This is a genomic window from Clostridium sp. CTA-19 (assembly GCF_054767855.1).
In genome coordinates this window covers 1-57,671 of record NZ_BAAABH010000013.1, presented here as the reverse complement: position 1 = coordinate 57,671, position 57,671 = coordinate 1, and the positions used below count along the sequence as shown (strand labels likewise).

Sequence of the window (57,671 nt, the reverse complement as noted above, 5' to 3'; positions counted from 1 at the left end):
ATATAGGTGATGATATAGTAAGAACAATTGCTATGGAAAACACTGAAGGATTAAAAAGAGGACTTAAAGCTGTAGATACTGGAAAAGGAATACAAGTACCAGTAGGAGATTCAGTTTTAGGAAGATTATTTAATGTATTAGGAAAACCTATAGATGAAGAAGGTAACTTTGAAGCACAAAACCTGTATACAATTCACAGATCAGCACCTTCATTTGAAGAGCAATCAGTGGAACCAGAAGTATTTGAAACAGGAATAAAAGTAATAGATCTTTTAGCGCCATATCAGCGTGGTGGAAAAATAGGTCTATTTGGTGGAGCTGGAGTTGGTAAAACAGTTTTAATCCAAGAGCTTATAAATAACATAGCTAAGCAACATGGAGGACTTTCTGTATTTACTGGAGTTGGAGAAAGAACAAGAGAAGGTAATGACCTTTATCATGAAATGAAAGAATCAGGAGTTATAGACAAAACAGCTCTTGTATTTGGTCAGATGAATGAGTCTCCAGGAGCTAGAATGAGAGTTGCTCTAACAGGACTTACAATGTCAGAGTATTTTAGAGATCAAGGTCAAGATGTGTTATTATTCATAGATAACATATTTAGATTTACCCAAGCGGGATCTGAGGTATCAGCATTGCTTGGAAGAATACCAAGTGCCGTTGGATACCAACCAACACTTGCAACAGAAATGGGAGCATTACAAGAAAGAATAACTTCTACTAAAAATGGTTCTATAACATCTGTTCAAGCTGTTTACGTTCCAGCAGACGATTTAACAGACCCAGCGCCAGCAACTACGTTTGCTCACTTAGATGCAACTACAGTTTTATCAAGAGCTATAGTTGAGTTGGGTATATACCCAGCAGTTGATCCTTTAGAATCATCATCAAGAATGCTAGATCCAAGAATTATAGGAGAAGATCATTATGGTGTAGCAACTAAAGTTAAACACATATTAGAAAGATATAAAGAGTTACAAGATATTATAGCAATATTAGGTGTAGACGAACTTTCTGATGAAGATAAGATAGTAGTTAGTAGAGCGAGAAAAGTACAAAGATTCTTATCTCAACCTTTTACAGTTGGTGAGCAATTTACTGGAATAAAAGGAAAATATGTACCATTAAAAGAAACTATAAAAGGGTTCAAAGAGATATTAGAAGGTAAGCATGATGCTCTTCCAGAAGCGGCATTTTTATTTGTTGGAACAATAGAAGAAGCTATAGAAAAAGCTAAAACTTTATCAGAATAAATTCTATATAATTATGGTCAATATTTATAGAAAGGATTCCGTCCAAAAGCAATGAAGTATTGATTAGTACCTGTTAAAGCGGGGAGTTTAAGCCTTTGGAAAGTCAGACCATTCATTTTATTTATATAATAAGATGGACTTGATGAATTAGGAAGTAAGATGATTAAATTTTAACATTTTACAATGACGGTTATATTATGGAAAATAGTTTTAAGCTTATAATAGTAACCCCAGATAAAGAGCTTTATAATGGTAATGTTGTAAAGTTAAGCTCAGAAAGTAGTGATGGTAAATTTGGTATATTACCAAATCATATGGCTATGGTATCCGAGGTTATTCCAACTATAGTTAACTTTCAAGATGTAAATGGTAAAGAATATAAGTGTTTTACATCAAGTGGAGTTATTAAAGTTAGAAAGAATGAAGTAACTATTTTATGTAATGCTGCTGAGTGGCCTGAAGATATAGATAAGAAAAGGGCTGAATCGGCTAAGAAAAGAGCAGAAGATAGACTTAAAAATAAAAATGAAATAGATGTAAAAAGAGCTGAATTAGCTCTTAAAAGATCATTATTAAGATTGAATTTATAAAGATATCGCCTTTAAATAATTTTAAAGGCGATATTTTTTTTCAATAAATAGAAAAAGTGGAATAATAACTTAACAAATATTAAGGATAAAGTAAATACTTTATAAGCATAATAACAATATAATTTAATAAAAAAGTTAATTTTATTATAAATAATTGTATTATGTTAGGAGGAATAAAAAATGAATAATAGAACTGAAAATCCAAATGAAAATATTAGAATATCAGATGCATCAAAAATAAATTTAGTTAATCAATACAATCAAACTGTCAAAACATTTAAAAATAATACAGTTAATATAGAGGGAAAAGAGTATTTGCAATTAGACAAAGCATTAGAAACTTTAAAAGAAGTAGCTCCATTTTCATCTATGTTTACATAAAAATAATGCTATCTTGATTAAAGGTAGCATTATTTTTAGATATATATATTGTAAAAAAACCACTAATATGCACAAAAAGAGGAAAAAAATATATATTAATAATATATATTCAAAATTTCTATAAATTTATAAAAAAGCTAAATTATAACTTTAGTTATAATCTATATATTTATTTAGTTTATTGTATAGTATTCTAAAATGACATTTTAATTTATACATTGAAGATTTTAGACACCCTTAACAGTGAGTAAATGCTCAAAAATCACTAAATTTTATAACTATAATTATAAATATAGATAAGCTAAAATTTGGGCATGTTTCACTATATTAATTAGGATAACATAAAAGATTATAGATATAAATGTATATAAGTTATAAACATAAAATCTATAATAACCAATTATGTTATCTTATTTCTAATTTAAAAAATTAAATAACTTATATTTGAAACAAGCCAGTGTATAAAGCAATAATTATTGTCAATACTTTTAAAAGTGGAGGGATAGTTATGGAGAAATTTTTAAAAAAGTTTATAGCAATCTTTATGATTTTTATATTGGTTTGTTTAAATTCAATAAATTCAAAGGCTATAGATAAGAAAGATATAATTGGTGAAGTTTTAAATATAGCTAAAGCAGAAATTATTGAAGTTGGAGTTGAAACTATATTTAATGAAGAAAAAGATATAAATAGTTATTGTGAAGAATTAAAGAAAAGTATAAGTTATTATGGTTATGATAAAGAAAAAATAATTGTTAAAAATCATAATGATTATATAGAAATTAAAATTGATAATCTTAATGTAATTATAGAAAAAATTGATTATAAAGATAATATGATAAAAATGACAGTTAGTCAAAAAACAAAATATAATAATTTAGATTTTCTAAAGAATTTAACAAAGACCACATTTAAAAACGAAAAACATATAAATCAATATTTATATGTAAAATCTAGTTTCGATGATGAAAATTGCAATTTGCTAAATAAGCATATAGTAGATTTTTTAGATAAAAATGGGGCTACAGATTTAGAAACGGTGCCTTTAGAGAATGGATTTAGTACTATTTGCAATACTAAGATGTATAATTCGAAAGAAATCTTTAGAAAAAAAATTGATTTTCAATTTGCTATTATGAAATACAGCAGAGAAAATTATTTAATAATAGGAACCCCAGAAATAACTGTAGCTTTTTAAAATAGCACTATTTATGGAGGAATAACATGGAAAAGTTTATTATAAAAGGTGGCAAAAGATTAAATGGCGAAGTAGAGATTAGTTCAGCTAAAAATTCAGTATTACCAATACTTGCATCAACTATATTAAGTGATAGTGTTTGTGTTTTTAATAATATTCCTAAATTAGAAGATGTTAATGTACTTTATGAAGTCTTACAATCTTTAAATGCTAAAGTAATTTTAAGAAAAGATAATAAAATAGAAATAGATACTAGAAATTTAAATTTAGAGGAAGTTAGCAATGAGTTAGTAAGAAAAATGAGGGCATCATTTTTGATTATGGGAGCCATGCTTGCAAGATTCGGATATTTTAAGATATCGTTGCCTGGAGGTTGTAATATAGGATCAAGACCTATAGATCTGCATTTAAAAGGATTAACTGCATTAGGAGCAGAGATTAGAACAGAACATGGGTTTGTTGAAGCTAAAGCAGATAAACTTAAAGGTGCAAAAATATATTTAGATTTTCCATCAGTAGGAGCTACTGAAAATATAATGATGGCTGCATCACTAGCTGAAGGTGAAACTATAATTGAAAATGCAGCAGAAGAACCAGAAATAATAGATCTTGCAAATTTTTTAAAGAGTATGGGTGCGAAGATTTATGGAGAAGGCACAGATACCATAAGAATAGTTGGAGTGGATAAACTTATGGGAACAGAATATACTCCTATTTTTGATAGAATAGAAGCAGGAACATTTATGATTGCTGCTGCAATAACTAAAAGTAAAATAAAATTAACTAATGTAAATGAAGAATATTTAAAACCAGTAATAGCAAAAATGAAGGAAATGGGAGTAAAAATAGAAGCAAGTAAAAATACTATTGTTATAGATGGAAGCACAGATTTAAACCCAATAGATATAAAAACTATGCCATACCCTGGATTCCCTACTGATATGCAAGCTCAAATGATGAGCCTATTAAGCATTGTTAAGGGTACTAGTATGATAACAGAAACTATTTTTGAAAATAGATTTATGCATGTGAGAGAACTGGTAAGAATGGGTGCAAATATAAAAATAGATGGACGATGTGCAGTTGTGGAAGGTGTAAAATCTTTAACAGGTGCTGAAGTTAAGGCAACAGATTTAAGAGCAGGAGCTTGTTTAATATTAGCAGGACTGTGTGCAAAGGGAAAAACCACAATAGCAGATATATACCATATAGATAGAGGATATGTTGAAATTGAAAAGAAATTTCAAAAGTTAGGTGCTGATATTAAAAGGATAAATATAGAGGAAGAAATTTAATTTGAAAAATAGTTACTCAAATTTTATGAGTGACTATTTTTTTATTCATTTTTAAAAGATATTGATTTGCTTCTAATAAAAAGATAATTATAAAAAATTAAATTTTAAAATTTATATAGATATTTTAAAAAAGATGTTATATTTAATAACTTTTTTTAATAAACTTTGAATAAAAAGAACAAATAGCCTATTATTTAAAGTTTTAACTTGTAAAACGAGAGGAGGATAAAATGAGAAATTTAAAAAATAAATTTAAGTTAAATGCTCATAGTGTAGGTATAAGTGAAAAAATGGCGTCGCAGATAATATCGGTTTTAACATTTGTAGCACTAGGGGTTATGTTCTTACTTGCATCAACTTATTTTATATTAGGAGGGAATATTAAAGAAAAAAATAATGATATTAGTTCTTTTGAAATTGGCAAAAGGGATATAAAAGAAAATAAAGTGGCTAAAAAAAATTTAGTAGAGGATATAAATGTGGATAAAGTTAAAGTTTATTTGACTAAGCAAGACAGAGTGGTTGAACTACCTATAGAAGAATATATTAAAGGAGTTATAAGTAGTGAAATGCCAATAAATTTTGAAATAGAAGCATTAAAAGCTCAAGCAGTAGCCGCTAGAACATATACAGTAGCTCATACGAAAGCTATTGGTGGTGGGTGTAATAAAAGTAATGGATCAGATCTTTGTGATACAACTCATTGTCAGGTATATCTAAGCAAAGAGGAAAAAATTCAAATGTGGGGTGTTAAAGGAGAAAGTAACTGGAAAAAGGTAGAAGAAGCTGTAAACGCTACAAAAGGACAAGTCTTATCTTATGATGGAGGACTTGCTAGTGGAGCGTACTACTTTTCTACTAGTAGTGGAAAAACTGAAAACTCAGAAGATGTTTTTGTAAACGCGCTACCATATTTAAGAAGTGTTGAAAGTAAAGGAGAAGAAAATGCACCAAGATATAAAAGCGTAGTTTCAATTTCCTATGCAGATTTTATTGAAAAAGCTAATAGTGAGTATAATGCCAATATGTCATTAAATAATATAAAAGATCAAATAAAAATTTTAGAAAGAACTGATGGTGGAAGTATAAAGAGTATAAAATTAGGAACAGCAACTATCAGTGGGCCTAAATTTAGAAGTCTTTATGGTCTTAATTCTGCTAACTTTGAAATAAACTATTTAGATAATGACATGGAGATAAGCTGTACAGGTTTTGGCCATGGAGTAGGTATGAGTCAATGGGGAGCTAATAATATGGCTAGTGAAGGAAAAACCTATAAGGATATATTACAGCACTATTATACAGGAATAACTTTAGAACAAATAAATAAAAAATAATATAGTGATAAGGGATGCAAACTGAATACGTCCATAACTATCCACTAGTATATGGTTTATCTAACTTAAAGAATCCTTATTTGATTGAGATATAAGTTAAAATTAAAATTTAAAAGCCTATAAGAACTCATGGTTATCATGAGTTCTTTATTTTTTAAAACATATAAGAAAAAAGTCGAAAAAAAACGAGAAAAAATAATAACAAAAGTGAATTAACTTAAAAAGATAGGACAACAATACTAGTGGAGGTGTTTTTATGGATAAGAAAACAAAATTTAAACAATTTTTTAAAAAGGAAGGATTTTATGTAATTTTATTTGTTTGCCTATGTGCAGTAGCAACAGTAACAATATTAACAACATCTAAGGATAAAAGAGATGTGGCTCAATTACCAGCAATGGAACAAAAGGCAAATAAAGAAACAAAAGAGGACAAACAAACTAATGGAGCAACTGTAGAACCTAAAACTTATAATGATGCGTTACAAGTAAAAAAAGAGGAGCTTAAAGCAGTTCCAGAAGTACAAGTTCAAAAAAATGCAGAAAGTCAATCAGTTTCAAATGCAACAGATAGTGAATCAGTTAAACCAGTAGATGGAAGTTTAGCTCGTTCATACACAGAAGACCCTGTTTACATGTCTTCAACTAAAGACTACAGACCACACTTTGGTATAGATGTAAAAGTTGAAGAAGGTACACCTGTAGTTGCAATGATGAATGGTGTTATTAAAAATGTAGATACTTCATCAGAAGGAACATATGTTGAAATAGATCACCAAAATGGAATTGTAAGTAGATATTCTAATTTGCAAGAAAAAGTAGCTGTAAAAAAAGGAGATTCAGTAAAAGGTTCTCAAGAAATTGGTAAAGTTGGAAACACAACTACATTTGCATATGAAGAATATGGTTCTCACTTACATTTTGAAGTTTTAAAAGATGGTGAAAACATAGATCCTAGTAAATATGTAAATTATAAAAAATAGTTAGTATTATTAAAGCCATTTTCTGAATTATTCAGAGAATGGCTTATACATAAGTAATTTATGTGGAAATATAAGCATATTTATAAATATATAAGGATTAAGGAGGCAACACGTTGAAAGACTACATTGAAGAAAGAGTATTGCAAGTTGCAAGATATATAATTGAATCACAAGAAACTATAAGAAAAACTGCAACTGTATTTGGTGTAAGTAAAAGTACTATACACAAAGACATGACCGAAAGATTACCTAAAATCAATGCTCAAATTGCAGAAGAAGCTAAAAATGTATTGGACTTAAATAAGGCAGAAAGACACATTAGAGGTGGAAAAGCTACACAGATGAAATATAAAACAATTGAAGGATAAAGGCTTTCGTATTATAATTAGACAATATAAGAGTTATTTAGTTTAAAGCTAAACTTTTAGTTAAAATACGAAAGAGCAGGAGTGAATTAAAGTATGTTTTTTTTCGGTATGGGAACAGACATGGGAATAGATTTAGGAACAGCTACAGTACTTGTTTATATGAAAGGAAAAGGCGTTATATTAAAAGAGCCTTCAGTTGTAGCAATTGAAAAAAATGCAAATAAGGTTTTAGCAGTTGGAGAAGAAGCTAGAAAAATGATAGGAAGAACTCCAGGAAACATAGTTGCTATACGTCCTTTAAGAAATGGTGTTATTTCAGATTATGATGTTACAGAGAAAATGCTTGAACATTTTATAAAAAAAGCTTGTGGAAATAAGAAAGCAGCACCAAGAGTTGTAGTATGCGTTCCATGTGAATCTACAGAAGTTGAAAGAAGAGCTGTTGAAGATGCAGCAAGAAATGCAGGTGCTAAAAAGGTTTATCTAATAGAGGAACCATTAGCAGCAGCTATAGGAGCTGGACTTGATATTTCTAAAGCTAGTGGAAATATGGTAATAGATATTGGTGGAGGAACTACAGATATAGCTGTTATATCTTTAGGTGGAATGGTAGTTAGAGAATCTATCAAAGTAGCAGGAGATAATTTTGATGATGCTATAATTAAATACATAAGAAAAAAACACAAATTAATGATAGGTGAAAGAACTGCTGAAGATTTAAAGATAAACATAGGATCAGCTTATAAAAAAGATGAAGAAATTGACATGGATATAAGAGGAAGAGATTTAATTACAGGTCTTCCTAAAAATATAACTGTCAATTCTACAGAAATGAGAGAAGCTTTACGAGAAGCAGTAGCTTCAATTGCTGAATGTACTCATGCTGTACTAGAAAAAACGCCACCAGAATTAGCAGCAGATATCGCGGAAAAAGGTATAGTTATGACTGGCGGAGGAGCACTTTTAGATGGCTTAGATAAATTGGTACAAGACTATACAAAAGTACCAGTATATGTAGCAGAGAATTCTGTTTCATGTGTTGCAATAGGAACAGGTAAAGCGTTAGAATTTATAGATAAAATGGGCGACTCATTTGGAGGACAAGACCTATCTTTTTATTAATAATTTAATTAATAAAATGACACAGTTTCTTACTGTGTCATTTTATTATTTCAAATTATGGGAACTTTAAATAAAAGATGAGTTATCAAAAGCTAAATAATATGAATGTAAAAGGGCTTTTGTTATAACCTTGGATAATTGCATAATCAGGTTTAATCTTATATTTCGATTTGTAAACAGTTCTGTATCATCACTAGAATCAATAATTCCTATTAAAGACATATCTCCTACTGGTGGAAGTAATTTTCCAACACCTTTGCCAGGGTTTATAGAAAAATCTCTTGCTTGTATTTCACCTATACTTGAATGTGGCCCTAGACAAGCATCAATTCCTATTATTTTTGAATTAGGATGTTTAAGTTTAATTTCGGTTAGCTTATTTTCTAAGTTTAATGCATGTATAGGATCAGAAATTGTTCCATAAACAGGTAGAGGGAAAAAATTTTCTTTTAAACAAGTTCCAACTAGTGGACCTAAACAATCGCCTATGCATCTATCTGTACCTATACATATAATGATAGTATCTTCATCTAAATAATCTTTAATAAAAGTAGCTAAGTTGTAATAAGCTAGGGGATTTTTATAATGGGTTTTAATTTTAGCCACTGATTGCACCTCCTAGAGAATTGTGATTCATTTTAAAAAATTTAAGTATCAACTTAAAATTGATTTATACAAAATAAAATTTAATTATTATCTTCTATAATATTTGTATAAATGTAAAAATATTAAAAATACGCTTAATAATATATATGCAAAAAAATGGAATGTGATTATAAACATTTAGAAAAAAGTAAAAATATTTTTTTATGTAAGTACACAGTTGAATATGAGTCTTTGCATTTGTTAATAATTAAGTATATCTAAATTTTTTTATGTTCATAATATTAACTGGGAGTGATAATTATAAAAAAAATATATTCATGTATAATAATTTTGTGTACTATAATGTATAGTTGTACTATATTAATGTTTTACAGAAATAATGAGTATTTAAGTATAAAAAATGAAATTAATATAGCAACTGAAGAAACTGAAAAAAAAGATGAAAGTATAAAAGAAAATCAAAACAAAAGCTATTCAGAACCTTTAATTTTTAATAAGAAAAAAAATAAAGAGCATACTAAAGAAGATATAAAACACAATAGTAGTGTAGATAATGGTAATGATGCTGTTGCTTATGATGGTGAGATGAAGTATAAAAATAAAAGACCTTTTTATGACGATGTGGAAGAAACTGAGAATGACATTAATATTTCAATAGAAGGTGAATTTGATTCTTACAATAAAAATAAGAAAAAGTTAGGGGCAGAACTAGTGCGAGCAGAAGCAAAGGAAGTATTAAAACAAGTATCTTTATCGGAAAAGAAAAAACTAATAACATTCGCATATAAGGTACCTAAAAAAGAATTTAATAATATAGTTAAATATTTAAATTATGAAAATAAAGATTTAGGTGTAAAAAAAATCATAACTGTATTAGAGAAATATTTAACTGAAGAAGAAATTAAAGAAGCCAAAGAGATTGCCAAACCTTTTATGAATAAAGAAATAACTGAAGAATTCTAAATTTACTTTAAATTTAACAAAGTAAATTGATAAGGAAAAGAGAGATAAACATAGAAAGTAAGAATAAATTTAAAATAATTGCTTGTAAAGGCTAAATTTGGATTTGAAAAAAATACTACAAAATTATAAAATAAACCTTGTCGAAGTTACCGACTAAAAATAACACGCTAGCATGGCTCAACGGTAGAGCAGCTGATTTGTAATCAGCAGGTTGTAGGTTCGATTCCTATTGCTAGCTCCATAAGTGGAGGAGTTCCCGAGTGGCCAAAGGGGGCAGACTGTAAATCTGTTACGTTTCGTTTCGATGGTTCGAATCCGTCCTCCTCCACCATATAACACGGTCGCATAGCTCAGCTGGGAGAGCATCTGCCTTACAAGCAGAGGGTCACAGGTTCGAACCCTGTTGTGACCACCATTAAACTTAAAATATAAAAATATAATAATACGCTGGCATGGCTCAACGGTAGAGCAGCTGACTTGTAATCAGCAGGTTGTAGGTTCGATTCCTATTGCCAGCTCCATAARTGGAGGAGTTCCCGAGTGGCCAAAGGGGGCAGACTGTAAATCTGTTACGTTTCGTTTCGATGGTTCGAATCCGTCCTCCTCCACCATACACTTTAGATTTTCTAAAGTGTTTTTTATTATAAAAATTATTGAATATATTTCCGGTATAAATAAAACAATATATTGTTGACAATGATGTATTTTGATGATAACATTGTATCATAAAATTATATAATTACTCTTATCCAGAGAGGTGGAGGGAAAGGGCCCTATGAAACCCGGCAACCGGTGCTTAGCACAATGGTGCCAATTCCTGCAGAAATATTCTGCAAGATAAGAGAGTGCGAGTACGAAATTTCGACCTCTTCTTATCAAGAAGAGGTCTTTTATTGCATAAAAATAGTAGTTACAAGGATTTTGTAATAATAAGTATACCTTGTATTATTTTTAAGGCCACTCTCTTCCATTAGAACGGAAATTTGAAAGGAGATTTAAAAATGAGAAGATTATTTACATCAGAATCAGTAACAGAAGGACATCCAGATAAAATTTGTGACCAAATATCAGATGCGGTATTAGATAGTATATTAGCAAAAGACTCTCATGCAAGAGTAGCTTGTGAAACAGCAGTAACTACAGGAATGGTATTAGTTATGGGTGAAATAAGCACAAATTGCTATATAGATATTCCTAAAGTAGTAAGAGAGACAATAAAAGAAATAGGTTATACAAGAGCGAAATATGGATTTGATTATAAAACTTGTTCAGTATTAACATCAATAGATGAGCAATCACCTGACATTGCACAAGGTGTAGATGAAGCTATTGAAAAAAGAGGACAAGAAGTGGATGAAGTAGAGGCAGTTGGAGCTGGAGATCAAGGTATGATGTTTGGATTTGCAAGTAAAGAAACTCCAGAGTATATGCCACTTCCAATAGCTATGTCTCATAGACTTTCAAGAAGATTAACAGAAGTAAGAAAAAATGGGACATTAGAATACTTAAGACCAGATGGGAAAACTCAAGTTACAGTTGAGTATGAAAATGAAACTCCAGTAAGAATAGATACAATAGTAATATCTACACAACACTGTGAAACTGTAACACAAGAACAAATAAGAGAAGATTTAATGAAGCATGTTGTAAAAGCTGTTGTTCCAGCAGAATTATTAGACGAAAATACTAAATATTATATAAATCCAACAGGTAAATTTGTTATAGGTGGACCACAAGGAGATTCTGGTTTAACAGGAAGAAAAATAATAGTTGATACTTATGGTGGATATGGAAGACACGGTGGTGGAGCATTCTCAGGAAAAGATGCAACTAAAGTTGATCGTTCAGGAGCTTATGCGGCTAGATGGGTTGCTAAAAACTTAGTGGCAGCTGGGGTTGCTGATAAAATAGAAATAGAACTTGCATATGCTATAGGAGTTGCTAATCCTGTATCTATAGAAGCTGATACATTTGGAACAGAAAAAATTTCTAATGAAAAAATAATAGAAATAATTAAAAAGGTATTTGACTTAAGACCTGGAGCTATAATAAAACAATTAGACTTAAGAAGACCAATATACAAACAAACTGCGGCTTATGGTCATTTTGGAAGAAATGATTTAAATCTTCCATGGGAGCAATTAGACAAAGTGGAAGAAATAAAAAAATATTTATAATATAAAAGACACACCTTTGGGTGTGTTTTTTGATTAGTATGGATAAATGTTATGTTTGTTTGAAAGCCTAAACATTTGTCAAGTATATTAATAAATGAGAATAGTATGGCTCTATGATATAATATTCAAAAGAACAATTTTAGGAGAGATTTTTATGTCAGATATAACAGGGATACTAGAGGATATTATTTTTAAAAATGAAGAAAATGGATATACAATAGCTCATTTAAAAGATGGAAAGAAAAGACATACAATAGTCGGTGTAATACCTTACATTAAAGAAGGCGGTCAATATAAAGTTACAGGCGATTGGGTTACACATGAAAAATTTGGTGAGCAAATGAAAGTGATGTCCATTGAAGAAATTTTACCAACTAGTAAGCTAGGAATAGAAAAATATTTATCAAGTGGGATTATTTCAGGGGTAGGACCTGTTACTGCAAAAAAAATAGTAGATCATTTTGGAGAAAAGACATTAGAAATATTAGATACAGATATAGATAGACTAAAAGAAATTAATGGTATAGGAAAAAAGAAAATAAAATTAATAATGAAATCATATTCGGCACAAATAGAGATTAGAAATATAATGATATTTTTTCAAACCTATGGAATGACTGCTAACCAGTGTATGAAAATTTATAAAAGATTTGGAGGCAGTTCTGTAGCTATTGTGAAAGATAATCCATACATATTAACAGAAGAAATAAATGGAATTGGATTTAAAACGGCAGATAGAATAGCTATGAGCTTAGGCGTGGAGAAAAATTCTATATTTAGAGTGAAAAGTGGAATAAAATATATAATAAATGAATTTTGTTTATTAGGTAACACATACATGCCATTAGAAAAACTTATAAAAAGAGCTATAGATGTTTTACAAGTAGATGAAGAAAATATTGATTTAGCTATAAGAGAAAATATAATTGAAGGTAAAATTAAAGTAGAAAATATAGACAGTGTTCAGTGTGTATTTACCATTCAATATGCTTATGCTGAAATGGGAGTTACAAAGAAACTTGTTCAATTATGCACTACTAAATATGATGAATTAGAGATTAATTATGATGAAGAAATAGAAAACTTTGAAAATGAGCAGAATATACAGTTAGCTAAATGTCAAAGAGAAGCAATAGAAGGAGCTATGACTAATGGAATAGAGGTTATAACAGGAGGTCCAGGAACAGGGAAAACCACTATAATAAACTGTATAGTAAGTATATTTGAAAAAGCTGGAATGAAGGTTAATATGGCAGCACCAACAGGAAGAGCGGCTAAAAGGATGAGTGAAACTACTTTAAGAGAGGCTAAAACTATACATAGACTTTTAGAGATGGGCGCATCGGAGGAAGAAGAAGAAAGTGAATTATTAACCGACAGAAAGTTAGAATGTGATGTTTTAATAGTTGATGAAGCATCTATGATAGATATAAATTTAATGAATAGCATGATGAATGCTATATTTACAGGCACAAGGTTAATACTAGTTGGTGATGTTGATCAATTACCATCTGTAGGGCCAGGAAACGTTTTAAGAGATATAATTGAAAGTGGTGTTGTTAAAACAGTAAGGTTAAATGAAATATTTAGACAAGGTAAAGAAAGTATGATAACTGTTAATGCCCATTTAATAAATGATGGAAAGATGCCTATACTAAATTCAAAAGGTAGTGATTTTTACTTTATACAATGCGGAGATAGCAAAAATATATTAGAACAAATAATATCCTTAATAAGTACAAGATTGCCTAAATTTAACACTAACTGGGATAAAATGAAGGATATACAAATATTGTCTCCTATGAAAAAAAGCATAGCAGGAGTTGACAATCTAAATAAAGAATTGCAATTAATCTTAAACCCACCAAGTGCTAATAAACCAGAAAAGGAACTCAAAGAAATGGTATTTAGAATTGGAGATAAGGTTATGCAAACAAAAAATAATTATAGTTTAAAATGGACTAAGAAAGAAAAGGTTTTTGATGCAGAATGTACAGGGCTAGGAGTATTTAATGGTGATGTTGGATATGTTTACGATATAAATGAAAATAACAATTTAACAGTTATTTTTGAAGATGACAAGATTGTTGAATATGATGACATGTATTTAGATGAGTTGGCGTTAGCTTATGCTATAACCATCCATAAAAGCCAGGGAAGTGAGTTTCCAGTAGTTATAATGCCAATGTTTATGGGACCTCCAATGCTTATGAATAGAAATCTTTTATATACTGGAGTTACTAGAGCAAAGCAACTAGTCGTTTTAGTGGGAGATAAAAAAACAGTATCTTTTATGAAAGATAATGATAGAACTTTTGAGAGATACTCAGGTTTGAAGTGGAGAATAAGTGAAATATTTGGAATTTGATAAGGAGATTTATTTAAAATATGATTAAAGGAAAAGAATACGTTATTAAAGAAGTTTTAAAATATGTAAAAAATAATACGGATATAATAAATGTAATTTCTTATTTTTATAATACAGCTACTATATTTTTAGATGCAATAAATTATTGCATAAATAATAATAAATCTGTTTTATATATTGTAAATGAAGAAAAAGAAAATATAGAACTTATAAGTTACCTAGAGAATAATGACTATGTATATTTAGATGAAAAAACTGATGAAGATAGCTGTAAGGTGAATTTTTGTGATTATAATAGGGCATTATATTTAGATGAAAAATATGATTTGGTAATATTTGATGAACTTGGATATATGCCTTTTCAATCTAAAAAAAATATAAAAAATATATTGTCAAAAGCAGTTAAAAGTAGAGGCACAATAATAGCATACTCTATTGAACCTATATTTGATAGAGCTGTATCTATACATTTTCCTTTAAATAAATATAATACTCCCCTTATAGAACCTAGGGTTATTACTACAAAAATAGATATGGAAGAAGATTTGCCACTAGTGGCTTATGAATACATAAGTTGGACAATTGCTACAGAAAAAAAGACAATAATATATGTTCCTAGCAACGATAAGGTTATAAGTGTGTACTTGTATATGGATAAATTAAGAGAAAAGCTAACAAAGGATATATTTTATTTTATAAAAGAAAAAAAGGATAAAACCTCTATAAAAGCATTTCTAAAAAGTAAAACAGGTATATTAATAACCGATGACTATGATGAATTTCATAATGAAAAGCTTGCTGATATAAACATAATGGTATTTTTTGCAGATGATAATAAATTTAATTATAAAAATTTAGTTTATTTAGTTAGTAAAATTGAAAGAGCTAAATCAGTAATGAGGAAAGAAATAATCTTCATTTGTAAAGATGAAAATGAAGATATAGAAAAGGCTAAATCAATAATGAGAAATTTAAATAAGAAAGGTTGGGAAGAGGGATTTATAAGACTTCAAAATATATAATAAATTGTATATTAGACATTATATATCCTAGTGATAATACATGCGTTATTTGTAAAAATTATGCATTGTCAAATAATTTATGTGCTATATGTAGAAAAGATATAGAAATTATAAACAAACCATTTTATATATATCATGGTGGGGACAAATACAAATGTTACTCTATAGCAGAACATACATTAATAATGAGAGATATTGTTATGAAGCTCAAATATGAAAGTAATTTTACTTGCGGAGAAATATTAGCAAACTATATGAAAAGGTTAATTATAGAAAAAAGTATAGAAATAGATGTTATAACTTTCGTACCAATTAGTAGAAAAACTTATAATAAAAGAGGGTACAATCAGGCCAAAGTTATTGCAAAGAAGTTATCAGAAAAGCTTGATATACCTTGTAAACAAATGATAAAGAAAGTTAAGGAAACAAAAGATCAAATAGGGTTAACATCTTGGGAGAGATGGAGAAATGTAGATGGATGCTTTAAGTTTGTTAAAAGTAGTAATAGTAATTTTGAAAATGTGCTATTAATTGATGATGTAGTGACTACAGGAGCAACCTTAATAAATTGTAGCAAAACTTTAAAAGAAAATGGAATAAAAAAAGTATTTATCTTGACTGGAACAAAAAGTGTAGTATAATATAAAAAGTAAGTTGGGTTTGTGGTTGAAAATCGATGCCAGTCGCAGGCAAAACGATCCACGTAAGTTAAACAAAGTTTTAATGATCATGGTGCGGCTTAGAAGTAAGTCCTGCCGCTAATAAAGCGAGAGAATTAGTAGTGAGAAGTTAACTCTGGGTAGCGAAATCTCCAGCAGGCGAGTGTGGGGGCAAAGACCAGGTCAACCAATTTATGCAAATAAAGCTAATTGCAACATAAGTTGTAATTAGCTTTTCTTTGTTTGTTAATAAAAAATGTATATAAACCAAATAAACAATTAATTTGATAAATTGCATAAATATAAAATAACTCAATTACTTTAATTATATCATAACAATAAAAAAATAGCATATACTAAACAATATAGTAAAGACAAAAAATAATGTGAGAAGAAGTGAAATATCTGTAACAGTGTCTAAATATTCAAAAAACTAAATTTGATAAATAAAAAAAATAATATTAAAATATAAATACAAAACAAACTTAATAAATAAGCATAATGCTTTTGGCTCGAGAAAGGGGTTGTAGTATATGAATGTTAAATCAATGGGAAAAAACATAGAACTTACAAGTGCTTTAAGAGATGTAGTAGATAAGAAATTATCTAAATTAGATAAATATTTCTCTGAAGAAGTAAACGCAAATGCAACCTTAAGTGTTGAAAAGAATAAAAGTAAAATAGAAGTTACTATACCGTTCAATGGAGTAAGGCTAAGAGCAGAAGAAAAGCATGAAGATATGTATGCTGCTATAGATTTAGTTTTAGATAAGTTAGAAAGTCAAATAAGAAAACAAAAAACTAAATTGCAAAAGAGAAATCAAAATGTTGATTTGAATTTTAATAATATCGATGACTACAAATATGAGGATGAGGAACCTAAAATAGTAAAAACTAAGAAATTTGCAATAAAGCCAATGTCAACGGAAGAAGCTATTTTACAAATGGAACTTTTAGGTCATGATTTCTTTGTATTCACTAATAGTCATACATCAATGGCAAATGTTTTATATAAAAGAAAAGATGGTAACTATGGTTTAATAGAACAAGAATTTTAATTAATATAAATATAAAATGATGCGATTTTTCGCATCATTTTTTTGATGGGAAATATTAACTTTAAATACATTTCAAAGAGTGTAAATATCAGTGATTTAAAAGAACTTTTAAAGCTACTAATATCTGTGCTTAAGTTGAATGAATAAAAAATAAGTGGTATAATTTTAAAGTGAAATTTTATACTTATTTTTTAAACAAAGGTGAGATTGAGAAACAATATAATGCGTAAATTTAGAAAGAAAAATTCCAATAATATATAAAAAGCTAGTGGTAAATATTTAATTACCTACAGGTACAAAATTTAATGGATGAAAGAGTGAGGAAAAGGTATGAAACTTTTTAATAAAATTTTTGGATCTTACAGTGAGAGGGAAATAAAACGTATAATGCCAATCGTGAAAAAAATAAATGATTTAGAACCATCGATTTCAGCATTATCAGATGAAGAATTAAGACATAAGACTGAAGAATTTAAAATGAGATTAAAAGATGGAGAAACATTAGACGACTTACTACCAGAAGCTGGAGCAGTTGTAAGAGAAGCGTCTAAAAGAGTTCTTGGACTTAGACATTATGATGTTCAATTAGTAGGTGGAATTGTACTTCATCAAGGTAGAATTTCAGAGATGAGAACAGGAGAAGGTAAGACATTAGTAGCTACATTACCATCTTATTTAAATGCCTTAACAGGAAAAGGAGTACATGTAATTACAGTTAATGATTACCTAGCAAAAAGAGATAGAGATGAAATGGGTAAAGTTCATGAGTTTTTAGGATTAACAGTAGGTGTTATAATACATGGCCAAAGTCAGACTGAAAAACAAGAACAATATGGCGCAGATATAACTTATGGTACAAATAATGAATTTGGATTTGATTATTTAAGAGATAACATGGTTATATATAAAGAAGAAAAAGTTCAAAGAGGACTAAACTATGTTATAGTGGATGAGGTTGACTCAATATTAATAGATGAGGCTAGAACACCACTTATTATCTCCGGTGAAGGTGAGAAATCTACTGAATTTTATAAAGTTGCAGACTTCTTTGTAAAGTCATTAAAAGAAGAAGAAGATTATGAAAGAGATGAAAAAGCTAACTCTGTTATTTTAACTGATGAAGGTGTAGAAAAAGCAGAGAAGTACTTCCATTTGGAAAACTATGCAGATCAAGATAATATGGCAATTCAACATCATGTTGTTCAAGCGTTAAAAGCTAACTATATGATGAAAAATGAAAAAGACTATATAGTTAAAGATGGAGAAGTTGTAATAGTTGACAGCTTTACAGGAAGACTTATGGAAGGTAGAAGATATAGTGATGGTCTTCACCAAGCTATAGAAGCTAAAGAAGGAGTAAAAGTAGAAAAAGAATCAAAAACTTTAGCTACAATAACATTCCAAAACTACTTTAGAATGTATAAAAAATTAGCTGGTATGACAGGTACTGCCTTAACAGAAGAAGGTGAATTTAGAGAGATTTATGGTTTAGACGTTATAGTAATACCAACAAATAAACCAATTAAAAGAGTAGATAGACCAGATTCAGTTTATAAAACTGTCCTTGGAAAATATAAAGCAATAGTAGAAGATATATCAGAAACTAACAAAAAAGGTCAGCCTGTGCTTGTTGGTACTGTAAGTATCGAAAACTCAGAAATATTATCACATATGCTTAAGAAAAAAGGTGTAAAACACCAAGTGTTAAATGCTAAGTATCATGAAAAAGAAGCAGAAATAGTTGCTCAAGCAGGTCAAAGTGGCATGGTTACAATAGCAACAAATATGGCTGGTCGTGGTACTGATATAAAATTAGGTGAAGGTGTAATAGAACTTGGTGGATTAAAGATAATTGGTACTGAAAGACATGAATCTAGACGTATAGATAACCAATTAAGAGGTCGTGCTGGTCGTCAAGGTGACCCAGGTGAATCAAGATTCTATATCTCATTAGAAGATGATTTAATGAGAATATTTGGATCAGAAAGATTAGCATCAGTAGTTGAAAAATTAGGATTAACAGATGAGGATGCAATAGAAAGTAAAATGGTTAGTAATGCAATAGAAAGTGCTCAAAAGAAAGTTGAAGGAAATAACTTTGATATAAGAAAAAATGTTGTTAAATATGACGATGTTATGAACAAACAAAGAGAAATTATATACTCTCAAAGAGAGCGTGTTTTAACAGGTGAAGATTTAAAAGAGCAAATACAATCTATGATTGAGGATGTAATAACTCAAGCTGTAAATTCTCATATAAGTGGAGTAGAAGATACTTTTGATGAGGAACTTAAAACTCTTATAAGCTATATGGAAGAACTGTTTGTTGAAAAAGGACAATTTACTTTTGAACAATTAGAAAAAGAATCTAATGATGAAATAATTAAAGCTTATTTAGAGTATGCAACTAAAATATATACAGAGAAAGAAGAAACTTTTGGCAATGAGCAAATGAGAGAGATAGAAAGAGTTATTCTTTTAAAGGTTGTTGACTCTAAATGGATGGATCATATAGATAATATGGAACATCTAAAACAAGGTATAGGTTTAAGAGCGTATAAACAACAGGATCCAGCACAAGCGTATCAAATGGAAGGTAGTGATATGTTTGATGAAATGATCGAAGTTATAAAAGTAGAAACTGTTAAATATCTATTCCATGTAAGAATCGAAAAAGCTCCAGAAAGAGAAAAGGTAGCTAAAGAAACAGCAACAAATGCTGATGACTCATTAGCAAAACAACCTGTAAGAAAAAAAGTAGAACCTCAAAGAAATGATCCATGTCCATGTGGATCAGGAGCAAAATATAAAAATTGCTGTGGTAGAGGAAAATAAAACAATATAATTTTAAAATTAAGGCATGGTAAGAGAAAATAATGAATCAGAAATAGATTTTAAGTTGTTCTTTTAACATGCCTTAGGCATATGAAAAAATAAGAGATGAAAAATGTTAGAAATATAGGGAAACAAGCTCCAACTTAAATTTATTCAATAACTTTAAAATATTTTCATACAAGATGCAGTGTTGAATTCTAAGTGATTCGGAGCATGGCTCACTATTTTAGGTATCCAAGTTTTGGAATGGATAATTTTAAAAGTCAACTTGGAACCCTATATTTGATTATGCCTTATACTAATAAATTGATGAAAGAAGTGAAAAAGTTGTTATTATATTTAGAAGAAATATCAAATGAAATAAATATTTTAAAAAAAGATTTACAAGAATTGAGTGTTTCACTTTGACCTTGCTAATTTAAAATTAAAACTTAGTGAATTAGAGATGAAAATGCAGGAGTCAACATTTTGGGATGATGTAAATAAGGCTCAAGAAATTACTCAACAATCTAAAAATATAAATGATAAAATAGAAAAATTCAAATCGCTTAATTTAAGGGTAGAGGATTTAGAAATTTTAACAGAACTGAGTTTAGAGGAAGAAAATGATGAATCTTATAAAGAAATAAAAAAAGAATTAAAAGAGCTTCGAGTTATAATTGATGATTTGAAAATAGAAACTCTTTTAAGTGGAGAGTATGATAGAAATAATGCTATAGTAACTCTTCATACTGGTGCAGGAGGAAATGATGCACAAGACTGGACTGAAATGCTTTATAGGATGTATACAAGGTATTGTGAGGGTAAAGGCTTTAAATTAGAAGTAATGGATTATATACCAGCAGATGAAGCAGGCATAAAAGGTGTAACATTAAAAGTAACTGGTGAATATGCTTATGGTTATTTAAAAGCAGAAAAAGGGGTTCATAGATTAGTAAGAATATCTCCTTTTAATGCAAATGGTAAAAGGCAAACATCTTTTGCTGGTTGTGAAGTGTTACCAGAACTTACAGAAAGTCAAGATATAGATATAAAATCTGATGATTTGAAAATTGATACATTTAGGGCTAGTGGTGCTGGTGGTCAGCATGTAAATAAAACAGAATCGGCTATAAGAATAACTCATATACCAACTGGAATTGTTGTTCAATGTCAAAGCGAGAGAAGTCAGCATACAAATAAAGACTACGCTCTTAAAATGTTAAAATCAAAATTAGTTAATTTAAAAGAACAGGCACATAAAGAAAAAATAGAAGATTTAGCTGGTGAAATAAAAGATAATGGTTGGGGCAGTCAGATAAGATCCTACGTATTTCATCCATATAGTCTAGTTAAAGACCATAGAACAGGAACGGAAACTGCTAATGTAGATTCTGTTATGGATGGTAATATAGAGCAATTTATTACAGAGTATTTAAAAACTTTATAAGACAAAACATAAAAAGGATTATTGCAAAACTAACTTATAAAAGTTAATTGAGCAGTAGTCCTTATTTATTATAGGTAAAAATAATATATATTTAATACAAGTACAATTATTCCAGGGATTTGAATAATTATGAATGCTATATTGATAATTTTACATAAAGCAACTTTTTTAAAATCTTCATTGTTTAATTTACTTGTTTCCTTTAATTTATTTGTTGTTAATAGACCTAATATATTAATAATAAGTAATACAGCATAGAGTATAGTTATTAAAGCATCTTTTTGGGGACTATTTAAGGTAAAAGTTGATATAAATGCTACTATTGAGAAAAGAATAACTGAAACTATTGGAAAGAGTACTAGTTTTTTCATAAAGCTCTCCTTAAAATTAAGTTTTATTTTTATATATTATAATAAATATATAGTAGAACTTAAAAAATAAAAAGGTTATGTAGAAAAATTAAATTATATTAATTTAGTATAAATTTAAACATAAAAATAATGGTGACTTTTAAAAATCACCATTGTTTTTATTTGGACACATGTTTATATTCCCGAAATAAAAGAAGTAAGAAGGTAGTAGAAGTACACAAAGATGATATGAAGATTATAGTATTATATTTAATAAAAGGATTACTAAAGTAATTACCACAAAGTTCTTTTGAAATAACAGAAAAGGCTCTGTCAATAGCTTTTTTATTGATAAACTCTACTTTATCATTTGGTGTATGAATCCTAGATAAATCATTATCTATAAGTGTTACTGCACTAATGTCATTTTTTCTAAAAATCATATGATCACTAGAATCTTCAAAGATATAATTGAAATACACATTTTTATCTTCAAGAATTTGAGACAAATCATGGATTAAGGAAGTGTCCTTAGTGTCTTCCTTTCCACCCATTACACATAAAGGGATACCATCAAAACTTCCAATCATATCAAAATTATATACAGTACTATTCTTTAATTGATTTTTATTGTTATTAAAAAAATAAGTGGAACCTACACATCCAAACTCTTCTCCATTAAAAGCTGCGAAAATAATATCTCTAGAAGGTGTTCCTAAAGATTTTATGTAATGGGCAAGCTCCAATACAAAAGAAGAACCAGAAGCATTGTCTAAAGCTCCATAATATACATTTCCAATAGAATCTGTTCCAACATGGTCAAAATGACAAGAAATTACTATAGGATCTATAGAAGAATTTTTTCCTTTAATATAACCAAGAACATTATTTACAGTGGCATCTGAATTAGAAAATGGAATTTTAGCGTTAACAATACTACCATTTTCGATAGCTGTAATTAATTTATTTAAACTTTCTTTAGTCATATAAATTGATAGACCATAATTGAAATTACTTAAAAAAGAGCTTCTAAAAGAAAAAGATTTATCATTTATAGCATAAAAGAGAACATAATCTCCTTTATATTTAACAAGTAAATAGGAATCAGTCTTTTGAGCTACATCTGATGATGAAAAAGTAATATCATTTATTCTAAAATTAGTTCCATCATCTTTATAATCTACACCATAGTTAAAACTATCGATTGTATTTTTGCTATTAGAATCTATAATGTTTAGTTCAGGATTGAAATTTAATTTTTTAGGATATTGAATAGAAAAACTTTCAGTATAAGATTCTTTATAAGGTAGTAGACCTAAATCTTTAAAATTATCTAGTATATAAGTTTCTGCTAATTTATTTTCTGTAGTTCCACAAAGTCGTCCTTTTAATGTATCACTTGCAAGATAATTTATATGCTCTACAACTCGGTTAGAGGAAAAATTATTTATTTTAAAATAAAATGTAATTGACAATACTGTTATAAATATTGATATAACAGTCAAACTTATAAGTAATATGTTTTTTTTGTTTTTAAAAATCATTGGCATAACAATCTCCTTAAAAATATAAAATTATTTAATTTGCAAAGGATTTTATGGTAGAATTATTATGGAAACTTAAGGAAAATAATTTCATAATAAAATAATATGCATTAAAAATGTAAATATGATATGGAATAACAAGTTGAAAAGTTAAATTAAACATAAAATTTAATTTGTAGTCAACTTGTAACACTATATTTATAGGAGGATAAAATGGAAAATATAAAAAATAGATTAATGAAAGAATTTGCACTTTCAAATGAACAAGTAAACAATGTAATTGAAATGCTAGATGAAGGAAATACAGTGCCTTTTATAGCTAGGTATAGAAAAGAAAGAACTGGTGGAATTGACGATATAGTTTTAAGAGATTTTTCTGAGAGATTAACTTATCTTAGAAACCTTGAAGATAGAAAAATAGATGTTATAAGACTTATAGAAGAACAAGGAAAACTTACAGAAGAAATTAAGATATCTCTTGAAAAAGCTACAACATTAACAGAGATAGAAGATATATATAGACCTTATAAACCTAAAAAAAGAACAAGAGCAACAATAGCGGTAGAGAAAGGATTAACACCACTAGCAGAAGTAATATTTGATGGAAGTTTCAATAGTGATATAAATGAATATGCATCACAGTTCTTAAATGAAGAAAAAGGAGTAAAATCCATTGATGAAGCATTTCAAGGTGCAATGGATATTATAAGTGAAAAAATATCTGATATGGCAGAATACAGAAAGTATATAAGAACATTAATTTTTAAAGAAGGATATATAGAAACTAAAGGTGATTCAAAAGAGCCTACGCCATACGAAATGTATTATGATTATAAGGAAGAGGTTAAGAAAATACCATCTCATAGGATTTTAGCTATAAATAGAGGTGAAAAAGAAAAAATTCTTTCAGTTAAAATCACTTGTGAGGTAGATAAAATAATTGCCTACTTAAAAAATAAAACATTAAAAGGAAATGGTAGAACAGATTCATATATAGAAAAATCTGTAGAAGATAGTTTAAAAAGATTAATTTATCCATCAATAGAAAGAGAAATAAGAGGAGATTTAACAGATAAAGGAGAAGTAGGTGCTATTGACATATTTAAAGCAAACCTAAAGGCATTATTAATGATATCACCTATAAAAGGTAAAACTGTAATGGGATTTGATCCAGGGTTTAGGACTGGTTGCAAAATTGCTATATTAGATGAAACAGGAAAGTTTTTAGAAAACACAGCAGTTTTTGCTACAGCAGGTAGCAAAGAAAAGGTTAAAGAATCTATAAACACATTAAAGGACTTATGCATAAAACATGATGTAGATGTTATTTCTTTAGGTAATGGAACAGCTAGTAGAGAATCAGAAGAAGTTTTAGCTGAAGTGATAAAGGCTGTTAAATCAGAAATAGGAAAAGATATATATTATGTTGTAGTTTCAGAAGCAGGAGCATCAGTTTATTCGGCATCAAAACTTGCAACAGAAGAATATCCAGAGTTAGATGTAACTGTTAGAGGTGCTATATCTATAGGACGAAGATTGCAAGACCCTCTAGCTGAACTTGTTAAAATAGACCCTAAATCAATAGGGGTAGGTCAATATCAACATGATGTTACTCCTAAAAAGTTGGATGAGTCATTAAAAGGAGTAGTAGAAGACTGTGTAAATAATGTAGGGGTAGATTTAAATGTAGCTACACCATCATTATTATCATATATATCAGGGGTTAATGGAACTATAGCTAAGAATATAGTTTCATATAGAGAGGAAAATGGTAAGTTTACAACTAGAAAGGAACTCTTAAAAGTAAAAAGATTAGGAGCTAAAGCTTTTGAACAATGTGCAGGATTTTTAAGAGTTATGGAAAGCAGTGAGCCATTAGACAATACTTCAGTTCACCCTGAAAGTTATAATGCATGTAAAAAACTTCTAGACATATTAAATTACTCTAAGGAAGATATAAAAAAAGGTAATTTATTAGATATAGACTCTAAAGTAAAAGATTTATGTGAAGTTAAATTAGCAGAGGAAATAGGAGTTGGAGTTCCAACATTACAAGATATAATAAAAGAAATAAAAAAACCAGGAAGAGATCCAAGAGAAGAACTACCAAAACCTATATTTAAAAGTGGTGTAGTAGAAATGAGAGATTTAAAACCAGGAATGCTTTTAATGGGAACAGTTAGGAATGTATCAGATTTTGGTGCTTTTGTAGATATAGGGGTTCATCAAGATGGATTAGTGCATATAAGTCAATTAAGTGATAAGTTTGTAAAACATCCATTAGATGTTGTAAAAGTAGGGGATATTGTAGAAGTTAGTATTTTGGAAGTAGATGAGAAAAGAAAAAGGATTTCACTTTCTATGAAAAAAAGCTAATTTCAAATTTAAATATAGGCATATAAATATGTCTATTTTTATTTTATATGTAAAGACTTTTAATTGATGAAGATATAAATTAAAAATTTAATTTATATCTTTAAATATAGGGTTCCAAGTTTACTTTTAAAATTATCCATTCCAAAACTTGGATACCCCAAATAGTGAGACATGCTCTGAAGCACTTGGAATTCAACACTATATTTTGTATAAAAATATTTTAAAATTATTGAATAAATTTAAATTTGAGCTTGTTTCTCTATAATTATATGCAAATTATAAATATAATTAAAATTAAGATATATACAATAAGATAAAACAGTGATTAATATTGAGGTAAGTAGGGCAAAATAAAGAAGAATGTCTAAAAATGATATAAAATGCAGAAATAAAACAGAATTTAATTATTGATTTTTGCATTAAATAGCTGTATTTTTATAATGTTTTAAATAAAAAATTTAGAGTTTATAAATAAAGTTTAAAATTAGTTAATTAATAAAAAAATAAATTTTAGATTTATAAAGTTATTATATTTTTAGTGGGAGAGAGATAATATGGAAAAGTACTTATTTGCTGGAATTTGCCATAATATAATTATATGTAAGCCAGATTTAGAAATACATAATATAGACTTAAGAAAAATAGAAGTAGATTTAGATAAGAAAGTGGATTTAACTTTTTATGATAAAAAGGAATCAGATAAAGTTATATTATATACATTAAAAGAAGATATTTTACTTGAAGGGTTTAAAGACTTTATTGAATCTCAGCTAAAAATGTACAATTTAACTGATGATGAAAATAAAGAGATACTAATAAAACTGCAATCCGCAGAAGATGCTAATGACATAGTAAATATGGCTAAAAACAATGAATGCAGAGAAATAAGCTATGAAAGTGCTTTAGAACATTTATATTTAGAAGGTGGCAGAGATATTAGAATTTGCTATGAATGTATAGCATTTTTAAAGGAAGCATTTAGCACTGAAGTAAATAAAAATTTTCCTGAGTATATAGAAAATCTTATAAAAAAATCTGCAAGATACAATCAAATATCTGGCACTATTAGAGTTTTCGTTGAGTAAATAATATTATATTGTTTTTTTTGAAAAATTAATATATAATTAGTTTAAAACAATAAACAATTTAATACTCTTCAGGGCGGGGTGTAATTCCCCACCGGCGGTAAAGCCCGCGAGCCTTATGGCATGATTCGGTTAAATTCCGAAGCCGACAGTACAGTCTGGATGAAAGAAGATTAATACAAGCGTTACTATAGATATAGTTATCTCGCCCTAACATTTATGTTAGGGTTTTTTATGCTGTATTGATTCCTAGAAGTGTATAATAGGGGGTATTTTTAAATGAAACAAGAAAAAAAACTAAACAAAATGATTAAAATTTCATTACTATCTGCTATTGCATTTATACTTATGTATGTGGAAATTCCAGTAATACCTGCATTTCCATGGTTGAGAATGGATTTAAGCGATGTTCCAGCGCTTATGGGTGCATTTGCTTTTGGACCTTTAATTGGAGTAATAATAGAATTATTTAAAAATATTTTAATAATATTGTTTAAAGGAACAGCAACAGGATTAGTCGGGGAATTAGCAAACTTTTTAGTAGGAATCTCATTAGTATTACCAGCATCAATTATTTATCATAGAAAAAAAAGTAAAAAGACTGCTATTATAGGAATGATATTAGGATTTTTATCTATAGAAGTAGTTGCTATACTAGTAAATATATATATATTATTACCAGCTTTTGGCATGCATATGGCAGGAAAAGAATTAATTAATTATATAGTATTTGGATTAATACCTTTTAATGGAGTAAAATCAATAATAGTTTCATTTACAACATTTTTATTATATAAAAGGTTATCTATTACATTGTTTAAGGTAGAACCAATGCTTGGAGAACCTAAAAAAGTTTAATTGTAGATATAAAAGCAGATTGAAAATCTAATCAATCTGCTTTTTATAATATTATAAAATTATTATATATCATATTTCCACATTATATATCCATCTTCTTTAGGATTATCATAATAATTTTTTCTAATCCCTTCAACTTTAAAGCCATAGCCTTCATATAATTTTTGTGCAGCAATATTTGAAGCACGAACCTCTAAAGTCATAGAATTTGCTCCGGCATCTTTACATTTTTCTAAAAGTGCATCCATAATAATATGGCTATAACCTAAACCTCTGTAATTAGGGTGGATAGCTATATTAGTTATATGGGCTTCATCAAAAATAACCCAGGCACCAGCAAAACCTATATGTTTATCCTGTAATTTTAAAACTACATAATTAGCATAGGAATTAGAAAGTTCCTTTTTTATAGATTCTAAACTCCAAGGACTATGAAAACTTAATTCAGATATTTCTTCTATACCAAAAATATTATTTTCATTAATATTTTCAACTGACAAATTATCCATTATTTTTCATGCGCTCCTCATATTCACGTTCAGCTTGAGAAAGTCTTAAATAAAGTGGTGCTGAAGTGTATATATCATCTTTTATTCCCTCATTAAGGAGGTTTAATCCTACTTCACCTAATGAAGAAGCTTTTGCAACATTTAAATGACATGGTGCAATATAACAATTTGTAACGGAACTTAATAATTGATTTTCATATTTAGAAGTTCCATCACCTATAAAATAAACTTTTTTATTTTCAGCTTTAACTTTTTGTATAAGATCTTCTATAGATAAAATCATTGGCTCTGTCAAAGCCTTTAGACTATTATTTTCAAAACTATAAAGAGCAGTATATACATTGCCACGTAAAGCATCCATTATAGGACATATAATTCCATCAGCAAAATATAAATTATTTGCAAGTCCATCTAAAGTTGAAACAGATACAAAAGGCTTATTTAAAGCCTGTGCTAATCCTTTTATTGTAGACATTCCAACTCTAAGACCAGTAAATGAGCCTGGTCCTTTAGAAACAACAAACCCATCAACATCATTTAATGTTAAATTTGTATTTTTAAAAAGTTGGTCAATCATTGGCATAAGAATTGATGAATGCTGTTTTTTATTATTAATATTAATTTCACCAATTAGTGCATCATTTTTTAGTAGTGCAGCTGTAGCGCATTCTGTTGCACAATCTAAGCTAAGAATTATCATAGTGTTAACTCCTTTATATAATCATATCTTTTACCTTGATGTTTAATAGTTACTTTTCTAAATGAAGACCCTAATTGAGGTACTTTCTCAAGTAATATAGTTAAATTGTCTTGAGGAATTAATTCTTCAATGTAGTTAGCCCATTCTATAACGCTAACGCCATTGCCAAATATATATTCATCAAAGCCAATAGCAGCTATTTCATCAGGATCGTTTACTCTATAAACATCAAAATGATAAAATTTTAATCTTCCATCGTCATATTCGTTAACAATGTTAAAGGTGGGACTAGTTATACTTTCATTTATTTCAAGACCTAGGGCAATTCCTTTAGTTAAATGAGTTTTTCCAGTTCCTAAATCACCAATAAGGCAAATAATGTCCCCACTATTGCAAAGCTTGCCAATTTGAATACCGAGTTTTTGAGTTTCTTCTACAGTATTAACGATAAATTCCATTACGTTCACCTCATATAATATTTTAGCCCAAAAATAATAAAAAGAAAAGAAAATACACAAACTCTTAATTTTTTATTAGTTTTATAATAGTAAAATTTGTACATATTATATTTATAAAGAAATAAAGTGAAAATGTTACAAATAAAGTTTATTTAAATATATATTTTAGTAAAGATTTTATGCTAATTAACATAAGCTAAATAGAGCTATAAATTTAAAATAGCAATATCCACTTGATATTTATAAAGTTTAGAAAATAATGTATAATTAAATAATATATAATATTCTGAAAAAAGTATTATTAATATAAATTTAAACTATAAACTAGTATTTTATACACTGATTAATGAAAGAATATTAAGAAAATACAATTGATTACGAAAATTACCATAACTATCCATTAATGCATGGTTTTGTTTAACTTAAAAATTCTAAGTTAATAATGATGTAAATAAAAATTATAAATTGGAATCCTCTATGGCGTTTAATAACAGATTTAAAATAATTAAAAAATAAAGTGTAAATTTTGCAGTCTTATAGTGAAACAAGCTCGCATTTAAATTTATTTGTGAAGTGTAAAAAAACTTTGGTCTAAATATATTTTTATATTTAAGATATTTACGAGTATGTATTCACTTTAGAGGTATTAAAAATCTATGAAATAAGATTTTGAAACCTTATAAAAACTAAAAATAAAATAGAGATAGGGAGGAAAAAAATGTTTGTAAGTAACTTGATGTTAACCAGAGATAAGTTAGTAACGGCTTTGCCCAAAATGACTATAGGTGAAGCTTTAGAACTTATGGAAAAACACGGATTTCTATCAATTCCAGTAGCAGAAGGGGATGAATTTCTAGGTGTCATATCAAAAGAAAAAATCTATACTTATTATTATGAAAAAAGTGTAGAAAGAGAATGTCTTTTATCAGATTTTTTAGTGGAAAATGTAATGAGAACTGATGTTCCAGTTATAAAACCATTGGAACAAGTTGAAGAAGCTGCATATTTTTTAGAAACTAAAAATGTTTCTTTTTTAGCAGTAGTAGACAATAGAGAAGTATTTAAAGGCATAGTAACTCACTATGGAATATTTCATCAATTCACAGAATTGTTTGGTTTAAATAAGGGTAATCGTTTAGCTGTAATAGCTCATGACATTCCAGGCCAAATATCAAAGTTATCTAAAATAATAACAGAAAACAAAGGTGACATAATGAGTTTTGTAGTAGTAGATCCTAAAAGCAAAACAGAAGTTAAAGAAATTGTAGTAAGGCTAAAAACAGATAATTTCGATGAAATATTATCAAAAGTTAAATCAGCAGGATTTAAAATTTTATAGTTTAAATAAAGTCATACCTAAACTTTAGGTGTGATTTTATTTTGAAAATATATTGACAAAACATAAAATGTTATGCTAGAATATTTATTGTTATAGGGGTATAGCTCAATTGGTAGAGTAGCGGTCTCCAAAACCGTTGGTTCCGGGTTCAAGTCCTCGTGCCCCTGCCATGAAATCAGTAGCAAAGCTACTGATTTTTTTATGCAGAAAAACAAATAAATCTTACCTATAATAATAATAAAAACTAAAATATTAAAAAATTATACCACTCACTTTAGTTTGTAGATACTGAAATTATAATTCTATAAAATATCATTTAAAAATTTTAGTACATCCAAATGAATATCATCTTTATTTAGTTCGTTTAAAAGTTCATGTCTTGCACCAGGATATAAAATCATATCTACGGAGTTTATTCCATGGTGCAGTAAACTTTTTTGCAATTTTTTAACACCATTACCCATAAGCCCAACAGGATCTTCACTTCCACTTATAAGTAATATAGGTAAAGATTTAGGAATCATAGATAAATTTTCACTTTTATGATTACGTTTTAGTCCTTTTAATAAGTAATAAAAATATGAATTAGAATGTATAGCTCCACATAAAGGGTCATCTATATATTTATCGACTTCTGCTGTATTTCTAGTGAGCCAATCAAAATTTGTTCTTATAGGTTTAAATTTATTATTAAAATTACCAAAACTTAATTTGTCCATAAATTTAGCAGGGGTTTTCTCACCATGTTTTTTCATTTGATATTTAGCTAGTTTTTCTGCAAAAGAAAATAATAGTTTTTGATTACCATTACTTCCACATAAGATTAAGCCATTAAGTTCTTTGCCAAAAAGTTCAGAATATCGAAGAGATAAAAAAGAGCCCATACTATGGCCGAAAAGAAATATAGGAAGATTAGGATTTTCTTTTTTTATTAATTCCGTTACATCTTTTAAATTATCTACCATTAAATGAAAAGCATCACCTTTCCCCATATAACCTAAATTATTAGGGCTAGTTTTGCCATGACCTCGATGGTCATTTGCATAAACAATAAATCCATTATCATTTAAAAGCTTAGCAAAATTATCGTATCTAAGTCCATGTTCTGCCATACCATGAGAAATTTGAACTATTCCTTTAGGTGAAGAAACGTCACAGTCCCATTTATAAATATGAATATTTTTATCTTTTTTGTCCTTTATAAAAAATGTACTTAAAGTCATAATATCAATCCCTTCTCTAGTTTTAATATTAATAAATTTTATGATCGATTATATTGAAATAAACCAATTATCGCAATATATAGGGTTCCAAGTTGACTTTTTAAATTATCCATTCCAAAACTTGGATACCTAAAATAGTGAGACATGCTCTGAATCACTTAGAATTCAACACTACATTTTGTATGAAAATATTTTAAAGTTGTTGAATAAATTTAAATTGGAGATTGTATCCCTATACAATAGGGATACAATCTCAAACTTAAATTTATACATTAAGAAAATTTTTTAGTGTATAAATTTAAGCCATAAGGTGTACCCTATATAATATAATATACCAAAATATATTAAATTTAATAATCATAGGTAAATAAAAAGTATAATAAAACTAATTATATAGTATAAAACTACACATAATATAATAAAATTTACAAAAAGTTAGTTTAAAAAATCAGAAAATTTGATATAATATAAATATAGAAAAAATTATACAAAATTTATGATATAAGCGTTTTTTATAGTACATAAATAAAGTTTATAACATATAATACATAAAGTTTACCGCTGATTAAAATACAGAATTAATCATTTAGTATAGGCGAGGGGGAAGTGTTATGCCTGACAATTTGATAGACTATAAGGACTTTAGAGAAAGGTGTTTTTCAATATTTCCAACTATGGAAACTGAAAGATTTCTATTGCTAAAATGTGATAAGGCCTATGAAAAAGATTATGAGAGTTTATTATCAGATGATGAAGTTATGAAATACTCAGGAACTGAAATTTTTGATTTAAAAAAACAAATAAAGTTATATTTAGAGCATTTAATAAATGATTATAGCAATAAAAAAGGTATACATTGGGTAATCATTGATAAAGTTCATTATAAATTTATAGGAGAAATAGGAATATATAATTTAGATTTGTATTCTAATAGATGTGAAATAGGATATACCATATTAAAAAAATACTGGAGAAACAAGGTAGCTACTGAATGTATAAAAAGGGTTTTAAAATTTGCATTTAAAGAACTATACATGCATAAAGTTGTAGCAATCATAGATATTAACAATGATCCATCTATTAAATTAGTAGAATCACTAGGATTTAAAGAAGAAGGAATGCTTAAAGAGCACTATTATAACTACAAAGAAAAAAGCTATATAAATGTTGAGCTTTGGGCTATGATAAGAAAAGAAGAACTTTATAGTAAAGTAATGTAATTAAAAAAGAGATTTAAAAATAATATATATTATTTTTAAATCTCTTTTTAAAATTAATTATTAGAATTATTATCTTTTCTATTTGAAGAAGATTTAATGCTAGAATTCTTTTTAACTTTTATATGACTAATATCAACTTTATAATTATCAATGGCATCAACTAACTTAGGGTTTTTACTTGTATATTTATTTAAATATCGTTCATAATAAATTTTTAAAGCTCCAGCTATAGGAATAGCTATAAGCATACCTATCATTCCATAGAGCTTTCCACCAACACTAAGTGCAAGTAAACAAGCTACAGGGTTTATGCCAATGCTATTAGATGACATTTTAGGTCCAAGCCAATTTCCATCAATTTGTTGTAACACAAACAGCCAAATTAAAACTATTAAAGCTGTCATAGGATTGAAGAATATATTTAGTACTACACCAAACACTATACCAACAAAAGGTCCAAAGTAAGGTACCATATTAGTTATACCAAATACTACTGAAATTAAAACTATATATTGAGATTTTATAAATATAAGGCCTATAAAACAAGCTATTCCAACTATAGTAGATTCTACTGCTCTGACCCATAAATAAGTACCTAACATATAATTCACAGCGTGGAAAAATTCTAAAAGTTTTTTTCCTAATCTTTCTCTAAAAATTATAAACAACCATTTTCTTGAAGACTTAACAAATGTCTCTTTATAAAATAAATAATAAACAGCTATAATTAATGCAAATACCCAATTAACTATAGATAAAGTAACAGTTACTAATGATGCTAAAGCTGTATTAAAGAAAGTTGTAGACCAGTTACCAAGATTTTCCAATATATTGATTTTATTTGCAATTTCCATTGTGAGTTCACTATTTATAGCATTATTAAACCATTTTTCTGAAATTCTAACCATCTCAGGTATAGAGTTAATAAGAGTTGTAATATTAGAAACTATTCCTGGAACTAAGTAAATTGCACAAAGTACTAAAACAAGAGTTACAAGAATCAAAGTAGAAAGTAAACTTATCCCTCGTGATAAATTAAGTTTGTTTTCAAAAACTTTCATTATAGGATTAAGCACATAAGCAATTATTGCAGCCAATATAAATGGCCAAAGTATGCCTAATAATAAATCATATAAGTTAAATAATATATAATAATTATCTATAATTTTAACGCCTATGTAAGCACATAAAATAATCAATAATATATAGAGATTAGCATTAAATTTTTCTTTTAAATCTTTAAATTTGTTCAAAATCAACCCACCTTTAATTTTTTTGAATATTAAAAACTTTAATTTTAATTAAAGTTGATTACAATTATATAATCAATGTTATTTAAGTTAAAAGTATAAGAATTTTTGATCTGAATTTAATTTACATGTGTCTACTTAAAACTATTTTGTATGCAAAACTTAATATTTATACCAATTTAGACTCAAAATTATAATTCTTATCTAAAACTATAATAATACAAAAGGGAGTTTTATTCTATACAAAAATAAATTTACTTAATATTGACATAATCTATACAAAATGTTAATATAACAAATGTAATAATTAATATAGGGGTATAGCTCAATTGGTAGAGTAGCGGTCTCCAAAACCGTTGGTTCCGGGTTCAAGTCCTCGTGCCCCTGCCATAAAAATCAGTAGCGGTTGCTACTGATTTTTTTTATGTAAAAAAAACATAACAAAAAGAAAATAAATGTAGAATTTTATTTTTGCTTTTGCTATAATCAAAAGTAATGATTTTTGTTAATGTTTAATGGCATTTAAATGTTATATAGTTTACTTATACTTTTATGTACAGATTTAGACATAGAATTTAAGTTATAGACTAAAAAGAATCATATAAAACAATATTTATTTTAAAAATCAAAAATGTCTTAAAACTAAATATATTACATATGCTATATATAACTAAGACTATGGATTTTAAATAAATTTAAGTTTAAATTTTACAAGTAAATTTTAATTTTACAGGTAAGTTTTATTTTTTATAATAGGTATATTTACTAATATGGAAAAATTGTTGCAAAACAATAAACCAATTATTAAAAATAGATACGAGAAGGGGTTAATTATGTTAGGTTAACACTTTAGAATTTATTCTAAATTTATAAATTAGTTCATAATCAATTTATATTAGCTAATGCTGAATAAGTTATGAGTACTAATATCCCCTGCAATAAAAATGCAAGGGATTTTTATTTTGTTAATAATTAGGTATATTAAGGAAAGAATGTTATTTCCGGTATATTCCTTAAAAAATATATAAATAAAAAATATTAGAAAGCAGGGGTGATTTTCTTGATTGATGTAATGGTTCAATTAAAAGGAATAAGCAAAGGATTTTTAGAAAGCGATTTTTTGGCAGTGGATAATGTCTCCTTAGATATAAGAAAGGGTGAATTTCTAACTGTTCTAGGACCTAGTGGCTGTGGCAAAACTACTACACTAAGAATGATAGCAGGGTTTGAAAATCCTACAAAAGGTGAGATTTTTATAGACGGAGAGGAAATTTCAAAAGTACCACCATATAAAAGATGTGTAAATACAGTTTTTCAAAGCTATGCACTATTTCCACATATGAACATTTATGAAAATATAGCATTTGGACTAAGGGTTAAAAATGTAAAAGATAGTGAAGTAAAAGAAAAAGTGCATGAAATGCTGAAAATGGTTCAACTTGAAGGCTTTGAAAAAAGGATGCCTAGCGAACTTTCAGGAGGTCAAAAACAAAGGGTTGCAATAGCAAGAGCGGTAATAAATAATCCGAAAGTATTACTTTTAGATGAACCTTTAGGAGCTTTAGATTTAAAGTTAAGAAAACAAATGCAGCTTGAATTAAAACAGCTTCAAAGAAAGCTTGGAATAACATTTATATATGTTACTCATGACCAAGAAGAGGCGCTAACAATGTCAGATAGAATAGTAGTAATGAACAATGGTGTTATAGAACATGTAGGAACACCTTCAGAAATTTATGAAAAACCTAGAACAAAATTTGTGGCAAACTTCATTGGTGAAACGAATTTATTTGAGGGAACTGTGTTAGAAAGAGGAGAAGAATTATATCTTGTAGATAACAAATTTGGAGAAGATATTCTCATAGGACATACTGAGAATTCTATTACAGAGGAAATTTGTTTAGCTATTAGACCAGAAAGAATAAAACTTTCTAACAATATAGATAATGGAATGGTCGGAATAAAAGTAAAAGTAAAAGAAAGAATTTATAATGGTTCTGTAATAAAAACTGTTGTTACAACTGAAAATGGAACAGAGTTTATTGTAGCAGAGCCTATAAGTCAAGTTTATTCATTAGAAGAGCAGAATAAACCAAATATATTTGCTATATGGAATCCTAAACATGCAGTGGTGGTTCAATAATGTTAGAGAAAACAAAGGAAGTTAATAAGCTTCACAAAAATAGAAACAATTTAAAATCACTATTAGCTACAGTAGGACCCGTAACTTTGTGGTTAGTGACTTTTTTTGTTGTGCCACTTACAATTGTATTTTTGTTTAGTTTTCTATCAAGAGGTGAATACGGAGAAGTTCAATTACCTTTAACAATAGAAAATTATAAAAGACTGTTATCACCAATATATTTACAAATACTTTGGAAAACAGTTTTAATAGGAATTTTAACAACTGTTGGATGTTTAATTATAGGGTATCCATTTGCATATTTTATTGGAAGAGCAAAAAAAAAGTATAGGTCTATATTATTACTTTTAGTGATATTACCATTTTGGACAAATTCATTAGTTCGTACTTATGCATGGATAATACTTTTAAGGACAGAAGGGGTAATAAATACATTATTACTAAAAATTGGAATGATATCATCACCAATACAAATGTTATATACTGACGGAGCTGTACTTTTAGGTATGGTGTATATTATGTTACCTTTTATGATACTTCCTATATATACATCAATTGAAAAATTAGATATGAGTTATATAGAAGCAGCTAGTGATTTAGGAGCATCACCAGTTAAAACTTTTAAAGATGTAACATTACCGCTTACAAAACCAGGAATAATAGCTGGATGTATGCTAGTGTTTATACCAACTTTAGGATATTTCTTTATTTCTGACTTGATGGGTGGAAGTAAAACAATGTTAATATCTAATTTGATAAAAAATCAGTTTTTAACATCTAGAGATTGGCCTTTTGGAGCAGCTATAGCAGTAGTATTAATATTACTTATGTTAATAGCAATAGGACTATATTTTAAAGCAACAAAAGGTAAAGATGCCTCTAAGGAGGTCTTATAGAAATGAAAAACAAAATGAGTATAATATCAAAAATATACACTACATTAATATATATGTTTTTATATTTACCGATTGTAGTACTTATAGTATTTTCTTTTAATAGCTCAAAATTAAATGCTACATGGACAGGTTTTACACTAGACTGGTATAAGAAATTAATTACAAATGATCAGATATTAATGGCACTAAAGAACAGTTTAATAATAGGATTTATAAGTACTTTTTTCGCTGTTATAATAGGAACTTTAGCTGCTATTGGAATGTATAGATATAAGTTTAAGGGAAAAAAGGCTATAGAGGGACTTTTATATGTTCCTGTAGTTATTCCTGAAATAGTAATGGGAATATCAATGCTTGTATTTTTCTCTATGTTAAATTTAGAGGCAGGGTTAACAACACTAATATTATCTCATATAACATTTTGTATCGGATACGTAGTAGTTGTTGTAAGGGCAAGATTAGAAGGGTTTGATAATTCTATAGAAGAAGCAGCCTTAGATTTAGGTGCTACGCCTTGGCAAACATTAACTAAAGTAACTTTGCCTATAATATCACCAGGAATAATAGCTGGAGGACTGCTTGCATTTACACTTTCATTAGATGATGTAATAATAAGTTTCTTTGCAGCAGGTCCTGAGAGTAATACATTACCATTAAAAATATTTTCTATGGTTAAATTTGGTGTAACACCAGAAATAAATGCACTATCTACTGTAATGATGGTATTTACATTAACTATAGTTATAGTTGCTGAAGGTATTAGAAGAAATGTATTAAAGAATAAAAAAATAAAAAAAGTTATAACATTTATTGCTATAGTACTAGTAATTTTTGGAGCTGGTTTTACAATGTTTTCAGGTAAAACAGCTACGCCAAAAGAAACTTTAAACATATTTACCTGGTCAGAATTTTTGCCTGAGTCTGTAGTGGAAGAGTTTGAAAGAGAATATAATGTAAACGTAAATTACATGACATTTTCATCAAATGAAGAAATGCTTGCAAAACTTATGGGTGGAAATGTTCCATACGATTTAATAATAACAAGTGATTATGCAATTGAGGTTATGATAAAACAAAATTTAGTACAAGAATTAGACAAAAGTAATATACCTAATATGTCTAATATAGACGAAAATGTATTAAATTTAGATTTTGATCCAGGCAATAAATATAGTTTTCCATATATGTGGGGTGGAAATTATATAGTTGTGGATAGAAGCAAAATAGATAAAGATATTACATCTTTTGAAGATATGTGGGATTCACAGTTTAAAAATTCTATGGTAGTTTTAGATGATCCAAGGGTTATGATAGGAGTGGCACTTCAGAAAAATGGCTACTATATAAATACTAAAAATCCAAAAGAATTAGAAAAGGCGAAACAAGACTTAGTAAAGTTAATGCCAAATATAAAGGCTTTTGATAGTGAATCACCAAAAACACTATTAATAAATGGAGAAGCCTCAATAGGATATGTTTGGGGAACAGAAGCATATCTTGCTAAGTTAGAAAATCCTAATTTAGAAACAATACTTACAAAAGAAGGTGTTGTTCCACAATATGATAATTTTGTAGTTCCTAAAACAGCAAAAAATAAAGCATTGGCTGAAAAGTTTATAAATTATATATACGATCCACAAGTAAGTTTGCAAGTTTCGGAAGAGTTTCCATATGCAAACCCTAACAAAGAAGCTCAAAAACTTATGTCAAAAGAAAAGCTTGAAGATATAGCTGTCTATCCACCAAGAGAGGCAGTAGAAAAAAATGAGCTAATAAAAGATGTAGGTGAAGCAACTAAGCTTTATGATGAGATATGGACGCAAATAAAAAATAGTAAAAAATAAAAATACATTTTGCTTAACACTTTATTTTATAAAAATTAGTAGCTTTCAAATTGTGAATTTGAGGCTACTATTTTTTTAGGATTTTTATATAATCATCAATATAAAAATATTTATTTATTAAATTTTCTATAGTATAATTTAAAAAATTTAAATTGTTAAATATTAAATCCTTTAATCTATTAAGTGGAAGAGATTAAATATATATATTATAATTAATGTATATTTAAGCTTAAGTTTGAAGTTCTATAGGGAAACAAGCTCAAATTTAAATTTATTCAATAACTTTAAAATATTTTCATACAAAATATAGTGTTGAGATCCAAGTGATTCAGAGCATGTCTCACTATTTGGGGTATCCAAGTTTTGGAATGGATAATTTTAAAAGTCAATTTGGAACCTTATATTTAGAGATGTAATTTTTAGATTTAACTTATACATTGAGTTTTGATTGAGAATATTACAATTTGAAGAAGTTCACAATGAATAATTATCAATTCTTCAATAATATAGTTTTTATTTATATGGAAATTTTTTATCTGATAAAAGTGTAAATTAGAACTATATAGTAACTTAGTTATTTATAATTATAGAGGTGATTTTGTGAGGGAATACGATTTAATAGTAGTAGGTGGTGGAATTAGTGGAATAACTGCTGCTTTAACTGCAAAAGAAAATGGTGTAAAGAATATTTTAATTCTAGATAGAGAATTTGAACTTGGGGGAATTTTAAATTGTTGTGTTCATAGTGGATTTAAAAATAAATATTCTAGTGAGGTATTAACAGCTCCAGAATATATATATTCATTACAAACAAAAATAGAAGAATATAATATAGATTATAAAACATTAACAAATGTTATAGAGATAGATAAAAATGATAAGATTATAGCTATAAGTCCAGAAGGAATATTAAATTTTAAAAGTAAAGCAATTATATTAGCAATGGGTTGTAGAGAACGTCCATTAGGATATAAAAATATATTAAGTCACAGATGTGCAGGGATAATTGGTGCAGTTTCAACATTAAAATTAATTAATAATAAAGGAATACTTCCAGGAAAAAATGTTATTATATTAGGTTCAGAAGATACTGCTATATTTGCAGCAAGAAGCTTGATTTTAGAAGGCGCAAATGTAAAAGGAATAATAGAAACAACTAATAAAATAAAAGCGGTTAGTAAAGAAGCTAAAAATTTTATAAAAGACTTTAATATAAACATAATGACAAATACAAGGGTAACAAAAGTTATTGGTAAAGGACGAGTAGAAAGCGTTCAAATAACTAAGCTTAATGATAATAAAAAACCAATAAAAGACACAGAAAAATTGGTAACCTGTGACACATTAATATTATCTATATACATGAAGCCAGAATCTTTAATAGCAGAAAAAATAGGAATTAAAACTAAAGAGTTTGGAGAAATAGTATTAGATAAAAATATGCAAACTTCTGCAAAAGGAATTTTTGCCTGTGGTACTGTAACAACAGGATATGAAACGATGGATAAAGTGATAAAAAATAGTGAAAAAGTAGCACATGCTGCTTTGAAATATTTAAATAGTTTATAGATTATATAGGGAAACAAGCTCAAATTTAAATTTATTCAACAATCTTAAAATATTTTTACACAAGATGTAGTGTTGAATTCTAAGTGATTCGGAGCATGTCTCACTATTTTGGGTATCCAAGTTTTGAAATGGATAATTTTAAAAGTCAACTTGGAACCCTATATAAGTTTAAAATTGAACTTAAACTCTTAATTATTCACTATTAACTCTTAACTAAAATAAGGATAGGTTGATTTTATGAATGATAAAATAAAAAAAGATTTAATAAAATATATAAACTCTATAGGAATAGAGCTAGTAGGTATAACAGACTGTAGAGTTTTTCATGAACTAAAAGAATACTATACTTATAGAAAAAATAATGGTTTTTATGTGGAATTTGAGGAAGAAGATATAGAAAAAAGAATAGACCCATTTAATCTTATGAAAAATGGTAAGAGTATAATATCTATTGCTGTTCCCTATTGCTATAAAGAAAGTAAAAAAAATAAATATTTTTCTAAATATACACAAGGTAAAGATTATCATGAAGTAGTTAAAAGTTATCTACAATTGATATGTGATTATCTAAAGAATATGGGGATAGATTCCAAAGGGTTTGTGGATAATAATCCATTACCGGAGAGATATATAGCATATCTTTCTGGTTTGGGTTTTGTAGGAAAAAACAATACATTTATAACTGAAAGATATGGTTCCTATGTATTTCTAGGAGAAGTTATAACTAATTTAAAATTAGAACCAGACACACCTATAAGTAAAAATTGTGAAGGCTGTGAATTATGTTTAAAGGCATGTCCCACCAACACATTGGAAAAAATTAAAATAGATAATAATTTTAATAAATGTCTATCATATATAACTCAGAAAAAACATTTATCAAAGAATGAATTGAAATATATTGAAGGAAAGATTTTTGGTTGTGATATTTGTCAAAATGTGTGTCCTTACAATAAAGAAATACATTATTCTAATATAGATGAATTTAAACCCTTTGATTTTATGATTAATGACAGTTTATTAGATGTTATAAATTTGAATAATAGTGATTTTAAAAATAAGTATAAAAATTGTAGCTGTGGATGGAGAGGAAAAAATACTTTAATACGAAATGCAATGGTTACATATAAAAGTATGAAAGGTAAAGACTTAGACAATATATATAAAACTATAAACTCTCCGTACATAAAAGATTATTATGATAAAATATTTAAAAATGAGAAAGGTGAAAAATAATGAGTATAAAAAGCCAAATGACTATTGTAGGCAAATTACCTAAACCATTAAGGGTTAAGGTAATAAGAAAAAAAGTAGATGAGTATATAGATAAATATGCTAATTTAAAAGTAGAAGGTAAAGAAAATTTAAAAGGAATAGAAGGTCCTATAATATTTATATCTAACCATTTAAGTAATTCAGATGGTATATTTATAAACAATGAATTAGAAGAGTATAAACCTGTTTTCGTGGCAGGAGAAAAGTTAAGTCATAATAAATTCACAAGCTTAATTTTAGAACTAATAGAATGTGTTATGATAAAACCTAATTCTGCGGATAAGGATGCAATAGCAGCAGTAATAAATAAATTAAAATCAGGAAGAAACATAATGATTTTTCCAGAAGGAACAAGAAGTAGAGATGGAAAAATGATAGAAGCTAAAAAAGGTATAATACTAATAGCTAAATTGACTAAAGCAACAATAGTTCCAATAGGTCTTACAGATACAGAAAAGTTTTTACCTATAAATCCAGAAGGTTCAATGGAAGAAGAAAAAATTTGTAGTGCTAATGTAACAATGAAAATAGGAAAACCATTCAAATTACCAGCTAAAACTAAAGAAGAAACAAGAGAAGAATATCATACTCGAGCTATGTGGGAAATAATGACTTCTATATCAAAATTATTACCAGAAGAATATAGAGGGTATTACTCATTATAGTTAAAAATTAAAGTTAAAATCTAATAATTTAAGATGAAACTCCAGTCCAGTTTATTTTAATCTAATAATATAATTTGCTTTGCAAATTTATATAAAATAGAAAAAGTGCGGTTAGAATTATTAGAAATATAGTGAGTAGTAATTATAGTATAACTATATAAAAAAACATAGCTAAATTTTATTTTAGCTATGTTTTTTATTAAGCTGCATATTATAGGGTTCCAAGTTCACTCTTAAAATTATCCATTTCAAAACTTGGATACCCCAAATAGTGAGACATGCTCCGAATCACTTCAAATTCAACACTATATTTTGTATGAAAATATTTTAAAGTTATTGAATAAACTTAAATTGGAGCTTGTTTCCCTATAACTATAAGTTAGTATCTAAATTTATACTTTTTTTAGGGCAAGCATATACACATTCATTACAGTGTATACATTCTGTATTTGTTATATGTGAATTCTTATATTCTTTTGCTGATATGCCCATTGGACATTTTTTAGCACAAAGGTTACATCCTACACAAGAACTATCTACCTTAAGAGCTACATTTTTCCTACGTACTTTAGCAACCAAAGAAGATAAAGTTCCCATTGGACAGAAGTTGCACCAAGTTCTGTGAGAATAAAGCATACTTAAAATTATTCCAACAATACTTGTTATAACAATAATTCTATAGAAAACCATGCCGATACCAGCTGGATTCCCCCAGTTTTGTTTAACGCCCATTGAAAACATTCCTATAAGGAAAAATACCATGAAAGTTCTAAGTATAGTACTTTTAAAAAATTTAGGTACTTCTTTTTTAGGTGAAACTTTTTTCATAATATTATCATAGAAGTTACCACGTGGACAAAAGTTTCCACACCAAAATCTACCTTTGCCTAATAGAGCTAAAATAATGGGAGCTATCATACAAATTACTGCAATGCTAGCTAATGCCATATTAAACAATGAAAGTACTAAAAATGCTAAAAATATAATATAACCATATTTTTTATAAAAATTCATTCAATCTACCCCTTCTTATGTGTTATTTTAAATCCTAAAATTATTATTACGTTTTTAAAAAATATACTCTGTGTAAGTTCTATATTATTATATCTATATATTACGATACAGTCAATAATAAAATTAGAATATTATTTTGGCAAATAATTCTTAGATGATTTATTTAAAATTAGAATATAGTTATTGTGAATTACAATAAATTTAAACTATTTTCTAAAAAAGTAAAATTAAATATAAGAAATATATAAAATAAGATTTTTTAAAGAAAAAATAATTTAAAAATTTAAACTATTCAAAAAATAAAGAAGGAGTTCCTAAAAAAATGTAGAAAATCATAAATGATTACTAATAAATATTAGTTTGTCTATTTGAATTATTAATTAATAAATATATAGTATGAAAATAAAATTTATAGATTTGAATTATAGATCTATATCTAGCAACTAATAATAGTAATAATGTTAATAATTATATTTTGAATTATAGGGTTCCAAGTTGACTTTTAAAATTATCCATTCCAAAACTTGGATACCTAAAATAGTGAGACATGCTCTGAATCACTTGGAACTCAACACTATATTTTGTATAAAAATATTTTAAAGTTATTGAATAAATTTAAATTTGAGCTTGTTTCCCTATAATAATAAATTTGTCTAAATTAATTGGCTATTTTGTAGCTTAGAGGACAGGGACTGATTTTGAACATTGTAGAAAAAAATTAAAAATCAACAAAAGTATAGATTATTAAGTATAAAAAACTAGGTAATTATGCCTCTGTACCTTTTGTTATAGAGGTGTGCTAGAAGTATTCATTAATTAGGGAGTTTATAAAATTTAAACCTAATAATTAAAAATAGCATTTAATTTATAAATTAATAATAATATAAATTAAAATTAAATTTAAAAAAAGTTAAGTATTGGAGGGTTAAAAATGGGAAGTAAAGCGCTATCAAGTTTTTTAAAAACAAATTTACAAGACTTAAAAAGTAAAGGTTTATATAATGAAATAAATGTAATAAACGGATCTAATGGCCCAATTATAAATATAGGAGGAAAGGAATTAATAAATCTTTCTTCTAATAATTACTTAGGTCTTGCAACAGACCCTAGAATGATTAATGCAACAATAAAAGCAACTGAAAAGTATGGTGCAGGTGCAGGTGCAGTTAGAACTATAAATGGAACTTTAGACATACATGTTGAACTAGAAAAAAAATTAGCTAAATTTAAACATACAGAAGCGGCTATAGCATTTCAATCAGGATTTAATTGCAATATGGCTGCAATATCAGCAGTTATGAATAAAAAAGATGCTATACTTTCTGATGCTTTAAATCATGCATCAATAATAGATGGATGTAGATTATCAGGTGCAAAAATCATAAGAGTAAATCATTCAGATATGGTTGATTTAAGAGAAAAAGCAAAGGAAGCAAAAGAGTCAGGACTTTATGAAAAAATAATGGTTATAACAGATGGTGTATTTTCTATGGATGGGGACATAGCAAAACTTCCTGAAATAGTTGAAATAGCAGAAGAATTTGATTTAATAACTTATGTTGATGATGCTCATGGTTCAGGGGTTCTAGGTAAAGGTGCAGGAACAGTTAAGCATTTTGGATTATCAGATAAGATAGATTTTCAAATAGGAACATTATCTAAAGCAATAGGTGTTGTAGGTGGTTATGTAGCAGGATCTAAAGATTTAATTGATTGGTTAAAGGTTAGAGGAAGACCATTTTTATTCTCAACATCACTTACTCCAGGGGCATCAGGAGCTTGTATAGAAGCTATAAATATATTAACTGAAAGCACAGAACTTAATGATAAACTATGGGAAAATGGAAACTATTTAAAGAAAGGTCTAAAGGGACTTGGATTTAATATAGGAAACAGTGAAACACCAATAACTCCTTGTATAATAGGTGAAGCAGATAAGGCTCAAGAATTCAGTAAAAGATTATATGAGGAAGGTGTATATGCAAAATCAATAGTATTCCCAACAGTACCATTAGGAACAGCAAGAGTAAGAAATATGCCAACAGCAGCACATACAAAAGAAATGCTTGATAAAGCAATTGCTATATATGAAAAAGTAGGAAAAGAAATGGGAATAATTTAGATTTAAAAAAACAGCATATCAACAAAAAATAGGGGGCATAAACTATGAAAAAAATTTTGGTCACAGGATGTTTAGGTCAAATAGGGACAGAACTTGTTACAGAGTTAAGAAACAGATATGGAAAAGATAATGTAGTTGCAAGCGATATTAGAAAACCTGAAGGCAATTCAATTGTAGAAGGTGGAATATTTGAAATAATAGATGTACTTGATAGAGAGAGAATGCTTCAAGTTGCTAAAAAGTATGAGGTTGATACTATAGTTCATTTGGCAGCATTGCTTTCAGCAGTTGCAGAAGCAAAACCTCAATTTGCATGGAATATAAATATGGGTGGACTTGTAAATGCGTTAGAAGTAGCTAGGGAATTAAATTGCAAGTTCTTTACACCAAGTTCTATAGGTGCCTTTGGACCAGATACACCAAAAGATAGTACTCCACAAGACACAATACAAAGACCAAAAACTATGTATGGAGTAACTAAAGTTTCAGGTGAATTGTTATGTGATTACTATCATACTAAATTTGGTGTAGATACTAGAGGAGTAAGGTTCCCAGGATTAATATCTTATGTAGCTCCTCCAGGGGGCGGAACAACAGATTACGCTGTAGATATTTATTATGAAGCATTAAAAAATGGTAAATATACTTCATATATAGATAAAGGAACTTATATGGATATGATGTATATGCCAGATGCAATAAATGCAATAATAACTCTTATGGAAGCAGATGCTTCAAAATTAAAGCATAGAAACGCATTCAATATAACAGCTATGAGTTTTGAACCAAGTGAAATAGCAGCGGAGATAAAAAAACACATACCTGAATTTGAAATAGAATTTAAGCCAGATCCAATAAGACAAGCAATAGCAAATTCTTGGCCAAATTCAATAGATTGTACTTGTGCTAAAAAAGAATGGGGATTTAAGGCAGAATATGATTTAGCTAAAATGACAAAAGATATGCTAGAGAAACTAAAGGAAAAAGAAGTCTAATAAATTGTCATATTGATTTTAAGATTAGAATAATATATATTAATCAAGCAATATGAGGGAATTTTAATGGGCTATAATGATTTTCAAGGAATGGATCCACAAACATTTATAGTTATTGCAGAAATGATAGGCAATTTCATAGGTGGGGATACTCCGTTTAATGTTCAAAATGCAATAGGAAATTGGTTAATGTTAATTGGTCAGGCAATAGTAACATACAATGCTCAGCAACAATATTTTGAAGGTGGACCGGGAAGGTGTTTTGATTGCAATAACTTTAATATAAATAATCCTGATGTTAATCAAGATAATAATAATGTTAATCAAAATAATAATAATGTTAATCAGGGGAATAATGGAAAGAATTATGATGAAGAACTTATTATGATTGCTAAAAAAATAAATGAATTAACATTAGAGATAACAAAATTAAAGAAAGAAATTGAATTAATAAAAAAAGATTAATCAATAAATTCCTATCTTAATTATTATAGCTTTGTAATATAGTAAATAAGCTTTTAAAAGAATTTATAAAATTGATTATTATAATTAAATAAAAATATAATCTTAAAAAGATAAAGAGGGAACTTAATGTTCCCTCTTTTCTTTGGTATCTGATGAGATTTTCTTTAGTTTCTTACTGAAATATCTTTTGTAAAAATAAGATTTTCAAATCGTTTCAATATTTATTATGGATAAAAAACATAAAAATATACATTGATTTTTTAAATTTAACAAATAAATTTAAATGAGAGCTTGTTTCCCTATAGTTTCTCCAAAGTCAATTTCTTCTAAATCAAATACATAATAAAAAGATGTTATTCGTTTTAAGTTATTATCTGAAGCTTTAAAAGTAGGATCTAAAGAATAAGCGGATCTATAGTGATTGTTAGCAAGCTCTAGATTACCATTTATTTCTTCAATAATACCAAGTAAATTATGTGGTTTAGCTGAATTATCATCTTCAGATATGGCTAGGTGTATATATTCAGTTGCTTTAAGAAAATTTTCATTTTTAATTTCAATAATAGCTTTTTTAATTAAATCATCAAATCTCATATAGTTCTCACCTTTCAAAACATATTTATAATATTTAAATTAATGAATAATAAAAATTTATCCTGTAATAAGTAAATTTTAGCAACTTTAATATGAAGATAGGATTAAGAAATTACCAATTAGTATAAAGAAAGTATAAATATTTAAGCTGAATTTTAGTTAATTTATAATCTTTATACAATCTTTATATAGCATAAGAAATCTTAATGCTAATTTTATATAGGCAGTGCTAATATAAAATCCATAGAGAAATTTACATACTGAAAAAAGCTAATATAGTTTTTATCATGTTAACAAAAATTAGTGGAGGAATTAAAAAATGATGGATTTAGTTTTTAGTACTAGCTTGCTATTAGCATTTTGTTCAATAAGTTTTTTTACAACTTGGTGTAAAAAACAAATTAATAGAAAGTACAAATAAGGAGGAACTTTTATGTGGATTTTAATAATAACATTAGTTCTATTATTTATATATTTGTTTTACGCACTTTTTAATCCAGAAAAATTTTAGAATCTATTAGGGGGGAGACTTATGGATTGGATTCAAATATTTTTGATTTTATTAGTATTTATTTTATTAATAATACCAATGGGAAAGTATCTATATAAAGTAATTACTGGAGAAAAGGCTTTTGGAGATAAAATTTTTAATAAAATAGATAATTTAATTTATAAAATATGTGGAATAGATAAAGATGAAGATATGAATTGGAAACAGTACATCTTAACACTTATAGTAGTAAATGGAGTTATGGTTCTTATTGGATATATCATATTAAGAACTCAAAAATTTCATATCTTAAATCCTAACAATGTAGGAGCAATGAAAGAAGACTTAGCTTTTAACACTATAATAAGTTTTATGACCAATACTAATCTTCAAGATTATGCAGGAGAGTCAGCGCTTTCACACTTTAGTCAAATGGCAGTTATTATTTTCATGATGTTTACATCAGCAGCTACAGGATTTGCGGCAGTTGTAGCATTTATGAAAGGTATAACAGGAAAAACAATGGGTAGTTTTTATGTAAGCTTTGTAAGAGTTATAACAAGAGTTTTATTACCATTATCAATAATAATAGGACTTGTTTTGGTTTCACAAGGAGTGCCACAAACTTTAAAAGGTATAGAAACAGTAACAACAATAGAGGGTAAAATGCAGGATATAACATTAGGGCCAGTAGCAGCATTAGAGTCTATAAAACACCTAGGAACAAATGGTGGTGGTTTTTTTGCATCTAACTCAGCACATCCTTTTGAGAATCCTACAATTATAAGTAATACAATAGAAATGTTATCTATGATGCTTATACCAGGAGCATTAATATATACTTTTGGATTAATGCTAAAAAACAAAAAACAAGGATTTGCAATATTTTTAGCAATGTCAATAATATTCATTTTAGGATTAGTAATATGTTATAAATCAGAAATGGCAGGTAATCCAGTATTATCCCAAATAGGTTTAAATCAGTCTATGGGGAATATGGAAGGGAAAGAGGTAAGATTTGGTGTAGGACAATCTACTTTGTTCACTACAATAACAACATCTTTTACAACCGGTAGTGTAAATAATATGCATGATTCATTAATGCCATTAAGTGGTGCAGTGGCACTTATGAATATGATGCTTAATGTTGTTTTTGGTGGAGAAGGCGTCGGATTTATGAATGTAATTATGTATGCAATACTTGCAGTATTTCTATGTGGACTTATGGTTGGAAGAACACCAGAGTTTTTATCAAAAAAAATAGAGGGAAAAGAAATTAAACTAATAGCATTAGCTATAATGATACATCCATTTTTAATATTAATTTCTTCAGCTTTAGCATTTATAACATCAAGTGGAGTTTCATCCATATCTAATCCATCATTTCATGGATTAACACAGGTAATTTATCAGTTTGCATCTTCTGCAGCTAATAATGGTTCTGGGTTTGAAGGATTAGTTGATAATACACCATTCTGGAATGTTATGGCAGGAATAGTAATGTTTTATGGAAGGTATTTATCTATGGCAATACTACTTGCAGTATCAGGTTCTTTGTTAGCTAAAAAACCGGTAAATGTGAGTTTAGGAACTTTAAGAACAGATGGAATTGCTTTTTCTATAACATTAGTATTTATCATACTGATAATAGGAGCACTTACATTTTTGCCAACATTAGCATTAGGACCAATAACTGAACATTTAAATCTTTGGTATTAATATTGAAATGTGATTTTGGACCTATATAGGGAAACAAGCTTCAATTTAAATTTATTCAATAACTTTAAAAGTCAACTTGGAACCCTATATTAATTTAAACTTTCTCACTTGATAAATGAATAACTTTAGAATTTAGTTTAGAACTCTATATAAGTTATGAAAGGACTTGTAATTATGGATAGTAAAGAGAAAAAATCTAAATTTATAACAAAGGATATTTTTAAAAGCTCTATAATTCAAGCTTTTAAGAAATTAAATCCTAAATATATGATGAAAAATCCAGTTATGTTTGTAGTAGAAATAGGATTTGGTATATCAGTATTATTAACAGCTTTTCCAAACTTATTTGGAGATAGTGGAAATAATCTTAGAATGTACAATGGTATAGTTTCAGTAATTTTATTAATAACAGTTCTTTTCGCAAATTTTGCAGAATCTGTAGCAGAAGGTCGTGGAAAAGCACAAGCACAAGCATTAAAGAAAACTCGTAAGGATACTACAGCAAAATTATTAGATAATAAGGGCACAGTTAAAGTTATAAGTGCTTGTGACTTAAAAAAAGGCGATATAGTATTAGTTGAAAATGGAGATATAATTCCAAGTGATGGAGAAATTATAAAAGGGGTTGCATCCGTTGATGAATCAGCTATAACAGGAGAGTCGGCTCCTGTTATAAAAGAAAGTGGTGGAGATTTTTCATCAGTAACAGGTGGAACAAAGGTTGTTAGTGATTGGCTAAAAATAAAAATAACAACATCTTCAGGAGAATCTTTTTTAGATAAAATGATTGCATTAGTAGAAGGGGCATCAAGACAAAAAACTCCTAATGAAATAGCACTTAATACTGTACTAGTAAGTCTTACTTTGATTTTTTTAGTTGTAATTGTAACACTGTATCCTATGGCTAATTATTTAGGAGTTAAACTTCCTATTGCAACACTAATAGCATTAACTGTATGTTTAATACCAACTACAATAGGAGGGCTTTTATCTGCTATAGGTATAGCTGGAATGGATAGAGTTACAAAGTTTAATGTTATAGCAATGTCAGGGAAAGCAGTTGAAGCTTGTGGCGATGTAGATACTATGATATTGGATAAAACAGGTACTATAACCTTTGGAAATAGACTAGCAGCAGATTTTATACCAATAGAAGGTATAAATAGAAATGAATTAATAAAATATGCGGTAATATGTTCTTTAAAAGATGATACTCCAGAAGGAAAATCAATAGTATCTTTAGGAAATAAATTAGGAATTAAAATTGATGAAAATTTATACAAAAACGTTCAATTTATAGAATTTACAGCTCAGACAAGAATGAGTGGAGTAGATTTAGAAAATGGAATAACTATTAGAAAAGGTGCATTTGAAGCTATAAAAGAAAGGGTAAGTGAATTTGGGGAAACTGTACCAAAAGAAGTAGAGCATATAGTAAATAGAGTTGCAAAGCTAGGGGGGACTCCTTTAGTCGTTGTAGTAGATGAAAAAATTTACGGAGTTATTTATCTTAAAGATACAGTAAAACCTGGTCTAGTAGAAAAATTTGAAAGGCTTAGAGAGATAGGAATAAAAACTGTAATGTGCACAGGGGATAATCCATTAACAGCAGCTACTATAGCAAAAGAAGCTGGAATAGACGGGTTTATTGCAGAGTGCAAACCAGAAGATAAGATAAATGCAATAAAGAAAGAACAAGAAGAAGGAAAAATAGTAGCAATGACTGGCGATGGAACAAATGATGCCCCAGCATTAGCTCAAGCAGACGTAGGGCTTGCAATGAATAGCGGAACAATAGCAGCAAAAGAAGCAGCTAACATGGTTGATTTGGATTCAGATCCAACTAAAATACTTGAAGTTGTAGAAATAGGTAAACAACTCTTAATAACTCGTGGAGCATTAACAACTTTTAGTATTGCTAATGATGTTGCAAAGTACTTTGCTATAATACCAGCAATTTTTACAATAGCTATACCCAAAATGCAAATATTAAATGTTATGAAGCTATCAACGCCAAACAGTGCTATATTATCAGCATTAATATTTAATGCAATAATAATTCCAATTCTTATTCCAGTTGCAATGAAAGGTGTAAAATATAAGCCAATGAAAGCAGAAGTTATGTTATTAAAAAATATGTTGATATTTGGATTAGGTGGAATAATTGTTCCGTTTTTAGGGATAAAAATTATAGACTTAATGATATCACCAATAATAACAATTTTAAGCTTATAATATTAGTATTTGTTTTAGAAGTAATTTAAAATAGAAAAAATTTTATAGTGGTGAATTTATAAATTGTTTAAGGAAGGTGGAATATCTAAAATGAAAGTATTAAAAAAAGCAGTTCTTTTAAGTTTAGTTTTATTAATACTATGTGGATTTATTTATCCACTGTTACTAACAGGAATAAGCCAAGTGGTTTTTAATAAAAAAGCTAATGGAAGCATAATAAAAATAGGTGAAGAAGCAGTAGGGTCAGAATTAATAGGACAGGATTTTACAGATTCTAAATTTTTAAAAGGGAGAATATCTAGTGTAAATTATAATACCTATTCCTCAGATACAGATTATAAGGGACCATCTTCTGGATCAGGAAATTTAGGTGCATCAAATAAGCTTTTAACAAAAAGAGTTGAAGATGATATAGAAAAATTTTTAAAAGAAAATCCAACAGTGAAAAAGGAAGATATCCCTACGGATTTGTTAACTAGTTCAGCATCGGGATTAGATCCTAATATAACTGTTAAATCAGCAGAAATCCAAATACCACGTATTTCAAAGGTATCAGGTATAAGTGAAGAAAATTTAAAAAGAATAGTTGAAAAGTCAACAGATAAAAAATTATTAGGAGTATTTGGAGAAGAAAAAGTAAATATTCTTAAAGCTAATATAGCAATACAATCAGAACTTAATAAAAAATAGTTTTTGTATATATTAATTAAAAAGAAACTGGAAAACCAGTTTCTTTTTATGTAAAAAATAGTTAATATTATGAGTATAATTTAAAGTTTCAGTTTATTTCATTAAAATAAAGGAATATATATATATTAAGTTTTTAATTATAAATATATAAACTAAATTTATAAGGATTGGATGTGAGTTTTAAAATGGATTACGAAAGACCAAATCCAGAGTACCTTTTAAATCAAATAGAAAAAGAAGAAGAGACTTCTAATAGAGGGAAATTAAAAATATTTTTTGGATATGCAGCAGGTGTAGGCAAGACATATTCTATGTTAAGGGAAGCTCACGACTTAAAGGCATTAGGAAAAGATATAGTTATTGGTTATATTGAACCTCATGCAAGACCAGAAACTATGAGTCTTATATATGGGCTTGAAAATATAAAACCTAAAATGATTAATTATAAAGGAGTAAAAATAAGAGAGTTCAACTTAGATGAGGCACTACTTCGAAAACCAGAGATAATTTTAGTAGATGAACTTGCCCATACTAATGCAATTGGAGAAAGGCATAAAAAAAGATGGCAGGATATAGACGAATTATTAGATGTAGGAATAGATGTATATACTACATTAAATGTTCAGCATATTGAAAGTTTAAATGATGTAGTTGAAGATATAACAAATGTTTTTGTTAGAGAAACAATACCAGATAAAGTATTTGATGATGCGGATAAAGTAGAGTTAATTGATATAGAGCCAGATGAACTTTTAAATAGGTTTTCTGATGGGAAAATTTATAGCAAAGAACAAACGCAAAAGGCCTTTAATAACTTTTTTAAAAAGAGTAATCTTTTTGCATTAAGAGAAATTGCATTAAGAAGGACAGCAGATAGAGTAAATTATGAGGTTGAAAGTGTAAGGCTTTCGAAAGGTCAAATTACAGTGCTTGCTACAGTAGAACAAATACTTGCATGTATTAGTCCTTCTCCATCCTCATCTAAGATAATAAGAAGTGCAGCAAGAATGGCCGAAGCTCATCATTGTAAATGGATAGCTATATATGTAGAAAATACAGAATGTGAAAACTTTAGTAAGGAAGAAAAAAAATCTTTAAAAGATAATTTTAACTTAGTAGAAGAATTAGGAGGCGAAATTGTAACTGTTTATGGTGAAGATGTTGTGGAACAAATAATTGAATATGCTAAGTTTAGAAATATAACTAAAATAATAGTTGGTAAAAATCATGTGAAATCAACAAATATATTTAAGTTTTTAAAAAAAGATATTTCCCAAAAAATAATAGATTATAATGATTGTATTGATTTGTATATAATTCCAAGTTCAAATGAAAAAAAGAATATAAAGAAAGTAAAAGAAAATTCTAAAATAGACTCACAAGATTTAATAAAAGAGGTTTTGAAAGCTAGCTGTATTATGACTATTGCAACGATAATTACGTTATTTTTTGACTATGTTGGCCTTTCAGAGGCAAATTCTATTATGGTATTTACATTAGGAGTTATATTAATATATATTGTAACTACTGGACATTTAATAGGAATAATATCTTCAGTAATAGCAGTAATGCTCTTTAATTATTTACTTACTCAACCACGATTATCACTACATTTTTATGATAAAAATTATTTAATCACTTTTCCTATTATGTTGATAGTTGCATTTATAATAGGAATGTTAACTAATAAAATACAAAAACAAGCAATTAACTCAGTAGCAAGAGAAAAAAGAACTCAGATTTTATATAGAGTAAGTAAAAAATTGTTAAGTGCTAGAGGAACGGCAGATGCTGTATCAATAGGTATAAAATATATATCGCGACTTACTAATAGAACGGTTGTATGTTATTTAGTAAATGAAGATACACTTTCAACACCTTTTATATATAAAATTGATGGAAAAGATGGTAATAGTGAAATATTAACAAGAAATGAAGAAGCAGTTGCATATTGGACTTTTTTAAATGATAAAGAATCTGGTTCAGGAACTAATACTTTTTATGGTGCGAAAGGTTATTATATACCGGTGAAAGGTCATAATAAAGTTTTAGGAGTTATAGGCGTTTCTTGTAGTGAAGGCACATTAGATCCAGAAGAAAAATTTATAATTGGAACTGTAACTAGTGAAATAGCTATAGCAATAGAGCGTGAAATATTCTTAAAAGAGCAGGAAAACTCAAAGATGGAAATTGAAAGAGAAAGATTAAGAAGTAATTTGTTAAGAGCTATATCTCATGATTTAAGAAGTCCTTTAGCTGGAATAAAAGGTTCTATTGGCACTATAATTGAGAATGGAAAAAATATTTCAGAAGAAACTAAAGGTACACTTCTTCAAGGTGTTTATGAAGATACACAATGGTTAATAAGATTAGTTGAAAATCTACTGAGTATGACAAGAGTAGATGAAGGGAAAATGCAAATTAAAAAAGAAGTGGAATTAGTTGAAGAGGTAATATATGAAGCTATTCAAAGAAGTTCCAAGTATTTTAAAGATAATAAAATTGAAGTTAAGCTTCCTGAAAATATAATATTATTGCCTATGGATAGAAATTTAATTCAACAGGTTTTAATAAACCTTATAGATAATGCTGTAAAATTTTCAAAGAAAGACGGTATAATAAATATTAACTTATATGAAAAAGAACAGTATGTGTTTTTTGAAGTAATAGATAATGGTGCAGGAATATCAGAAGAGATATTACCATATATTTTTGATAGGTTCTTTACTGATGGGAAAAAGGCTTCTGATTCAAGACGAGGTGTTGGGTTAGGACTTGTTATTTGTAAATCTATAGTAGAGGCTCATGGTGGCACAATAAAAGCAATTAATAAAAAAGAAGGTGGAGCCATATTTAAATTTAGTCTACCTAAATAGAAAATAATTTAATAAAGGGTGGTGTTGATATGGATAATAAACCTTATATACTTGTAATTGAAGATGATAAGCCAATAAGAAATTTTATTACTGCATCTTTGGAGGTTCAAGGATATAAGTATATTGAAACTGATAAGGGATTTGAAGGGATAGCTCTTTCTATGTCACATAATCCAGATCTAATAATACTAGACTTAGGACTGCCAGATATTGATGGACTAGAAGTTATAGAAAAGATAAGGGAATGGACAAAAACCCCTATAATAATTGTTTCAGCGAGAGATAATGAAAGACAAAAGGTAGAAGCATTAGATAGAGGTGCTGATGACTATTTAACAAAGCCATTTGGAATAAGTGAGTTATTAGCAAGAATAAGGGTATCACTAAGGCATAAACAAACTATGGAAGATAAAAAAGAGGTTATGAAGAGCTTCAAAGTGAAAGACTTAAATGTAGATTTTGAAAAAAGAAAAGTTACAATAGAAGGAAAAGAAATCCATTTAACACCAATAGAATATAAATTGATTTCACTATTATGCAAACATGCAGGAAAAGTTTTAACTCATAATTTTATAATTCATGAGGTTTGGGGCGGAAGTATTGGTAATGAAACACAAACCCTTAGGGTATTCATGGCAAGTTTAAGAAGGAAAATAGAAAAAAATACAATGAATCCAGAATATATTCATACAGAAGTAGGGGTAGGATATAGGCTGGTAGATGATTAAAAATAATAAGTGGTTGAAACTGAAATTTAGATAGTTAAGAGTTAATAGTTAAAAATTAAGAGTTTAGGAGGAAAGTGGCAACCACTTTCTTTTTAATTTATTAATATAATTTGCCTTGCAAATTTATAAAAAGTACGTTTGGTATTACTATGAACGAAGTGAGGAGTAATAACCATAACTATTGACTTTTCACTCTTAACTCTTAACTAAAGATATATTCAAAATGTAGAGCCATAACAAGAAGGAAAGGTGTATCTAAGTATAATTTCCTTAAGTTATTTTCACAGTTAAACCGAAAGATTATCAATAAAAATTAAAGAAATCAAAGCCGGTCCTTAAGATAGTTAAAAGTTAAGAATTAATAGGTAAGAGTTCAGGATGAAACTTGATTACTAGCTTTTGGAATTGATAGGGACTGGCTTTGATTTATTAGTTGAAAAATATAAAACTAGGAGAGCATCAGATGTTAGCGAAGAAAATAAATTTACCGTGCCTGTCCCATTTGTTATGGAGCTAAGACCGTAATTTATTACTTATTTAGATTTTATTAGCAAAACTAGATTTAAAAATACGGTTAGTATTACTGAGAGCATAGCGAATAGTAATAACCACAACTGTTAACTATTCACTGTTAACTTTTAACTGGGAAAGTCCCATTTGTGATGGAGCCAATGCTTAGAGGCATTGCTTGCTTAGGTGTGTTACTAAAACTGAATAATGGGGACCGACTTCGATTGCTATTGGAGAAAAATTAAAATTAACAAAAGCATATATCCCAAAGTATAGCAAAGTAGCC

The 57,671-nt window shown here is 27.9% G+C and carries 48 protein-coding genes, 7 tRNA genes and 2 riboswitches (1 of these 57 running past the window's edge); of the genes, 45 read left to right on the top strand and 10 right to left on the bottom strand.

What is annotated here, in order from left to right; all coding sequences use genetic code 11:
* The 9 genes from atpD to mreB all read left to right on the top strand — a co-directional run.
* Nucleotides 1-1,253, top strand: the 3' portion of a protein-coding gene (gene atpD, locus ACYUE0_RS09030) for a F0F1 ATP synthase subunit beta (protein WP_061996154.1). 142 nt of this gene lie to the left of the window's left edge; the window shows 1,253 of its 1,395 coding nt (coding positions 143-1,395); the start codon falls outside the window, past its left edge; it ends in the stop codon at nucleotides 1,251-1,253.
* Nucleotides 1,254-1,450: 197 nt separating this feature from the next.
* Nucleotides 1,451-1,843: a F0F1 ATP synthase subunit epsilon gene (locus ACYUE0_RS09025; protein WP_061996153.1), complete on the top strand. Its 393-nt coding sequence runs from the start codon at nucleotides 1,451-1,453 to the stop codon at nucleotides 1,841-1,843.
* A 180-nt stretch (nucleotides 1,844-2,023) separates the two neighbouring features.
* Entirely contained in the window at nucleotides 2,024-2,224 is a 201-nt protein-coding gene (locus ACYUE0_RS09020) for a hypothetical protein (protein ID WP_061996152.1), read from the top strand.
* Nucleotides 2,225-2,732: 508 nt separating this feature from the next.
* A complete protein-coding gene (locus ACYUE0_RS09015; protein ID WP_460270280.1) occupies nucleotides 2,733-3,422 on the top strand; it encodes a hypothetical protein in 690 nt (229 codons plus the stop codon).
* Nucleotides 3,423-3,448: 26 nt separating this feature from the next.
* Nucleotides 3,449-4,717 carry a UDP-N-acetylglucosamine 1-carboxyvinyltransferase gene (gene murA / locus ACYUE0_RS09010; RefSeq protein WP_061996150.1) on the top strand — a complete coding sequence of 423 codons (1,269 nt, stop codon included), beginning with the start codon at nucleotides 3,449-3,451 and terminating at the stop codon, nucleotides 4,715-4,717.
* A 230-nt stretch (nucleotides 4,718-4,947) separates the two neighbouring features.
* Entirely contained in the window at nucleotides 4,948-6,054 is a 1,107-nt protein-coding gene (gene spoIID / locus ACYUE0_RS09005; RefSeq protein WP_460270279.1) for a stage II sporulation protein D, read from the top strand.
* Nucleotides 6,055-6,310: 256 nt separating this feature from the next.
* The gene (locus tag ACYUE0_RS09000; protein ID WP_061996148.1) at nucleotides 6,311-7,036 is read left to right on the top strand and encodes a M23 family metallopeptidase; all 726 of its coding nucleotides are present in this window, start codon (nucleotides 6,311-6,313) and stop codon (nucleotides 7,034-7,036) included.
* A 113-nt stretch (nucleotides 7,037-7,149) separates the two neighbouring features.
* Nucleotides 7,150-7,404, top strand: a complete 255-nt coding sequence (spoIIID, locus tag ACYUE0_RS08995; protein ID WP_010293777.1) for a sporulation transcriptional regulator SpoIIID — start codon at nucleotides 7,150-7,152, stop codon at nucleotides 7,402-7,404.
* A gap of 93 nt (nucleotides 7,405-7,497) precedes the next feature.
* Complete coding sequence (gene mreB, locus ACYUE0_RS08990; RefSeq protein ID WP_010293776.1) at nucleotides 7,498-8,526, top strand: rod shape-determining protein; 1,029 nt, start codon at nucleotides 7,498-7,500, stop codon at nucleotides 8,524-8,526.
* Nucleotides 8,527-8,592: 66 nt separating this feature from the next.
* On the opposite strand, the gene yyaC is transcribed toward mreB, so the two are convergent.
* Nucleotides 8,593-9,132, bottom strand: coding sequence for a spore protease YyaC (yyaC, locus tag ACYUE0_RS08985; RefSeq protein ID WP_460270277.1), 540 nt, complete (start codon nucleotides 9,130-9,132; stop codon nucleotides 8,593-8,595).
* 363 nt (nucleotides 9,133-9,495) lie between these two features.
* Between yyaC and ACYUE0_RS08980 the strand changes: the two genes are divergently transcribed.
* From ACYUE0_RS08980 to prfB, 14 genes are all read left to right on the top strand, one after another.
* A complete protein-coding gene (locus tag ACYUE0_RS08980) occupies nucleotides 9,496-10,095 on the top strand; it encodes a hypothetical protein (protein WP_460270276.1) in 600 nt (199 codons plus the stop codon).
* A 166-nt stretch (nucleotides 10,096-10,261) separates the two neighbouring features.
* Nucleotides 10,262-10,336 (top strand) — tRNA-Thr (locus tag ACYUE0_RS08975).
* A 5-nt stretch (nucleotides 10,337-10,341) separates the two neighbouring features.
* Nucleotides 10,342-10,426 (top strand) — tRNA-Tyr (locus tag ACYUE0_RS08970).
* 8 nt (nucleotides 10,427-10,434) lie between these two features.
* Nucleotides 10,435-10,510: transfer RNA gene (locus ACYUE0_RS08965), tRNA-Val, on the top strand.
* 31 nt (nucleotides 10,511-10,541) lie between these two features.
* A tRNA-Thr gene (locus tag ACYUE0_RS08960) sits at nucleotides 10,542-10,616 on the top strand.
* 5 nt (nucleotides 10,617-10,621) lie between these two features.
* Nucleotides 10,622-10,706: transfer RNA gene (locus ACYUE0_RS08955), tRNA-Tyr, on the top strand.
* A 131-nt stretch (nucleotides 10,707-10,837) separates the two neighbouring features.
* Nucleotides 10,838-10,939: riboswitch (SAM riboswitch) on the top strand.
* A gap of 157 nt (nucleotides 10,940-11,096) precedes the next feature.
* Nucleotides 11,097-12,272: a methionine adenosyltransferase gene (gene metK / locus ACYUE0_RS08950; protein ID WP_061996145.1), complete on the top strand. Its 1,176-nt coding sequence runs from the start codon at nucleotides 11,097-11,099 to the stop codon at nucleotides 12,270-12,272.
* A gap of 154 nt (nucleotides 12,273-12,426) precedes the next feature.
* Nucleotides 12,427-14,640: an SF1B family DNA helicase RecD2 gene (gene recD2, locus ACYUE0_RS08945; protein ID WP_199870666.1), complete on the top strand. Its 2,214-nt coding sequence runs from the start codon at nucleotides 12,427-12,429 to the stop codon at nucleotides 14,638-14,640.
* 20 nt (nucleotides 14,641-14,660) lie between these two features.
* Nucleotides 14,661-15,662, top strand: coding sequence for a hypothetical protein (locus ACYUE0_RS08940; protein WP_061996143.1), 1,002 nt, complete (start codon nucleotides 14,661-14,663; stop codon nucleotides 15,660-15,662).
* Nucleotides 15,626-16,303: a ComF family protein gene (locus ACYUE0_RS08935; RefSeq protein WP_460270274.1), complete on the top strand. Its 678-nt coding sequence runs from the start codon at nucleotides 15,626-15,628 to the stop codon at nucleotides 16,301-16,303. Before ACYUE0_RS08940 ends, ACYUE0_RS08935 begins: the two co-directional genes overlap by 37 nt.
* A gap of 551 nt (nucleotides 16,304-16,854) precedes the next feature.
* Nucleotides 16,855-17,379, top strand: a complete 525-nt coding sequence (gene hpf, locus ACYUE0_RS08930; RefSeq protein ID WP_199870669.1) for a ribosome hibernation-promoting factor, HPF/YfiA family — start codon at nucleotides 16,855-16,857, stop codon at nucleotides 17,377-17,379.
* A gap of 330 nt (nucleotides 17,380-17,709) precedes the next feature.
* Nucleotides 17,710-20,214, top strand: coding sequence for a preprotein translocase subunit SecA (gene secA / locus ACYUE0_RS08925; protein WP_460270272.1), 2,505 nt, complete (start codon nucleotides 17,710-17,712; stop codon nucleotides 20,212-20,214).
* Nucleotides 20,215-20,427: 213 nt separating this feature from the next.
* The gene (locus ACYUE0_RS08920; RefSeq protein ID WP_460270304.1) at nucleotides 20,428-20,622 is read left to right on the top strand and encodes a hypothetical protein; all 195 of its coding nucleotides are present in this window, start codon (nucleotides 20,428-20,430) and stop codon (nucleotides 20,620-20,622) included.
* Nucleotides 20,542-21,643 (top strand): peptide chain release factor 2 gene (prfB, locus tag ACYUE0_RS08915; RefSeq protein WP_206406637.1). Its coding sequence is split into 2 segments (ribosomal slippage): nucleotides 20,542-20,619 and nucleotides 20,621-21,643, totalling 1,101 coding nucleotides; the frame shifts between segments, so codons are not numbered across the junction. Before ACYUE0_RS08920 ends, prfB begins: the two co-directional genes overlap by 81 nt.
* Nucleotides 21,644-21,711: 68 nt before the next feature.
* On the opposite strand, the gene ACYUE0_RS08910 is transcribed toward prfB, so the two are convergent.
* Together ACYUE0_RS08910 and ACYUE0_RS08905 are read right to left on the bottom strand one after the other, a co-directional pair.
* Entirely contained in the window at nucleotides 21,712-22,014 is a 303-nt protein-coding gene (locus tag ACYUE0_RS08910) for a hypothetical protein (protein WP_460270270.1), read from the bottom strand.
* A gap of 158 nt (nucleotides 22,015-22,172) precedes the next feature.
* Nucleotides 22,173-23,543 carry a M28 family metallopeptidase gene (locus tag ACYUE0_RS08905; protein ID WP_460270269.1) on the bottom strand — a complete coding sequence of 457 codons (1,371 nt, stop codon included), beginning with the start codon at nucleotides 23,541-23,543 and terminating at the stop codon, nucleotides 22,173-22,175.
* Between the two features lie 207 nt (nucleotides 23,544-23,750).
* Between ACYUE0_RS08905 and ACYUE0_RS08900 the strand changes: the two genes are divergently transcribed.
* From ACYUE0_RS08900 to ACYUE0_RS08890, 3 genes are all read left to right on the top strand, one after another.
* Nucleotides 23,751-25,913: a Tex family protein gene (locus tag ACYUE0_RS08900; protein ID WP_061996137.1), complete on the top strand. Its 2,163-nt coding sequence runs from the start codon at nucleotides 23,751-23,753 to the stop codon at nucleotides 25,911-25,913.
* A 554-nt stretch (nucleotides 25,914-26,467) separates the two neighbouring features.
* A complete protein-coding gene (locus ACYUE0_RS08895; RefSeq protein WP_460270267.1) occupies nucleotides 26,468-26,998 on the top strand; it encodes a hypothetical protein in 531 nt (176 codons plus the stop codon).
* 63 nt (nucleotides 26,999-27,061) lie between these two features.
* Nucleotides 27,062-27,176, top strand: a riboswitch (FMN riboswitch).
* Nucleotides 27,177-27,277: 101 nt separating this feature from the next.
* Nucleotides 27,278-27,856: an ECF transporter S component gene (locus ACYUE0_RS08890; RefSeq protein WP_199869728.1), complete on the top strand. Its 579-nt coding sequence runs from the start codon at nucleotides 27,278-27,280 to the stop codon at nucleotides 27,854-27,856.
* Between the two features lie 62 nt (nucleotides 27,857-27,918).
* Here ACYUE0_RS08890 and rimI read toward each other — a convergent pair whose 3' ends face one another.
* From rimI to tsaE, 3 genes are read right to left on the bottom strand one after another with little or no spacing between them, the layout of a single operon-like run.
* Nucleotides 27,919-28,365 (bottom strand): ribosomal protein S18-alanine N-acetyltransferase, encoded by a 447-nt coding sequence (gene rimI, locus ACYUE0_RS08885; RefSeq protein WP_460270265.1) that lies wholly within the window; start codon nucleotides 28,363-28,365, stop codon nucleotides 27,919-27,921.
* Nucleotides 28,358-29,065 carry a tRNA (adenosine(37)-N6)-threonylcarbamoyltransferase complex dimerization subunit type 1 TsaB gene (gene tsaB / locus ACYUE0_RS08880; protein ID WP_199869726.1) on the bottom strand — a complete coding sequence of 236 codons (708 nt, stop codon included), beginning with the start codon at nucleotides 29,063-29,065 and terminating at the stop codon, nucleotides 28,358-28,360. Before tsaB ends, rimI begins: the two co-directional genes overlap by 8 nt.
* Nucleotides 29,062-29,523: a tRNA (adenosine(37)-N6)-threonylcarbamoyltransferase complex ATPase subunit type 1 TsaE gene (gene tsaE / locus ACYUE0_RS08875; RefSeq protein ID WP_061996295.1), complete on the bottom strand. Its 462-nt coding sequence runs from the start codon at nucleotides 29,521-29,523 to the stop codon at nucleotides 29,062-29,064. Before tsaE ends, tsaB begins: the two co-directional genes overlap by 4 nt.
* A gap of 718 nt (nucleotides 29,524-30,241) precedes the next feature.
* Here tsaE and ACYUE0_RS08870 point away from each other — a divergent pair.
* Together ACYUE0_RS08870 and ACYUE0_RS08865 are read left to right on the top strand one after the other, a co-directional pair.
* A complete protein-coding gene (locus ACYUE0_RS08870; RefSeq protein ID WP_460270264.1) occupies nucleotides 30,242-30,862 on the top strand; it encodes a CBS domain-containing protein in 621 nt (206 codons plus the stop codon).
* A gap of 94 nt (nucleotides 30,863-30,956) precedes the next feature.
* Nucleotides 30,957-31,032: transfer RNA gene (locus tag ACYUE0_RS08865), tRNA-Trp, on the top strand.
* A gap of 132 nt (nucleotides 31,033-31,164) precedes the next feature.
* Here the strand turns inward: ACYUE0_RS08865 and ACYUE0_RS08860 are convergent.
* Complete coding sequence (locus tag ACYUE0_RS08860; RefSeq protein ID WP_460270263.1) at nucleotides 31,165-32,085, bottom strand: lysophospholipase; 921 nt, start codon at nucleotides 32,083-32,085, stop codon at nucleotides 31,165-31,167.
* A gap of 611 nt (nucleotides 32,086-32,696) precedes the next feature.
* Here ACYUE0_RS08860 and ACYUE0_RS08855 point away from each other — a divergent pair.
* Nucleotides 32,697-33,305 carry a GNAT family N-acetyltransferase gene (locus ACYUE0_RS08855; RefSeq protein WP_460270261.1) on the top strand — a complete coding sequence of 203 codons (609 nt, stop codon included), beginning with the start codon at nucleotides 32,697-32,699 and terminating at the stop codon, nucleotides 33,303-33,305.
* 53 nt (nucleotides 33,306-33,358) lie between these two features.
* Here the strand turns inward: ACYUE0_RS08855 and ACYUE0_RS08850 are convergent, their stop codons facing one another.
* Entirely contained in the window at nucleotides 33,359-34,558 is a 1,200-nt protein-coding gene (locus ACYUE0_RS08850; RefSeq protein ID WP_460270260.1) for an AI-2E family transporter, read from the bottom strand.
* Nucleotides 34,559-34,869: 311 nt separating this feature from the next.
* On the opposite strand from ACYUE0_RS08850, the gene ACYUE0_RS08845 reads away from it, so the two are divergent.
* The 7 genes from ACYUE0_RS08845 (at nucleotide 34,870) to ACYUE0_RS08815 (ending at nucleotide 42,947) form a co-directional block, all read left to right on the top strand.
* Nucleotides 34,870-34,945, top strand: a tRNA-Trp gene (locus ACYUE0_RS08845).
* Between the two features lie 670 nt (nucleotides 34,946-35,615).
* Nucleotides 35,616-36,698, top strand: coding sequence for an ABC transporter ATP-binding protein (locus tag ACYUE0_RS08840; RefSeq protein ID WP_061996300.1), 1,083 nt, complete (start codon nucleotides 35,616-35,618; stop codon nucleotides 36,696-36,698).
* A complete protein-coding gene (locus ACYUE0_RS08835; protein WP_061996301.1) occupies nucleotides 36,698-37,594 on the top strand; it encodes an ABC transporter permease in 897 nt (298 codons plus the stop codon). The genes ACYUE0_RS08840 and ACYUE0_RS08835 overlap by 1 nt, the downstream gene beginning before the upstream one ends.
* A 2-nt stretch (nucleotides 37,595-37,596) precedes the next feature.
* A complete protein-coding gene (locus ACYUE0_RS08830; protein ID WP_460270257.1) occupies nucleotides 37,597-39,438 on the top strand; it encodes an extracellular solute-binding protein in 1,842 nt (613 codons plus the stop codon).
* Between the two features lie 600 nt (nucleotides 39,439-40,038).
* On the top strand, nucleotides 40,039-41,007 hold the full coding sequence (locus ACYUE0_RS08825) for an NAD(P)/FAD-dependent oxidoreductase (protein WP_061996303.1): 969 nt from the start codon (nucleotides 40,039-40,041) through the stop codon (nucleotides 41,005-41,007).
* Nucleotides 41,008-41,244: 237 nt separating this feature from the next.
* Nucleotides 41,245-42,243 carry a tRNA epoxyqueuosine(34) reductase QueG gene (queG, locus tag ACYUE0_RS08820; protein WP_460270256.1) on the top strand — a complete coding sequence of 333 codons (999 nt, stop codon included), beginning with the start codon at nucleotides 41,245-41,247 and terminating at the stop codon, nucleotides 42,241-42,243.
* A complete protein-coding gene (locus ACYUE0_RS08815; protein ID WP_061996305.1) occupies nucleotides 42,243-42,947 on the top strand; it encodes a lysophospholipid acyltransferase family protein in 705 nt (234 codons plus the stop codon). The genes queG and ACYUE0_RS08815 overlap by 1 nt, the downstream gene beginning before the upstream one ends.
* Before the next feature lie 372 nt (nucleotides 42,948-43,319).
* On the opposite strand, the gene ACYUE0_RS08810 is transcribed toward ACYUE0_RS08815, so the two are convergent.
* Entirely contained in the window at nucleotides 43,320-43,961 is a 642-nt protein-coding gene (locus ACYUE0_RS08810; protein ID WP_460270254.1) for a 4Fe-4S binding protein, read from the bottom strand.
* A 931-nt stretch (nucleotides 43,962-44,892) separates the two neighbouring features.
* On the opposite strand from ACYUE0_RS08810, the gene ACYUE0_RS08805 reads away from it, so the two are divergent.
* The 3 genes from ACYUE0_RS08805 to ACYUE0_RS08795 all read left to right on the top strand — a co-directional run bounded on the left by ACYUE0_RS08805 (nucleotide 44,893) and on the right by ACYUE0_RS08795 (nucleotide 47,543).
* Entirely contained in the window at nucleotides 44,893-46,083 is a 1,191-nt protein-coding gene (locus ACYUE0_RS08805) for a glycine C-acetyltransferase (RefSeq protein ID WP_061996307.1), read from the top strand.
* Nucleotides 46,084-46,127: 44 nt separating this feature from the next.
* The gene (locus ACYUE0_RS08800) at nucleotides 46,128-47,078 is read left to right on the top strand and encodes an L-threonine 3-dehydrogenase (RefSeq protein ID WP_460270253.1); all 951 of its coding nucleotides are present in this window, start codon (nucleotides 46,128-46,130) and stop codon (nucleotides 47,076-47,078) included.
* A gap of 66 nt (nucleotides 47,079-47,144) precedes the next feature.
* Nucleotides 47,145-47,543: a hypothetical protein gene (locus tag ACYUE0_RS08795; RefSeq protein ID WP_199869717.1), complete on the top strand. Its 399-nt coding sequence runs from the start codon at nucleotides 47,145-47,147 to the stop codon at nucleotides 47,541-47,543.
* Between the two features lie 279 nt (nucleotides 47,544-47,822).
* Here the strand turns inward: ACYUE0_RS08795 and ACYUE0_RS08790 are convergent, their stop codons facing one another.
* Nucleotides 47,823-48,137 (bottom strand): tetratricopeptide repeat protein, encoded by a 315-nt coding sequence (locus ACYUE0_RS08790; protein WP_460270248.1) that lies wholly within the window; start codon nucleotides 48,135-48,137, stop codon nucleotides 47,823-47,825.
* A gap of 433 nt (nucleotides 48,138-48,570) precedes the next feature.
* On the opposite strand from ACYUE0_RS08790, the gene kdpF reads away from it, so the two are divergent.
* The 6 genes from kdpF to ACYUE0_RS08760 all read left to right on the top strand — a co-directional run bounded on the left by kdpF (nucleotide 48,571) and on the right by ACYUE0_RS08760 (nucleotide 56,875).
* On the top strand, nucleotides 48,571-48,648 hold the full coding sequence (gene kdpF / locus ACYUE0_RS08785) for a K(+)-transporting ATPase subunit F (protein ID WP_081496272.1): 78 nt from the start codon (nucleotides 48,571-48,573) through the stop codon (nucleotides 48,646-48,648).
* 21 nt (nucleotides 48,649-48,669) lie between these two features.
* The gene (kdpA, locus tag ACYUE0_RS08780) at nucleotides 48,670-50,346 is read left to right on the top strand and encodes a potassium-transporting ATPase subunit KdpA (RefSeq protein ID WP_460270246.1); all 1,677 of its coding nucleotides are present in this window, start codon (nucleotides 48,670-48,672) and stop codon (nucleotides 50,344-50,346) included.
* A 174-nt stretch (nucleotides 50,347-50,520) separates the two neighbouring features.
* Nucleotides 50,521-52,581 carry a potassium-transporting ATPase subunit KdpB gene (kdpB, locus tag ACYUE0_RS08775; RefSeq protein WP_460270244.1) on the top strand — a complete coding sequence of 687 codons (2,061 nt, stop codon included), beginning with the start codon at nucleotides 50,521-50,523 and terminating at the stop codon, nucleotides 52,579-52,581.
* A 90-nt stretch (nucleotides 52,582-52,671) separates the two neighbouring features.
* On the top strand, nucleotides 52,672-53,271 hold the full coding sequence (kdpC, locus tag ACYUE0_RS08770; protein ID WP_460270243.1) for a potassium-transporting ATPase subunit KdpC: 600 nt from the start codon (nucleotides 52,672-52,674) through the stop codon (nucleotides 53,269-53,271).
* Between the two features lie 185 nt (nucleotides 53,272-53,456).
* Nucleotides 53,457-56,147 carry an ATP-binding protein gene (locus ACYUE0_RS08765; protein ID WP_460270242.1) on the top strand — a complete coding sequence of 897 codons (2,691 nt, stop codon included), beginning with the start codon at nucleotides 53,457-53,459 and terminating at the stop codon, nucleotides 56,145-56,147.
* A gap of 29 nt (nucleotides 56,148-56,176) precedes the next feature.
* On the top strand, nucleotides 56,177-56,875 hold the full coding sequence (locus tag ACYUE0_RS08760; RefSeq protein ID WP_010293727.1) for a response regulator: 699 nt from the start codon (nucleotides 56,177-56,179) through the stop codon (nucleotides 56,873-56,875).
* Nucleotides 56,876-57,671: the final 796 nt, after the last annotated feature.

What these genes read in the sequence shown, in the direction of transcription:
- ACYUE0_RS09025 (WP_061996153.1), top strand. Translation starts at nt 1,451, where the DNA reads ATGGAAAATAGTTTTAAGCTTATAATAGTAACCCCAGATAAAGAGCTT.
- ACYUE0_RS09020 (WP_061996152.1), top strand. Translation starts at nt 2,024, where the DNA reads ATGAATAATAGAACTGAAAATCCAAATGAAAATATTAGAATATCAGAT.
- ACYUE0_RS09015 (WP_460270280.1), top strand. Translation starts at nt 2,733, where the DNA reads ATGGAGAAATTTTTAAAAAAGTTTATAGCAATCTTTATGATTTTTATA.
- murA (WP_061996150.1), top strand. Translation starts at nt 3,449, where the DNA reads ATGGAAAAGTTTATTATAAAAGGTGGCAAAAGATTAAATGGCGAAGTA.
- spoIID (WP_460270279.1), top strand. Translation starts at nt 4,948, where the DNA reads ATGAGAAATTTAAAAAATAAATTTAAGTTAAATGCTCATAGTGTAGGT.
- ACYUE0_RS09000 (WP_061996148.1), top strand. Translation starts at nt 6,311, where the DNA reads ATGGATAAGAAAACAAAATTTAAACAATTTTTTAAAAAGGAAGGATTT.
- mreB (WP_010293776.1), top strand. Translation starts at nt 7,498, where the DNA reads ATGTTTTTTTTCGGTATGGGAACAGACATGGGAATAGATTTAGGAACA.
- ACYUE0_RS08980 (WP_460270276.1), top strand. Translation starts at nt 9,496, where the DNA reads ATGTTTTACAGAAATAATGAGTATTTAAGTATAAAAAATGAAATTAAT.
- metK (WP_061996145.1), top strand. Translation starts at nt 11,097, where the DNA reads ATGAGAAGATTATTTACATCAGAATCAGTAACAGAAGGACATCCAGAT.
- recD2 (WP_199870666.1), top strand. Translation starts at nt 12,427, where the DNA reads ATGTCAGATATAACAGGGATACTAGAGGATATTATTTTTAAAAATGAA.
- ACYUE0_RS08940 (WP_061996143.1), top strand. Translation starts at nt 14,661, where the DNA reads ATGATTAAAGGAAAAGAATACGTTATTAAAGAAGTTTTAAAATATGTA.
- hpf (WP_199870669.1), top strand. Translation starts at nt 16,855, where the DNA reads ATGAATGTTAAATCAATGGGAAAAAACATAGAACTTACAAGTGCTTTA.
- secA (WP_460270272.1), top strand. Translation starts at nt 17,710, where the DNA reads ATGAAACTTTTTAATAAAATTTTTGGATCTTACAGTGAGAGGGAAATA.
- ACYUE0_RS08920 (WP_460270304.1), top strand. Translation starts at nt 20,428, where the DNA reads ATGGCTCACTATTTTAGGTATCCAAGTTTTGGAATGGATAATTTTAAA.
- ACYUE0_RS08910 (WP_460270270.1), bottom strand. Translation starts at nt 22,014, where the DNA reads ATGAAAAAACTAGTACTCTTTCCAATAGTTTCAGTTATTCTTTTCTCA.
- ACYUE0_RS08905 (WP_460270269.1), bottom strand. Translation starts at nt 23,543, where the DNA reads ATGCCAATGATTTTTAAAAACAAAAAAAACATATTACTTATAAGTTTG.
- ACYUE0_RS08900 (WP_061996137.1), top strand. Translation starts at nt 23,751, where the DNA reads ATGGAAAATATAAAAAATAGATTAATGAAAGAATTTGCACTTTCAAAT.
- ACYUE0_RS08895 (WP_460270267.1), top strand. Translation starts at nt 26,468, where the DNA reads ATGGAAAAGTACTTATTTGCTGGAATTTGCCATAATATAATTATATGT.
- ACYUE0_RS08890 (WP_199869728.1), top strand. Translation starts at nt 27,278, where the DNA reads ATGAAACAAGAAAAAAAACTAAACAAAATGATTAAAATTTCATTACTA.
- rimI (WP_460270265.1), bottom strand. Translation starts at nt 28,365, where the DNA reads ATGGATAATTTGTCAGTTGAAAATATTAATGAAAATAATATTTTTGGT.
- tsaB (WP_199869726.1), bottom strand. Translation starts at nt 29,065, where the DNA reads ATGATAATTCTTAGCTTAGATTGTGCAACAGAATGCGCTACAGCTGCA.
- tsaE (WP_061996295.1), bottom strand. Translation starts at nt 29,523, where the DNA reads ATGGAATTTATCGTTAATACTGTAGAAGAAACTCAAAAACTCGGTATT.
- ACYUE0_RS08870 (WP_460270264.1), top strand. Translation starts at nt 30,242, where the DNA reads ATGTTTGTAAGTAACTTGATGTTAACCAGAGATAAGTTAGTAACGGCT.
- ACYUE0_RS08860 (WP_460270263.1), bottom strand. Translation starts at nt 32,085, where the DNA reads ATGACTTTAAGTACATTTTTTATAAAGGACAAAAAAGATAAAAATATT.
- ACYUE0_RS08855 (WP_460270261.1), top strand. Translation starts at nt 32,697, where the DNA reads ATGCCTGACAATTTGATAGACTATAAGGACTTTAGAGAAAGGTGTTTT.
- ACYUE0_RS08835 (WP_061996301.1), top strand. Translation starts at nt 36,698, where the DNA reads ATGTTAGAGAAAACAAAGGAAGTTAATAAGCTTCACAAAAATAGAAAC.
- ACYUE0_RS08830 (WP_460270257.1), top strand. Translation starts at nt 37,597, where the DNA reads ATGAAAAACAAAATGAGTATAATATCAAAAATATACACTACATTAATA.
- queG (WP_460270256.1), top strand. Translation starts at nt 41,245, where the DNA reads ATGAATGATAAAATAAAAAAAGATTTAATAAAATATATAAACTCTATA.
- ACYUE0_RS08815 (WP_061996305.1), top strand. Translation starts at nt 42,243, where the DNA reads ATGAGTATAAAAAGCCAAATGACTATTGTAGGCAAATTACCTAAACCA.
- ACYUE0_RS08810 (WP_460270254.1), bottom strand. Translation starts at nt 43,961, where the DNA reads ATGAATTTTTATAAAAAATATGGTTATATTATATTTTTAGCATTTTTA.
- ACYUE0_RS08805 (WP_061996307.1), top strand. Translation starts at nt 44,893, where the DNA reads ATGGGAAGTAAAGCGCTATCAAGTTTTTTAAAAACAAATTTACAAGAC.
- ACYUE0_RS08800 (WP_460270253.1), top strand. Translation starts at nt 46,128, where the DNA reads ATGAAAAAAATTTTGGTCACAGGATGTTTAGGTCAAATAGGGACAGAA.
- ACYUE0_RS08795 (WP_199869717.1), top strand. Translation starts at nt 47,145, where the DNA reads ATGGGCTATAATGATTTTCAAGGAATGGATCCACAAACATTTATAGTT.
- ACYUE0_RS08790 (WP_460270248.1), bottom strand. Translation starts at nt 48,137, where the DNA reads ATGAGATTTGATGATTTAATTAAAAAAGCTATTATTGAAATTAAAAAT.
- kdpF (WP_081496272.1), top strand. Translation starts at nt 48,571, where the DNA reads ATGTGGATTTTAATAATAACATTAGTTCTATTATTTATATATTTGTTT.
- kdpA (WP_460270246.1), top strand. Translation starts at nt 48,670, where the DNA reads ATGGATTGGATTCAAATATTTTTGATTTTATTAGTATTTATTTTATTA.
- kdpB (WP_460270244.1), top strand. Translation starts at nt 50,521, where the DNA reads ATGGATAGTAAAGAGAAAAAATCTAAATTTATAACAAAGGATATTTTT.
- kdpC (WP_460270243.1), top strand. Translation starts at nt 52,672, where the DNA reads ATGAAAGTATTAAAAAAAGCAGTTCTTTTAAGTTTAGTTTTATTAATA.
- ACYUE0_RS08765 (WP_460270242.1), top strand. Translation starts at nt 53,457, where the DNA reads ATGGATTACGAAAGACCAAATCCAGAGTACCTTTTAAATCAAATAGAA.
- ACYUE0_RS08760 (WP_010293727.1), top strand. Translation starts at nt 56,177, where the DNA reads ATGGATAATAAACCTTATATACTTGTAATTGAAGATGATAAGCCAATA.